Raw genomic sequence first — 48,482 nt, forward strand, 5'->3', positions numbered from 1 at the left:
CATAATATTGCTTTTAAATGTGTGTGATTTTTGACGCTCGGAGGACAACTTCATCATACCCTAGTTCAGCAACGCCGCTTCATTAAAGGAGAGTCATACGAAGTTGAACCTTTTTTTAGGTGAAGCAAAACCCAATCTTTTATTGCACTAATATACCATACTAAGCTGTCGCGCATTTAAATTGTATATTCAGGGCGGGCGGGACGCCCACCCCACAAGACTTTTATTTTTGTTTACTGACAATTTAAATGCCGCAACAGCTTATTGAGATAAAAATTTGCAACTTTTAAAAAGTTTTCATGGCTTCATAACAAAGAAAACTAAAGCCGTCAAGCGCAGGAGGAGGCTCTAACCCCTAATCTTTTGTAGTTCTTGTTGGAGAGTATTCTTGACACGATCGTACTCAGCCTCGATTTGAGCCAATAGGGGTGAGGCTCGATCGAGTTCACCAGAGGTACTCATCACTTCTAACGTGCCACAAAGCTGGGCCAGATGGGGCGCGCTTAGGTTCGCGCTACTGCCTTTGAGGGTATGAGCAGCTCGGTTTAGGGCTTGAGTATCCGCTTGGACGATCGCTAATTTCATAGCTTGCAGCAACTTTACGGCTTCCTCAAAGTAGCAGTTCGCCAGCAAGCTCAAAATCTTGGTTGAATCTCGATCGTCGATGCTGCTGCAGAAGGCTTGCAGTTCTGTGAGGTTAACCGCTGGTACATCAATTTCTGGCTGGTGGCTATCTGATTCCTCCTTTTGGACCTGCTGCTGTTCCTGGTTGGGTTGACACTGACTCAGCGCTTGGATCAGAGCCTCTACTCGAATCGGTTTACTGATATAGTCATTCATGCCAGCATCAAGACAAAGCTGGCGATCGCCCTGCATGGCATTCGCCGTCATGGCAATAATCCAAGGACGAGCATCAGCAGGCCACTCGTCACTAATACGACGGCTGGCTTCTAATCCGTCCATCTCTGGCATTTGTACATCCATCAGCACTACATCATAAGGCTGGCGGTGCAGGGCTTCCAAGACTTCTAATCCATTGGCAGCAATATCGGCCCGGTATCCCAAACGCTCTAACAGCAGCAGTGCCACCTTCTGGTTCACCAGATGATCCTCTGCTAACAGAATTCGCAGTGGAAGTCTCTGGGCGAGTTTAATATCATCCTGAACAGAGCTAGGGGGCCGCTGTTGAACTTTTGTCGGTTGAGCTTGCAGCACCTGGGTCAGGACTTCATAAAGTTGGGATTGTTTTATGGGTTTGCTTAAACAAGCCGCAAAGTGGCTGGAAAGTGCTGAAGAACTCACTTCTGGTTTGCCCATTGAAGTCAGCATCACCAGGGGTAAACGGTGGCACTTAGGATGCTGGTGGATGGCTGAGGCGAGTGTCAGGCCGTCCATTTGTGGCATTTGCATATCTAAAATAGCGACATCAAACGTTTCTCCATTCTCAAGCCAGTTGAGCGCTTCCACCGCCGATTGGGCAGCGCGAATCTGCATCCCCCAAGTCTGGGCTTGCAACGTCAGAATTTGTCGGTTAGTGGGCAGGTCATCCACGATTAATAAATGCTTGCCAGATAGTTCTGGTAGCATTTCAATCGGTTCGGCTAACTCAGTAGCAACAGAGGAGGCCACAATCGTGAAATAGAAGGTGGAACCCATTGTGACTCGATGAGGCTTAACGGCTTGCCATTTTGGTGAAGGGGTTCCTCCCACGTGGCCGGAACTCTCAACCCACATCATGCCGTTCATCGTTTCACTAAGTCGCTTACTAATTGCCAAACCTAAACCAGTCCCTCCATACTGCCGAGTCGTCGAAGCATCTACTTGGCTAAAAGACTTGAACAGTCGATCGAGGCGGTTGGCTGGAATGCCAATGCCTGTGTCTTGAATGGCAAACTGGATTTCATACAAGCTTTCTGACTCAGAAACCGCTTCGTCAGAATCAACAGCAGAGGCTTGCACCGAAATGGTAACTTCCCCAGTTTCGGTAAACTTAATCGCATTGTTGAGCAAGTTAACTAGAATCTGACGGAGACGGGTGACATCACCCAAAATGAAATTAGGAGTCTGAGGGAGGATCAGGTAGCCTAGCTCAATCCCCTTCTCATCTGCTTTAACTGCAAGTTGGTCGATCGCACCTTCTATGCAATCTCTCAAGTTCAAGGGATACATTTCTAGCTCTAGCTTGCCCGACTCAATTTTGGAGAAGTCAAGGATGTCGTTGATGATACTTAGGAGGGTATCCCCACTATTGCGAATCGTCTCGATAAAGTCTCGCTGTTGAGCCTTGAGTTCTGTATCGAGCAGCAGTCCGGTCATACCGATAACCGCATTCATGGGAGTGCGAATTTCATGGCTCATCATCGCCAGAAACTCACTTTTAGCTCGGCTGGCAGCTTCAGCTTCCCGTCTAGTTTGCTCCAGGGCAAAGTTTTTCAGAGTTAATTCTTCTCGCTGTCGAGTTTCTTGCTCTAATAATTTGGCTTGAGCTAGGGCAATTCCTACTTGAGCTGCGACTGATTCTAGCAACTCGATTTGATCGGCAGTCCAATGACGGTAGCGATCGCACTGGTACAGACAAATGGCACCATTCGGTTCTCCTTGGTAAGAAGTTCGCACTGCTAATGTCGATCTCAATTTGAGACTGGTAAAAATTGAATGAGCACAGGTGAGCAATGATTCGCAATAGACATCCGGGGAGGCGATGGCTTCATCCCCAGCCATCAACTGTTTTGTATATGCAGGACTGACCGCCAGAATGTCATGCTCCCCGCTGGGTGCATATCCCACTGCTAGATACTCTGCAACGACAGGAAACTGAGGCAGTGGATTGTCCTGGTACGTGCTAATTAAGCAGCGACTGACCCCAAAAGCTTGCCCAATTTGAAGAGCAGCAGTTTCAAATATCTGCTGAGCATTGAGGCTTTGACGAATTTCTTGGGTAATTTGCTTCAGCAGTAGGGCTTTTTGCAACTGTCGCTGTAGCGCTTGTTCTGCCTGCTTGCGATCGGTAATATCCTTCATGAAGCAGTGATGCCCCACAAAGACATTTTGCTCGTCATAAGCAGAGACCATCACCAGTTGTTTATAGAAGCTGGAGCCATTTTTTCGCATTCCCCTAGCCTCAACCTCGACTCTGCCATCTCTCAACATCTGCTGATAAGCAGCCACCATTCTTCCAACATCTTCAGGATGAACAGTTTTTTGCCACTCAATCCCTAGCATTTCCTCCGGCTGATAGCCACTGGTGGCAGCATAAGTGCCGTTAACGAAGATATAGCGTCCTTGAGAGTTTAGCCGAGAAATGCCTGCCACGGCATTTTCTAGCGCCGCACTCATTTGTTGCAGTTCCGCTTCGGCTCGTTTGCGATCGCTAATTTCAATCAGAATGCAACCCACTGCTACAGGCTGCTCTGCATCCTTGAAAATGGGGAAATGAGAAGTTAGCCAGTAGCGCTTGGCACCGGTTTGACTGGGTACTTCTGAGCTTATTTCCAAGCTGATGGAAGGTTGTCCTGTAGTTAAAACCTGTTGTAACAGTGCATTTACACCAGGAGCAAATTCCCCCAAAATATCATCGGTTGTCTTGCCTAAGTGAGCCTCCACGGACTGACCGTTAATTTCAGCTAGTGCCTCATTTATTTGTAAAAATCGAAACTGCCGATCGTGGATACACAGCCCTACCCCTGCTAGGGAAGCTCCTTTAAAGAAAGCATTCAATAATTGCTCTCTGGCTTGAATTTCCTGCTCTAAGTTTTTGCGGTTGGTAATATCGCTGTGAGAACCAGTCATGCGGACAACTCTGCCCGCTGCATCCGAAAGCGCTTGCCCTCGAGCCAAAATCCATTTGTAGCTCCCATCCTTGCAAAGCACTCGATGTTCTGTAATATAAAAGGGAGTTTTACGCTGAAAGTGATCTTGAATCGCTTGCATCACCCATCCGATATCGTCGGGATGAACTCGTTTACTCCATTCCTCTAAGTGATTGGGGATTTCACGATCCTGATAGCCCAACATCTCTTTCCAGCGAGCCGACAAGAATACTTCATTGGTATGAATGTTCCAATCCCATACCCCATCATTACTACCGCGTAGGGCGAGTTGCCATCGCTCTTCACTGGCTTGCAGAGCGACTTCTGCCTGATGCCGTTCAATTTCACTATCAATCCACTGAGCCATCAGCTTCAGCAATTCCACATGGGCAGATTTAAAGCTATCTGCACGGGGAGATTGACTAGAAAAGCTGAGGCTACTGTAGACTTTGCCTGCAACTAAAACTCGTGTTCCAATATAAGCTTCCATGCCAAAGGCAAGATAGGCAGGATGGTAACGCCATTTTGAGGTGCCTGTATGTTGGATGGTTAGCGGTTCATCGGTGTCTAAAACTTCACAGCACAAAGTTTGCTTAATATCAAAGACATCACCTGGTTTCAGGACTCCATCGGGCGATCGTGCAACCATCACCTCATAACGGTTATCTTGCACACGAGCCAAGATGCCAAATTCAACCCCAAAGATCTGACATCCCATGTCAATCAAAGCTTGGATGCGCTGCTCAAAATTGAGATTTTGGGTAGCAGTGACTTCATATAAAGCTCGTATCGCCGCCTCTCTTGTTCTTAGTTCAGCTTCGGCTTGTTTACGTCTCTTAATTTCAGCTTTCAGAGAGCGATTGATTTTGGATAATCTTTGCGTTCGTTCTTGAACCCGCTGTTCTAATGTACCGTTAGCGTGTTTAATCTCCCTAAATTTTTGATTTAGCGCGATCGCCATCAATTGAAAATTGCTAGCAAGCTCATTGATTTCAGTAACCGAACTATGTTTCCATTCAAATGTTTTTTCTGAAAGCTTGTTGGGTAAGTCAGTAGTCGCAAGAGCTAAAAAAGATAACGGCTTTACCAGTCGTTCGCTCACCACCGTTGCCAACAAAAATGCCAACATTGTGATGACGAGAAGAATAATCAGATCTATCCTGTAGCGACTTTGTAAATTTTCTACATAGGACTCTGCTGGAATTTCTAAGCGTAATCTCCAGTTCAGCTCAGGGTTAATCGTAAATTCCTGTATATATAGAGAGTTTTTCCAACGGATCATCGGATAGTTGCCCTTGCTAGGAACCCACTGCTGCAAGGTTCCCTCTAAGGTGCGAGTGCTGCCATCTTTTGACTCCTGAACAGAGTTCAAAAGCTTTTGGTCGGATTGATTACTGGCAATGACTCGGTTGTTTGGATCGAGCAATATAATGCGTAGTTGCTGATTGTTTTGCTGGAAAATGTATAGAGCTTGGAGCTTGCTCAATGGTAATGAACCGCGGATCAGACCAAGGAAATTACCCTGAACTTGCAAGGGTACATTCAATCCTACATGAGGTTCGTCCATTAATAAATCTGTGTGGATAGGAGTCATCCAAGGTCTCAACCGCTCTCGAGCCAGGGTAATTAGAGATTTATGTTCGGTGCTTTGTTCAATCAACTGCCGACGGGTTTGATTTAAAGGAGAAGAGGCAGCTAAAACTGTTCCAGATGAATCGGCCACATAAATGTTGTCGAAATCTGGAAACCACTGCTCGATCAGGCTAATGTCTTGTTGCAGTCGATCGGATGATTCAATTGCTCGATCGGCAGCAGTAGTGGATTCAGGTATGAGTAATTTTTCAGCTAATGTATTCAAAGCTAATAGATGGCGCTGATGCCATCTAGATACATCGCTACTGAGAATTTTCCCGTTTGTTTGTAACTCTGTTTGCACATTCGTCTGAATTTGAGCGACCCAGTATCTACCATCAATAACTAATAGGAGCAGTCCTGGAATAAAGACAAAAGCAACTAACAGATGAAAAATAGTTTGTTTTAATGAGAGGGCATGGATCTTCTTTGAACGCTCGACCGGTTTATCAACGGGTGCATAAACAACGATCGAGCTGGCAACTAAGGCATTAAAAATGCCGTTTACTGCTTGTTTGCACGTAACTAGGAGGACTTGAGCCGCATCCATATGCAGCATTTGACCGTAGAAAAGCCAAACGAGAGGCATTCCAATTAAGAACCAGTAAAGCCCATCAAATAAAAGGAGGTTGGGATGTTTGCGCTTGCAAAGAAACCCTACAAACAGAGCCTCAATTACCAAAATAATTGTGGCGTATGGATGATTCCAAAGGACATAAGTATAGCTGCCTGCTATTAGACTGGTCAAACCTCCCCAGCCCCAGCCGAAATAGTAAGTAATAATCAGTATTGCAATACTGCCAAAGAGGAAATCAACCCCAAAGAAAAGAGGCCAACTGAAATAGTTACCCAGAAAACCCGCACCAGTGAGAAGGGCGATCGCACCAAACCATCTTTTATTACGCACTGAGCTAGCCCCTCCCATAAACTTATATAATCGCTAGTTGCTGAATACGACCTGATTCCGATAAAAAAAGCGTTGTAGAGACGCTCTTCTTCTCTACCTGACAGTTTCCATAAAGCTCGTACAACCGATTATTTATGCTTTCAAGCAGCAATCAAGGCTTACTCATGCACGACTCGATCTCTCGCTCAACTTTTAATAAGGAATCATTCCCAATCACGATCTGCCTAGTTGTTATTCTTCTTATTTAACGGTAAAATTCATTAAATGTATGAATTTTGGTACAAAAAGTATTGCGACCTTGGTCTTTGGCTTGATAAAGTGCTGCATCGGCCGCAGTAATTAAAGTTTCTGGGCAGCTCTCTGGGGTAGGAATCACACTGGTAATACCGAAGCTGAGACTAATGAAATGATGCGGAGAACTCTTATGGACTATTGCTAAAGCTTGGATGCCAGCCTGCATTTTCTTAACGATTTGGATAGCTCCCTCAAGCTCTGTGTCGGATAAAATTACTACAAATTCTTCACCTCCATAACGTGCTACTAAATCTCCCGCTCGATTAATACTGCGATTGAGAGCTGCGGCAACTTGCTGCAAACATACATCCCCTGCTTGGTGTCCATAGGTATCATTGTAAGGCTTGAAAAAATCTATATCACACAAAATCAGTGACAAAGGAGCTTGCTGCCTGGTCATGCGTCGCCACTCTTCCTCTAGCTGTTGGTCAAACTGACGGCGATTGGCAATCTGAGTCAAACCGTCAATTGACGCTAGGTATTTTAATTGTCGATTGGCGGCCTCTAGCTGCTTGTAAAGTATGGTTTGTTGCTGTTGCAGGTGGAATTGCTGAATCAAGCGTCGCACTCTCTGTCCCAGAACAGCCCAGTGAATCGGCTTAGTGATATAGTCAGCCGCTCCCGCTGCAAACGCTCGATCGACAGATTCTTTGTCTTCCAAGCTGGTAATCATCAAAATAGGTGGGCGATCGCTCTCACGCACTTCAGATAACTTTTGACAACAAGCAAAACCATCCATAGTGGGCATCACTGCATCTAGCAGGATCAGGTCTGGATGTACTTCCTCATAAGCTGCTAGCCCTGTCAAGCCATCACTAGCTTCCGCCACTCGGTATTGTTCCTTCTGTAAATAAAGTCGAAGTTGCAAACGAATCAAGGGATCGTCATCCACAATGAGAATTAGAGAGAACGGTTCCGTAGATGGGGTAGTCAAAATGGTTGACTCTTCTAATGATTGATACATACGTCATGGTTGTATCTTAAGCTCTGGAAACATTCTAGCCTAGCATATTTTGAGCTTGGGATGGGAAAGCAAAATTTTCTAAATATCTCAGAAATGATACATCAGCCGAGCTTTCGCAACAAAAACCGACGCTGCGTCGGTTTTTGTAAACCAATAACCACAGTCTGCTTAAACAGAGTCTACTTAAAATTTATCGCTTTTTTTCGGAGATATAAAGTCGGGTAACTCGCGCTAATTTTTGTAAGGATCTAATTATTTTTGGGTGCGTCAAACATTTTTTACAACGCCGAGCGAGCTTTGACAAACGATCGCAGCAGAAGGGGCGATCGGATGAAGCTGGAAACCTCAAAAACAGGAAAAGCCACTGATTGGGTATCTAAACAGTACACGGGCTAATAAAAAATGTCATCCTCAATTGTATCTGTAAATCTGGCTTTGCTGAATGCAGGTAGGAATTCAATATTTCCAATAGCTATAATCCTGATTGAGGGTGAGTTTTCTAATTTGATAAAAAAGTTTAAGCATACCGTAAACCAGCAATTCCGATTATTTAATCCAAAATTGGTTATGGTTAAATTAGACTTTGGTTAAAAGTGTTGTAAAGTTTTGGTAAGCGACGAGGAGGGTGCAAATTCATCTATTATATGAATGATTTTCGGATTATTTTTAAGGAAGAGAGTAGTTATAGACCTAGCTTTATAGTGTTGCCGAAGTGACAAAAGAGGGCTCATACCAAGTCCGGCTTTAATACCCGCTTTTATTCTTGAGTCGGCGAAGAGGGACGAAAGTGTGTGTAGGAGCGGTTTCAACCGCCTGGTTTCATCCAGGGGGTTTATAACCCGGACTTGATATCAGTCACGATTCGACTCACTAGGGTGTTAGGGTGCGCGCGGAGCAACTCGTAGCTGCAAATCGGCTTTGCCGCAGGCTGCTGCAAACGGGAAGTCGATCGCGCCGATCGTTCCTTAACATGGTAGATTCAACGATCGGAGAGATGTTTTTCAAAGTAAAGAACTACCCGCTTGCAGTCGATCGACCGATACGCCATGCCAGATTCCGAATTCTCAGATGATTTAAAATGGACGGCTGAAGCCAAGGCTAAGCTAAAAAATATTCCCTATTTTGTCCGGGGACAAGCTCGCGTCCGCATCGAGCAGTTGGCCCGCGAAGCCGAAACCGAAGTCGTCACAGTTGACTTAGTTGAGCAAGCTCGCATCGAGTTTGGGCAATGAAGGATCGAAGTGTACGCTAAAGCTTTAGACTATAAATTGCGTTGTAAGGACAAGGAATTCAAGAAATAGTGCGCAAAATAGTTATAGCTGGCAACTGGAAAATGTACAAAACTAGGGCAGAATCCCTAGAGTTTCTTCAAGGATTCATGTCTTGCCTGACGGAAACCCCAGAGGAACGGGAAGTCGTGCTTTGCGTTCCCTTCACTTCCTTGGCTGTCCTGTCGAAAAATTTGCACGGCAGCCGGATCAGACTCGGTGCTCAGAATGTTCACTGGCAAGAGTCGGGAGCTTTTACTGGGGAAATTTCCGGGCCAATGCTGAGTGAACTTGGTGTCCTTTACGTGATTATCGGCCACAGCGAGCGACGCCAATATTTTGGGGAAACTGACGAAACGGTGAATTTGCGGCTGACAACTGCTCAGAAATACGGTTTAATTCCAATTCTGTGCGTCGGCGAAACAAAGGGACAGCGAGATGCAGGGGAAACTGAAGCTCACATTTTTTCTCAGTTGGAAAAAGATTTGGTTGGTGTTGACCAGCAGAAGCTGGTAATTGCTTACGAACCGATTTGGGCGATTGGCACTGGCGATACTTGCGAAAGTAAGGAAGCTAACCGAGTTATTGGTTTGATCCGCAGTAAATTGACTAATCCTGACGTGCCAATTCAGTACGGCGGCTCTGTTAAACCCGAGAATATTGATGAAGTTATGGCGATGCCTGAGATTGACGGGGTTTTGGTAGGCGGTGCGAGTTTGGAAGCTGCGAGTTTTGGTCGAATTGTCAATTATCAGTAATAGTAATTGCTAATAGGTAATTGCTAATAGGTAAGTGGAACAAGAGCAGCGGGAATTAAACAGCTATCGCCTACAATTGTGATGTGCCGTTCAGTGTTTCTCGGATCGGGAGAATTAACCTATGACTGCGATTGTTAAACCCAAACCCACCTTAGAAGAGTTCCTGAAACTTCCTGAAACTGAACCAGCCTCAGAATTTCTTGACGGAGAAATCATTCAGAAGCCCATGCCACAAGGTGAACACAGCGTCCTTCAAGGTGAACTCTGCAAGACGATCGATCGAGTAACAAAAACTCAGAAAATTGCCCGTGCTTTTCCAGAGTTATACTGCACATTTGGTGGCGCATCAATCGTGCCAGATGTAGCAGTATTCCGATGGGAAAGAATTCCTTTTTTGCCCTCTGGTAGAATTGCTAACCGCTTTGAAATTAATCCAGACTGGTCGATTGAAATTCTCTCCCCAAGTCAAAGTCAAACAAAAGTGCTGAGTAAATTACTTCACTGTTCGCGACACGGAACTGAGTTGGGGTGGTTATTAGACCCAGAAGAAGAGAGTATTTTGGCAGTATTTTCAGGACAAAAAGTAGAACTGTATAAAGGTGCAGCTCTGTTGCCAATCATTGATAAAATTGAATTAGAATTGACTGTTGACACTGTTTTTAGCTGGTTAAGTTTTGGTTGAACAGTCCTGGACGCATTAAGACTCAAAGAAACCGGGTTTTTTACAGAATCTGTGGGTGGCAACGAAATATTGTCGTGAAAAAACCCGGTTTCTGGCTACCCGTGCGTCCAGTCATTCGATTTTAGATTTTAGATTTTAGATTTTAGATTTTGGATTGACTTGCGCGAGATAAATTCTCTTTCTTGAGGATTTTCGATTTTCGATTTTGGATTGATTCCACGGATAAATCACGTGGCGGGTAGCACCTTTGAAAGTCTCGATCAGATATCAAATCCCACGATCGCCATGACAAATAACCCAGAAAAAATTACCATTAGAAATAAAGTTTTCGAGTGGGGAAAACGCACTTATTTAATGGGCGTTTTGAATGTTACCCCTGACAGTTTTAGCGACGGCGGAGATTTCTATACCATAGAATCTGCTTTAGCGCAAGCGGAAAACATGGTAAAATCGGGAGTTGATATTATTGATATTGGCGGTCAATCTACGCGGCCCGGTGCAGCGGAAATATCTTTAGAAGAGGAGATAGATCGCGTTATACCTCTGGTACAAATACTGCGGCAAAAAGCCGAAATTTTTGGCTCAGTTCCTATTTCGGTCGATACTACCAGAGGGCTGGTTGCTAAAGCTGCGGTTGAGGCGGGAGCTGATATAATTAACGATATTTCGGGAGCCACTTTTGACTCGGAAATGCTGTCAACTGTTGCTAAGTTAAAAGTGCCAATAATTTTGATGCACATTCGGGGTACTCCCCAGACGATGCAACAACTCACAGATTATCGGGATTTGATTGGGGAAATTCGGGAATTTTTAGAGAGTAGAATTGCGGCGGCAGTTGCTGCGGGGATTGACAAATCTCAAATAATTATCGACCCCGGTATTGGCTTTGCCAAGACTTACACTCAAAACTTAGAAATTCTGCGAGAGTTGCCAAAGTTGCGTGTTTTAAACTGTCCGATTTTAGTCGGAGTATCGCGAAAAAGTTTCATCGGTCACATTTTGAATCAGCCAGAAGCCAAACAAAGAGTTTGGGGGACAGCGGCGGCTTGCACAGGTGCGATCGCAAATTTAGCAGATATCTTGCGAGTTCACGATGTCAGAGAAATGCACGATGTTTGTCTGGTTGCCGACGCTATCTTCAGGAATCAGTCTTGAGTCGTTGATTGGTCGGTTTGTTGGAGTTCTCCCCCCTGAGGCTGCGGGTCGATATCAGGCATAGAATCCATCAAGTTGTTAAGAGCTTCTGACATATTCTTCGGGTCCATAAACAGAATTTTGGCATTGTCGCTTTCGCCCAATTTTTGTTGAGCTTCTAAGTATTTTTCGGTTACTAAGTAATTCAAAACTTGCTTGCTATTGGGATGAGAGTCTAAAGCTTCAACTAAGAGCCTCATGTACTCCTTAGTGCCGATCGCCTTATTGACCATTGCTTGCCACTCGCTCTTAGTGGCGCGCTCCAATTCCATAGCTTCTTGCACCCTTTTCGGAGGTGTAATGCTTTGAATTTCCACCCGAATTACTTTGACGCCCCAAGTTTCAGTAGCTTCGTCCAACTTCTTGAGTAACTTTTTATTCATGTCATCTCGGGAACCCAAGATGTCTTGCATTGGCAATCGACCAATTTCAGCGCGAAACGTCGTTAAAACTAAGTTGGCGATCGCATTTTCAATTTGATCGATTCCATAATAAGCTTTCTGTAAATTCACAACCCGCCAATACACAACGGCATCGACTTCTAGAGCCACATTATCTCCCGTGATTGCTGACTGAGGTTTAATGTCTAAAACTCTTTCACGGCTTGTGTCCACGCAGACGACTTTTTCGACCAGGGGACTGATAAAGTGGAATCCTGGCTTTAGGGTGCGCTTGTATTGACCCAAACGTTCCACTAAAGCTTCGTCGCCACCGCTGACTATTTTGACGCTGGAGTTAACAGCGTAGCCGAGGATGAGCGCAAAGAGCATGGTAAGAATAGACTGCCCCATTTCTATTTTCCTGCTAAGGTTGACTGAGAATCGATCGGAATTCTACTCTAATTTAACTCAAACTCGGCCACACAGTGCTAAAATATCTCGACTGTTAATAACTAACTATTTCATCTGGTGGCCCCCGATCTGCTCCGACTATTACGGCGCTACTGAAACCCAGGATATCAACAACACGTTTCCACAAAAGACATGAAAAACGATCGAGAGTTTCGCTTGTTCCCACCTTTGAGGTGGATCGCCCCAAGCATTTTGGTGGGTGCAGGAATGTGGAATGCCGCAGCGACCCAACCGGCACAAGCTGAGCCAATCGCCCTGCAACTGGAGCAAAACTTGCAGTCGCAGAACTTGCAGCCACCGCGCCGGGGGCCGGCAGTTCGGGAAGTTATGTCCTACGAAATGAAGGGAGACGAACTCAGGATTTGCAAGCAGCAAGGCAACTCCGAGAAAAAATGCGAAGTTGTAGGTAAAGGCTACACGCTGGGTTTGAGAACTGCCAACGACCTTTACGGTCAAGGAAATATTGTCAATGCCGAAGCTTTGTACCGGCAGCTAATCGCTCGCTATCCCAAACAAGCCGATGCTTATTACAAGTTGGGAACTATGCTGTCGGGCCAAGGTAAAATGAGCGATGCGATCGTTCTATTCCAAAAAGCAATTGAAGTCAACCCGCAGCACGCAAAAGCTCACAACGATTTAGGCGTGGCAATGGCAAGTCAAGGGCAGTTGCCCGAGGCAATTGTTCAGTGGAGACAAGCAGTTAAAATTAACGATGAATATCCCGATGCTTTAAACAATTTAGGAGTCGGTTTGTACCAGCAAGGAGACAAGGAAAACCAAGCGGAGGCAGTAGCCAGCCTCAAAAAAGCTAAGGAGTTATTTATCAAGCAAGGTAGAACTCAAGCTGCTAACAGAGTAGATAAAATTTTGGAGGAAATTAATTCGCAGTCGAGCGACTCCTAAACTCAAGCGCCGATCGCACATTGAAAGAAAAAACATCATTGGCGATCGGCGTTAATCAGCCTTCAGCGGCGGTTAAACAACCCCAAAAACGGGACTCTAAAGCATTTCCCTCAAAACTTGTAAAATCAAATCCCCATCCACCCGATCGCTCACAGCAGCCTCACCCAAGCGCACCGGCAGCACAAACCGCACCTTGCCATCCTGCACCTTTTTATCGAGTTGCAAAGTATGCAAAATTTCCTCAACATCCACACCCGCAGGCAATTTGGCAGGTAAACCCGCTTTTTCAATCAAAGCAGACTGGCGGCGATCGCACTCAGCATCCCACATTCCCAACTCCACAGCCAACCGGCTTGACGCAGCCATGCCGATAGCCACTCCTTCCCCGTGATTGATCGCCTTGTAATTGGTCAAACTTTCCACAGCATGACCGATAGTGTGTCCGTAATTCAAAATCGCCCGCAAACCCGATTCCTTCTCGTCTTTGCTGACCACCTCAGCCTTAGCTTGGCAAGACCTACTCAAAATTTCAGCCAACAAATCCGCCTTCACATAGCGCATTTGATCCAAACGCTTGCAATTCTCCAACTTCCCAAAAAGTTCAGCATCCCAAATCACCCCGTACTTGATGACTTCCGCCATCGCCGAACGAAACTCCCTCGCCGGCAGAGTTTTGAGTACATCCGGGTCAATCAAAACCAAGCGCGGCTGGTGAAAAGCCCCGATTAAATTCTTCCCTAAAGGATGATTGACCCCGGTTTTGCCCCCAATAGAAGCATCAACCATCGCCAGCAGCGAAGTCGGAACCTGCACGACATTAATTCCCCGCAGCCAAGTCGCCGCAGCAAAACCCGTCATATCGCCCACCACCCCGCCGCCCAAAGCCACCATAGTCGAGGAACGTTCTAAACGGTTTGCCAAAGCCGCACCGTAAATTTTCTGCACCGAATTTAAAGTTTTGTACTGTTCTCCCGGTGGTAAAATGCAGCTACTGACTTCCAGACCGGCCGATTCGAGGGCTGCTGTTGCTCTTTCGCCGTACTGCCGAAAAATCGACTGATTCGACACCAGCAGCACTTTTTTGCCCAAACTTAGATCGCCCATCATAGTGCCGAGTTCGTCTAAACCGCCCGATCGCACGCAAATATTGTAAGATTGTGGGCCCAAGTCAACTTTAATTATCGATTGCATATTTATCTAATTTAGATATTAGATTTTAGATTATAGTTCTTATAGGTCTTTTTATTGATTGTTTTGGAGAAACTGCAATGACTCTTAGCGGAGCAATAACTTATTTTGGGATTTTTGGCGGCGCGATCGGCTTGGCGACAGTGCTGATGTTTGGTCTGCGGGCTGTCAAACTCATCTAATTGGCCTGCTTTGTGACTTGGAACTCAGAGATTGAAACCTCTGGTAAAAGTATTAATCGTGCGAAGTCTTTGCGCCCAAAAAATCTCTGATTAAACTTAGAGATTTTGCGCGCAAATGCTTCGGTCGATAGAATCTGAGAGTAAAATTAGCTTAATTAGACTCTTGGCTGACTGACAATTCCTTGACAAACACTAATTAATCTAACCCCAAAGATACTTCTTGGCACACAGCAACAGACCCCGAAAATCTTGTAAAATGAAACGAAAGTAAGTCTGGAAGTTGTTGCGAATCAAAAGAGTAAGACTCCGATAGTCAAATATGTTACTAAATTTACCTAAACCTATTCGTTGCAACAAGCTATAGGTAAAAATTATCACCCTGGCATCTGAATTAATTGGAAGATCCAACTATGTTTGCCATAAAGCGCTCAAATTAAATAACCACAAAGCGACGCTACCAGGAAGTCAAACCAAAGCAGGTACGGGGAGTATTCCCCAGTTTATCCATCCTCAGCCACCGTCGGGTAAGTTCTGTTTAAATATCTGCACCTACTGACACAAGGTCACAATTATTGCGAAGCGGGCGTTTTAACAAGCGCTCTGAGACTATTTGACAAGTAATTAGCTACAATCGAGCTTGTTTAGAAATTTATCCCAAACAAGTAAATCCTGCTACTTGGGCAGCAATACAAAATAACTTAAGATTAGCTTAACAAACTATGAATGCGATCGCCAACTTACCCGATTATCAAATCACAGAGCAATTATACACAGGTACGCGCACCCTTGTCTATCGAGGCATCCGTACCAGCGACCAACAACCCGTCGCCATCAAATTACTGCGAAATGAATACCCCAACTTTAACGAACTCGTTCAATTCCGCAACCAATATACCATTGCCAAAAATCTCGACTTTCCTAGTATTATCAAACCCTTAACCCTAGAAGTTAATGGCAATGGCTATGCCTTAGTCATGGAAGACTTTGGTGGAATTTCCCTATCTGATTATCTCCAAACAGCCACGGATGAAAAGTCCCAATATCAATATTTACCTTTAGGTGAATTTCTCCAGATATCTCTTAAAATAACAGAAACTTTGCACTACTTATACCAAAATAGAGTCATACACAAAGACATAAAACCAGCTAATATTCTGATCGACCCCGCAACAAAAGAAATCAAATTAATTGATTTTAGTATTGCTTCTCTCCTACCAAGAGAAACCCAAGAAATTCAGAATACTAATCATTTAGAAGGTACATTAGCCTATCTTTCTCCCGAACAAACTGGTCGAATGAATCGAGGCATAGACTACCGCACTGACTTTTATTGTCTGGGAGTTACATTTTATGAATTATTGACGGGAACATTGCCATTTAGATCGGAAGATGCAATGGAATTGGTACATTGTCACCTGGCGAAACAGCCAATACCCATCCATCAAATTAATTCAGAAATTCCCCTAGCTTTGTCAGAAATTGTCAGTAAGCTGATCGCAAAAAATGCCGAAAATCGTTATCAGAGTGCCTTGGGAATTAAGCACGATTTAGAAATCTGTCTAGAACAACTACAAACTACAGGCACAATAGAACCTTTTGAAATAGGAAAGCGAGATATTAGCGATCGCTTCCTAATTCCCGAAAAACTCTACGGAAGAGAAGCCGAAGTCAATCAACTATTAAATTCCTTCGATCGCGTCGCCAATGGCACAACAGAAATGATCCTAGTAGCGGGTTTTTCTGGGATTGGGAAAACCGCCGTTGTTAATGAAGTACATAAACCAATTGTTCGTCAACGCGGCTATTTTATTAAAGGCAAATACGACCAATTTCAACGGAATATTCCCTTTTCGGCTTTCGTGCAAGCTTTTCGCGATTTGATGGGGCAACTATTATCAGAATCAGATGAACAATTGCAAACATGGAAAACTAATATTCTCGCAGCAGTGGGAGACAATGGGCAAGTATTAATTGATGTAATTCCTGAGTTAGAAAACATCATCGATAAACAGCCACCATCCCTAGAATTATCAGCAACAGCAGCCCAAAATCGCTTTAATTTATTATTTCAAAAATTTGTCAAAGTCTTTACCAGTAAAGAACATCCCTTAGTGATGTTTTTAGATGACTGGCAATGGGCTGATTCTGCATCACTGAATTTGCTCTCATTATTGACGCAACAAGATACAGGACATCTATTGATATTAGGTGCTTATCGAGATAATGAAGTTTCCCCTGTCCATCCATTTATCTTAACCGTAGATGAACTGCTCAAAACAGGGGCAACGGTAAATACGATTACATTACCGCCGTTAAGAGAATCAGATATTAATCGATTGGTAGCAGATACGCTAAATTGCGAACTATCTATTGCCCAGCCTTTGACAAAATTAGTTTATCAAAAAACCAAGGGAAATCCTTTCTTTGCAACTCAGTTCCTCAAAGCTTTACACGATGACAAGTTAATTACCTTTAATTGGGATATCCAGCATTGGCAGTGCGATATTGCCCAAATCAAAGCCTTGGCAATTACTGATGATATTGTTGAATTCATGGCGTTGCAATTGCAGAAATTACCAATTCCAACTCAGGATGTCTTAAAGTTGGCTGCTTGTATAGGGGCGCAGTTCGATTTGCATAATTTGGCAATAGTTTCACAACAATCGGAAACAGAGACGGCGACAGTTTTATGGAGAGCATTGCAGGGCGGAGTAATTTTACCGATTAGCAATGTTTATAAGTTTTATCAGGTTGAAGGCAATAATAACTTAAGCCCCGAAGATGAAAATGCTAATAAACAAAATGCTAGATACAGATTTTTGCACGATCGCGTTCAACAAGCCGCCTATTCTCTGATTCCCTCAGACCAAAAACAGGCAACTCATCTCAAAATTGGTCAACTGCTCCAAAAGAACTTATCAGAGATAGAAAAGGAGGAAAAGCTATTTGATATTGTCGGGCATTTGAATTTAGGAATTAGGTTAATTACTCAAGCGGGAGAACGGGAAGCCTTAGCCCGACTGAACTTAGCAGCAGGACAGAAAGCCAGAAATTCTACAGCCTATTCAGCCGCCAGAAGTTTTGTGCAAATAGGGATTGAGTTGCTAACCCCAGACTGTTGGCAAACTCAGTATGAATTAACCCTCAATCTGTATGTAGCTGCGGCGGAAACTGCCTACTTGAATGCTGATTTTGATGGTATGGAAGAAATGGCAGATCTGGTTTTGCGATCGTCCAAAACGATACTAGATAAAGTCAAAATATTTGAGATTCAAATCAACGCACTGACAGCCCAAAGTCAGATGTTAGAAGCAATCGCAGTAGGCAGAAATGCCCTAACACAATTAGGGGTTGAGTTCTCATCGGAACCTGACGAAGCCTTGATAGGCAAAGCACTACAAACCCTTGCCGATCGACTCCAGGGCAAACAGATTGAGGAACTGATTAACCTCCCTGTGATGAGCGACCCTCGGACAATTGCGGCTATGCAACTGTTAGCAATGTTGTTTTCGCCCATTTTTGCGGGAAATCCTGCCTTGCTGCCTTTGCACGGCTCCACAATGGTCAGTCTATCACTCCAATTTGGAAATGCACCCGCATCAACAATCGGGTATGCAAGTTATGGCATGGTGCTGTCTGTCTTTTTGGGAGAAGTAGAAAAAGGCTATTGTTTTGGTCGAGTGGCACTGAGCGTACTCAATCAGTTGAATGTCCGGGAATTTAAGTCCATAACTTTACTTTTGTTTGGCTGTTTTCTCCAGCATCGTCAAGAAGCACTAAGGGCAGTAATTATAACGGCAAAAGAGGGCTATCTGACTGGAATAGAAACTGGTGATTTCCTAAATGCTGGCTACAATATTAGTGTTTATTTTGACGATAGTTTCTTCGCTGGAGTGGATTTCTATGATTGGGAACCAGAAATAGAAAATTACTGTGTTGTCTTAGCTCAAGTTAAGCAAGATTCTCCTCTGGGTTATCTGAAGATGAAAAAACAGATGGTGCAGAGTTTGATAGAAGTTGTCAATCAACCGGATTTATTAATCGGAACCGCCTACGATGAAACGGTGATGATTCCCAAGCACCATCAGGATCATGAGTTTACAGCACTCGCTTTTGTCTATATATACAAATTGATTCTTGGCTATCTATTTGGCAACTACACCAATGCCCTAGAATACATAGCCCAAGCTAATCTTTATTTGATGGCAGCAGCCGGAGTAATTCATACTCCGGTTTTCCATTTTTATGCCGGGTTAACCTACTGGGCAGTATTTTCTACGCAGTCAGAAATTGAGCGAGCTAAGACTCTCCCTTTGGTAGAAATCCATCAAACTACTCTGGCTCAGTGGGCGCGTTATGCTCCGATGAATCACCAACATAAAGTTAACTTATTAGAGGCAGAAAAATGCCGAGTTTTAGGCAAGAATTATGAAGCAGGAGATTTGTACGATCGCGCAATTGCCGGAGCCAAAGAAAACGAATATATCCAAGAAGAAGCGTTAGCTAATGAACTAGCAGCTAAATTTTATCTGGACTGGGGCAAAGAAAAATTTGCTTCTGGATATATGGAGAAAGCATACTACTGTTACACCCGATGGGGTGCGAAGGCGAAAGTTGCTTATTTAGAACAACACTATCCCCAACTACTAGCAGCTATTCTCCAACCGACTAAACGAGCTATCATATCTGAGGGAACAATCTCTCCCACGCTGATGAGAAGCTTAACTAGCACCAGTAACAGCAACAGCCAGAATTTATGGTTGGATTTTCCGGCGGTGATGAAAGCAGCACAAGCTATTTCACAGGAAATTGAATTAGAGAAACTATTAGCCACTTTGATGCAAATTGCGATCGCCCATGCCGGAGCGCAAACCGGACTTTTAGCGATCGATCGAGAGGCAAAATGGCTAGTAGTGGCGAAAGCGACTGAAAACCAGACAGAAAAGAGGCATATTCCTTTAGCTGAATGCCAAGAATTACCCCAAAGTTTGATTTATTCTGTAGCCAGAAGTCAAACAACGGCGGTTTTTGATAACTTGAGTGCTTCCACTCAATTTGCAGGCGATCGCTATATCATCACCCAGCAGCCTAAATCAGCTTTATGTATTCCGATTAGCAAGCAGGGAAAATCGATCGCGATTTTGTATTTAGAAAATAATCTAACAGTGGGAGCATTTACAAGCGATCGCATCGAAACCCTCCAAATTCTTAGCGCTCAAGCTGCTATATCTATTGAAAACGCCCGTTTGTATGAACAAGTAGAGAACTACTCTCAAATCTTGGAAGCGGAAGTAGAGCGAAAAACAGAAGAGTTAAGCCAAAAAGCTTTTGATTTAGAGCAAACATTGAAAAATCTACAACAAACCCAAGCACAACTAATTCAGAGCGAAAAAATGTCAGCCCTCGGTCAACTCGTAGCGGGGATAGCACACGAAATTAACAATCCAGTTACTTTTATTCATAGCAATCTTCATCCGACAGAAAATTATATCAAAGCTTTGGTGAATTTGCTAGAACTTTATCAGCAAGAATATCCAAATCAAAGCTCAGCAATTAAAGCAAAGATTGAGGAAATTGAGTTAGCATTTATCACGGAAGATTTAACTAATATCCTGCAATCCATGAAAGTCGGAAGCGAACGAATCAAACAAATTATCCTGAGTTTGCGTAATTTTTCTCGCTTGGACGAAGCAGACATGAAATCTGTAGATTTACACGCCGGACTTGAAAGCACTTTACTAATTTTACAAAACCGCTTCCAAGAAAGTGATAATCAACCCAAGGTACAACTGATTAAAGAGTATGGCAACCTTCCTCGTGTCACCTGTTATGCGAGTGAGATGAATCAGGTCTTTCTCAGTATTATTAGTAATGCTCTTGATGCTCTCAAACAAGTTAGTAAAACTAATAAACATCCTTTTATTAAGATTCAGACGGAAGTCATAGAAAAAGAGTGGGTAAGAATTGCGATCGCTGATAATGGTAGTGGGATTCCTACCGATATTCAAAAACGCATATTCGAGCCATTTTTTACAACTAAACCTGTGGGTAGCGGCACAGGTTTGGGTTTATCTGTAAGCTATGCTATTATCAAAAAACATGGGGGTAAATTAACCTGTGATTCGACAGTCAGCAGCGGGACAATTTTTGTAATTGAGATTCCTATAAAGTAATTGGTATAACTTGGGCCAGAGATAGACTCAAATATTGATGACAAGATGAAACTAGAATTGGCTTAAAAATGGACGGGGATTTTGGTAATTGGGAAACGGACGATCGCATTGGAGACACCGAGTGGTAAACAAAGGGTGAGTATCCAGCAATTCCAATTGTGCCTCTCACATCCACAATTAAAAAATCTGGGTGAGAGTTCGTCGATCGCAAAAATCACGATTAGATATTCAAAACGCCTAGATTAATGCCGTACTTAGCGCCGCCGTTTCTTCACCTGTTGGTACGGATAGCAGTCAATAACACAATCTCTCATGTAACTCCCTTTGGAATCAGAGTCCATAAGTTCTAAATAGACATTATTCGGCACTTCAGAATATAGATAGGTTTTGCCACTATTGAAAACAACCTCCAGAGTAGAAGTTGTTTCGTCATAACCCACAGCTTTTATCATGCTGGATTCGACTGGTTGTAGTTTCACGATTTCCCGATAAGTAAGGCTACCTGAAAAAAACAGCATACCCAAATCCCGGACTTTTTAAAGAAGTCAGGACTCTAAAGCCCGATCGCACCTGAATTTCCCCTAAAATAATTTCTACTCCCTCAATCCAAAATCTAAAATCTAAAATCTAAAATCGAAATGACTCATTCCACCGATATCGTCACCCTCGCCCGCTGGATGGCCGCCGATTTCAGCAACCAAGCCCAAGCCTTTGAAAATCCGCCATTCTTCGCCCACATCCGCGTCTGCATGAGGCCTTTGCCGATCGAAGTTCTGGATGGGATCAGCTTGTACCTAGAACAAGCCTACGATATTGAACTGAATGTACCGTACCGAGTCCGAGTTTTGAAATTAGTCCCGGTGGACGATCGAATCGACATCGAAAATTATGCCATAGAAAACGAAGAACAATTCTACGGCGCTTCCCGCGACCCGCAACGGCTGCAAGAAATCAAAAAACCACAACTGACACTGCTTCCCGGCTGCACCTTTATTACGCAGTGGACTGGCAACAGCTTCAAAGGGTTTGTCGAACCCGGAAAAGGCTGTGCGGTGGTCAGAAACGGCAAAAAAACCTATCTAGACAGCGAATTCGAGATTGACCAAGACAAATTTATCAGCCACGATCGCGGACGCGACCCAGAAACCGACGCCCACGTCTGGGGAGCCCTCGCCGGGCCTTTTGAATTCACCCGCCGGGCCAGTTTCGCCGACGAAATTCCGGTTTAATCCAAAAAAACAGACTCCCTCCTGGGCGAACACGCTTGATTAAAGGTTCAGAATGCACCAATACCTGGTACATTAACCCAGTATTGGCAAGCAAGATTCACCGTTGATTTATGAAAGTCCTGGTTATTGGTGGCGATGGCTATTGCGGTTGGGCAACCGCACTCTACCTTTCCAACAAAGGTTACGAAGTTGGCATCCTCGACAGCTTTGTGCGGCGGCACTGGGATCTGGAACTGTGCAGCGACACCCTCACTCCCATTGCACCGATTCAGCAACGACTCCAGCGATGGCAAGATTTAACGGGCAAGTCGATCGACTTGTTCGTCGGTGACATCACCAACTACGATTTTCTCAGCAAAAGCATGAGAAAATTTGCACCAGAGGCGATCGTCCATTTCGGCGAACAGCGTTCCGCCCCCTTCTCGATGATCGATCGCGAACACGCAGTCCTCACCCAAGTCAATAACGTCGTCGGGACACTCAACCTGCTGTACGCCATCCGCGAAGACTTCCCCGAGTGTCACCTAGTGAAATTGGGGACAATGGGCGAATACGGCACCCCGAATATTGACATTGAAGAAGGCTACATTACGATCGAACACAACGGCCGCAAGGATACACTACCCTATCCCAAACAACCAGGCAGTTTCTACCACCTGTCAAAAGTCCACGACTCCCACAACATCCATTTTGCTTGCAAAATCTGGGGTTTAAGAGCCACCGACTTAAATCAGGGCGTAGTCTACGGCGTGCTCACAGATGAAACCGGCATGGACGAACTGTTGATCAACCGTTTGGACTACGACGGAGTATTCGGTACAGCCTTGAACAGATTTTGCATCCAAGCTGCGATCGGTCATCCTCTGACAGTTTACGGAACTGGCGGACAAACCCGCAGCTTCTTAGACATTCGGGATACCGTGCGGTGCGTGGAACTGGCGATCGCCAACCCCGCCGAAGCCGGACAATTCCGCGTCTTCAACCAATTCACCGAACAATTCAGCGTCGGCGACTTAGCCTCCTTGGTGCAAAAAGCAGGCACGGCAATGGGATTAAAAGTAGAAATCAACAACATCGAAAATCCCAGAGTCGAGAAAGAAGAACATTATTTCAATGCCAAAAACACCAATTTGCTAGACCTCGGTTTGCAACCGCACTACCTATCAGATTCCCTGCTCGATTCTCTACTGAATTTTGCTACAAAATATCAGCACCGCGTCGATAAAAACCAGATTTTGCCGAAGGTTTCTTGGAAGTAAGTTCTGGTATCAACCTGCGGGGAAAGAGATTTTTTAACGAACCGCGAAGGCGCGAAGCGCGCGAAGTAAGAGAAAAGAAGGGAAGAGAGGGGAAGGGTTCGCAAGTTCTGAATGGATTTGGCTGTATATTACGATGATCTATCTTTTGTATCTCTTGCTCTGTGTTCTCTGTGTCCTCTGCGGTTAATTAAAAAATGGCATCAGGTTTTTATTGCTGGCTTGTTTGGGAATAAATCCCGTGAAAAGTCGAATTCTCATTCTGTTGCTTTTGGTGGTTCTGCCTGGATTTTCAGCGAGGGCAGTTTTTGCTTATTATTTAATAGGGGAATGGGCTGCTGTAACTCTGAGTATTCTAAATTAGTGGCGAGTTAGCGAAGGCTTATCTGCCACTTAAAAAGCAAGCTAAATTGCCGGAAAAGCACAGGAAATTCACAGAATTAATTGCTTGACCGAAAGTGTGGGATTGCTTTTAGGTGGGATAATTGTATCAATTGGCATTCAGGGAATTGGCATTTTATCCCAAAAACCTCTCGCTCGGAATTAGCGGTAGTGCAACTGAAAGAAGAAGTGTAGAAAAGCAGTCGATCGCACGCCATGACTTACTCGCCGCGAGACAGTGTATTCTGTTAACGGTGAGGCGATCCGCAAGCCATGAATATCGGCTCCCTAAGTAACTTATTTTTATGAAAATTGCTCTTTTCACTGAAACATTTTTGCCAAAAATAGACGGCATTGTGACGCGCCTGATTCACACTGTAGATCACTTGCAGCGCGCGGGCGAACAAGTTCTGATATTTTCTCCAGATTACGGGATTAAAGAATACAAAGGTGCCCGAGTTTACGGTGTGGAGGGTTTGCCTTTGCCGATGTACCCGGAACTGAAAATGGCACTTCCTTCTCCGGCTGTCGGTCGCCAATTAGAGCAGTTTAAACCGGATATTATTCATGTTGTCAATCCCGCTATTTTGGGATTGGGGGGTATATATTACGGCAAAAAATTCAACATTCCGATTTTGGCTTCTTACCACACGCATTTGCCGAAATACTTGCACCACTACGGTTTCGGAGTCCTCGAACCTTTATTGTGGGAACTGCTCAAAGGAGCTCACAACCAAGCAGAATTGAATCTGTGCACTTCAACAGCAATGGTCGAGGAATTGAGAACCCACGGCATCGAACGAGTAGACTTGTGGCAGCGGGGCGTAGATACGGAAATGTTCGTACCGGAATTGGCAAGTCGAGAAATGCGATCGCGCCTTTCGGAAAATAACCCAGACAGTCCCCTGCTGCTGTACGTCGGCCGCCTGGGTGCAGAAAAAGAAATCGAACGCATCAAACCAGTCCTCGCAGCGATTCCCGACGCCCGCCTCGCCCTAGTGGGAGACGGCCCGCACCGGCAAACTCTCGAACAATATTTTGCCGGCACCCCCACTAATTTTGTCGGCTACCTCAAGGGGCAAGAACTCGCAACAGCTTACGCATCGGCTGACGCCTTCATTTTTCCCTCCCGCACCGAAACCCTGGGCTTAGTCCTCCTAGAAGCAATGGCTGCGGGGACGCCCGTAGTGGCGGCGCGCAGCGGCGGAATTCCCGATATCGTCACTGACGGCGTTAACGGATATTTATTTGACCCAGCCGATGAAGAAGGAGCACTCGCTGCCACCAAGCGTCTGTTGGTCAATCCCGAAGAACGGGAAACCCTGCGCCAAAACGCTCGCAAAGAAGCCGAACGCTGGGGTTGGGCCGCCGCCGCCGCACAACTGCAGCGCTACTATCAATCGGTGGTATTTGCCCAGTCAATGCCGAGAGCGGCCTAAATGCTATAAGCTAAGCTGTCGTGCCTTTAAACAGCACCGACAGCTTATGCCATTTGAGATTTGATATTTGAGATTAAAAAATTGCTAATGACAGATGAACTAAGGGTTTGGAGCTTGTTTAGAGTTGCATTTTTTTTGAAACGGGTATTAGCTTTGCGGTTCGATCGTCAGTTTGTAGCGAGAACCGATTTTATCAAAGACCGATCGAAATTTTTAGGTAGTTAGATCACTGTACCTATCCTGCTGCTGCGTTTAGCATTAAACTATGAGTAGCTTTGTAGGAATTTCTCGCGCGCGGCGGTTCTAGAGCGCCATTCACCAGACCGCATACGGTCGCCGAATACGCTAACACAGTCATACCGCGCAGCAGCCGAGCACAAAGCGTCAAATTCACCTTGCCCTGCTCGATCGAACCAAAGCCTGGATGGAAGCTACTTTTTAGGCTGGCAGTGTTCCGAACTCCTGTTCAGCTTTAATTGACGAACCCTCATCAGTATTGAGGTTGTAAAAAAAAGATCGATCGAGCATACATAACAAGCAAACTGAAGTTGCGTGCCCCACTTTTGAACTCGCGATTCATCAAAGCGACAAGCGAGTTCCGGCTTGAAAAGCAAACAACTTCAAGAGTTCGCACCGCCGCAGAATCTAGCGCCGATCGACCTGCGGGTCACTCTACCCCTCTGAGAAAGCAGTTAATCATGACATTCTCCAATGCTGGTAGCGTTCTGGCTACACTGACTCAAGTCAATTTTATGGGGGCATTGACCTCCCGTGTTAAGAGCCTGCCAGTTCCTGAATTAGTGTGCCTGCTGGACTTTATCACGGCTGAATTTCAGCAATTTATCCGGGCGATGGACCTGATTAACAATGAAGCACTCGAAACTCTCTTAGAGCAACTGTTAGATGCCTTCACTGTCAAAATTGGTCAAATTCTGCAAGCAGACCGGACAACAATTTTTTTAGTTGACTCCAACAAAAATCAACTTTGGCACAAAACAGTCGATTTGCTCACGGGCGAAGATGTAGAAATTCGCTTGCCGATGGATGCAGGCATTTTAGGCTACGTAGCAACAACCGGAAAATCGATCAATGTCGCGTCGGCTCGCACCCACGAGCATTTTAATTCTGAAGTAGACGAACCACCGGGCTACGAGATCGAGACGATCCTCTGTATGCCGATTTTTAGCAGCAAGAGCCAACACGAACCCGTAGCGGTGGTCAGACTGTTAAATAAAGCTGGCAATGTCCCTTTTAGCGAGGAAGACGAACAGCAGTTTCAGGCTTTTGCTGATTCGATCGGGATTATTCTCGAAAGCTGTCAGTCTTTCTACGTCGTAGCCCGCAACCAGCGAGGGGTTGCAGCGCTTCTGAGAGCCACCACAACTTTGGGTCAAAGTCTTGACTTGGAAACAACTTTGCGCTCTGTAATGGATCAAGCTCGCGACTTGATGCAGGCCGATCGCAGCACGCTATTTTTGTTAAATCGGGAAACCAACGAACTCTGGACAAAAGTCGCTAAGGCCGACGGCAAAACGATCGTCGAAATCCGCATTCCTGCGAATAAGGGAATTGCAGGCTACGTGGCTTCGACCGGTCAACCTTTAAATATTACAGATGCTTACGACGATCCCCGCTTTGACCCATCCACAGACCAGCAAACGGGATACCGCACTCGGACTGTCTTGTGTATGCCGGTGCACAATGCTAAAGGTGAGCTGATCGGGGTAACTCAGCTAATTAATAAGAACCAAGGCACTTTCACTACTTCCGACGAAGAGTTTTTGCGAGCGTTTAATTCCCAAGCAGGAATGGCGCTGCAAAATTCTCAACTGTTTCAGAATGTGATGGTGGAAAAGCAGTATCAGAAAGATATGCTGCAAAGTCTTTCTGATGCAGTAATTTCCACGGATTTGAAGGGCCGAGTTGTGACGATCAACGAAGCAGCACTAGAATTGTTGGGCTGTCCGGTAAATCAAGCTAAAAGCAAACAGAATCTCCAGATTTGGGAAGATAAACTGGTGAATCGCTATGTTTGGGAAGTTGTGCCGATCGACAATTTGCAATTTCGACTGGAAGACAGTCTCAAAAATGCTGCCAGACATTACGTTCCCGAACAAAGTTTAACTTTGGGATTGTTGGTGGAAAAAACGTTTGGTTCTGCTGCTGCAGCAGAAACTGAAGCAGCAGAAACTGAAGAAGAAAGTTATATTTTGGCTGTACCCGATCGCACCGATCCAAATTTATATTACGCTTGGGGCGAAAACCGCGCGTGGAGCGAGGAAGTAGCGCTGGCAGAATTAGCTAATGCCCAATCTCTATTTGCGCTGCGAAATTCTGCCCTGTATCACCCTTATTGTCCGCTGCCAATCAATAAATCTCGAATTAAAGTAATTGAACGCAGTTTGAATTTGACTGTCAACCCGCTGATCAATCCTGAAGGCGGCGTGCGCGGCGGTTTAGTTGTACTCGAAGACATCAGCCGCGAAAAGCGGATGAAAAATACCATGTACCGCTACATGACTCCTGGAGTCGTAGATAAAGTAATGGCTTTGGGTGAAGGCGCGCTCATGGTGGGCGAACGCAAAGAAGTAACTATTTTATTTTCCGACATTCGCGGCTACACCACCCTGACCGAAAATCTGGGAGCGTCGGAGGTGGTATCCCTGCTGAACAAGTATTTTGAGACGATGGTGGAGGCCGTTTTCTACTACGAAGGTACTTTAGACAAGTTTATTGGCGATGCTTTAATGGCCGTGTTCGGCGCGCCGCTGCCGCTGAATCCTCCCGAAATTCACGCTTGGATGGCGGTTCAGTCGGCTTTAGATATGCGCCGACGTTTGAAAGAGTTTAATGATTCTCGCCCCGGCGAAAATCAGTTTCGCTTCGGAATAGGGATTAGTTCCGGAGAGGTGGTTTCGGGAAACATTGGTTCGGAAAAGCGGATGGATTACACGGTAATCGGGGATGCGGTGAATTTGAGCTCGCGATTGGAACAGCTTACAAAGGAGTACTGCTGCGATATCATTTTGAGCGAATTTACATACAGTTTGTGCAAGGAACGGATTTGGGTGCGAGAGTTGGACAAGGTGCGGGTTAAGGGCAAAAATCAGCCGGTGGGAATTTACGAGTTGCTGCAAAATAGTGCCGATCCTATCGACGGGGAAACCCTTCGGTTTTTGGAACTTTACAGCAATGGTCGGGATGCTTATATTGCTAGAAATTTTCAGAAAGCTATTAGTTGTTTTGAGGCGGCTTTAGCTATGCGACCGAGCGATCGACCTGTGGAAGTTCACATCGAGCGATCCCTCAGCTATTTGCAAGTACCCCCGCCCGACGATTGGGACGGCGTGCATACGATGACCATCAAATAGGATATTATATCACGGCCGAGTCTTCAAATGTAAAAAGATTCGATAAAGTTTTTATATCTTCCTTATGACAGAGTTAATAAGTGGAAAAATGTGAAAACATAAATCGGATGCAAGATTAAAGTTAGTATTTATTTCCAGCCACATAAATGAATTATTTATCTGTTCCGAATGCCACAAAAGCCGATCGCATTCTGGTGGTAGACGACGCACCCGATAATGTTTTGTTGGTACAGACAATTCTGGAAGAAGAAGGTTACGAAATTAGCACGGCCGATAACGGCTTTTCGGCCTTGAGCGAAATTGACAAATCAGCCCCGGATTTGGTACTGCTAGACGTAATGATGCCGGGAATGGACGGTTACGAAGTCACCCAGCGAATGCGACAAAATAAGGAATTGCCCTTTATCCCAATTTTGCTGATTACAGCTCACGACAGTGCTAGCGTAGTCCAGGGACTTGACATGGGAGCAGACGATTTCATCCGCAAACCAGTTGAAATGGACGAACTGCTGGCGAGGGTGCGATCGCTCCTGCGGCTCAAACACAGCGTAGACGAACGCAATTCGATCGCCCTGCAGCGCGAAGATTTTGTCTCCCGACTCGCTCACGACTTGCGGACACCCCTGGTGGCAGCCGATCGAATGCTAACTTTAATGCAGCAAGGAGCTTTGGGAGAAATTTCGCTTCCCATGCGCGACGCTTTCGGCACGATGGTTCGCAGCAACCAAAACCTGATCGCCATGGTAAATATGCTGCTGGAAGTCTACCGCTACGAAGCAGGCCGCAAATCCCTAAGTTTCGCTCCGGTGGACTTGCGCCAGCTTATTACTGAGGTAGCTGAAGAACTAGCTCCCCTAGCCGATGCTAAAAGTTTGTCCCTGAATTTAGACTTGAAAGAAAGTGCAGAAAGTGCTCCGATTGCGAAGTATCCGGGCGATCGTCTGGAACTGCACCGCTTGCTGACAAATTTAATCGGAAATGCGATTAAATTTACCGACAGCGGCTCAATAGATGTCCGCTTAAAAGCTGCCAATTCACCTGCTTATACGAGCTTCAAAAACCAACCGCTGGCATGGGTAATCATCGAAATCCAAGACACGGGCGCCGGCATTTCTCCCACCGAACAAGCAAAGTTATTTGAAAGGTTTGGCCCTGGAACTCACAAGAAATCCGGTACAGGTTTGGGACTACACCTATGCCGCCAAATAGTCGAAGCTCACCGCGGCACGATCCAGGTAAAATCCGAGTTGGGTAAAGGCAGTTTGTTTACTATTCGCTTGCCTTGTTAGAGCGGTATAATTAACTCTAACTTTGGGATGCCAAAGGTGCACATTACTACAGATTAACTGTAACTGTAGGGTGCAACCTAAGCATATACTCGAATTATCGTTAATTTACCGGATGTCAGATAATTACTTGGCAACCCAATTTATGGCAATATGTCTAACTGTCCAGTTTGCGGTGCTGAATACATAGAAGAAAAAGCAGAGCTTTGCTCGATTTGCGGCTGGGATTTGACTCCCTACCCGCAACGTGCTAAGCCTTCCAAAACTTATTTAAAAAAAGAACAAGTTAGATTGCAGTGGGCAAAACAAATGTGGGAATTGGCCCGCAATCAACAAAATTGGTCAGCTAAATTTGATGAGTTGCAGGGGGAATTGCAGCAAGGTGCGATCGCCCGCACGTACATTCAATCTCAGTTAGAATGGGTTCTGTACCGCCTCGAACAACTAAACCCCGAATTGATTGTCAGCACTCTACTGCGGCTGGAAGATAAAATCGCCGCTATACCTGACAAAACTCCGGCTATCTCGGAAGTGGGGATGGACTACCGACAACTGACAAAGCTATTAGAAACTGGAAAATGGCGCAAAGCTGACGAACACACTTGGGAAATCTTGCTGCAAATCGCTGTCAGGGAAGACGAAGGCTGGCTGAGTGCAGCCGATATTGACAGTTTTCCTGCTACAGACCTTCGCACGATCGACCAACTTTGGCAACAATACAGCAGCGGGCGGTTCGGGTTGAGCGTGCAGCAGCAGATTTGGGAAACTAGCGGAGGTAATTATACTGAATTTTGCGATCGAGTCGGCTGGCGAGTCAAGGAAAATTGGAAATATTACAGCGAGCTCTCCTTCAGCGAAAATGCTCCCCTCGGACATCTCCCCGTCACCGCATGGAGGCAGCGCGCCTGTTACGGTGCCGGTAAACTCACCGCAGCAGAAAACTTTGCCCGCATCGCTGCGAAACTTGCAACTGGCGATCGGTAATCATCAAAAAAAAAATCAAAATTGACATTAACTGCTATAATCAAAACGGTTTAGCAACTGGGGCTGTGGCTCAGATGGATAGAGCAAGCGCCTCCTGAAAAATCGGGCACCCTGCGAGGAAACTCTGGGAGTGAATGTGGTCAAATTTGGTGAAACCTAAAGAGTTCGTGGGTTCCTATGACTCTAAGGCAATACCAAGCCAAGCCTGAGTTCAGCGCGATGATGCGATCGCTATTATTGAAGTCAGGAAGGTTTAGAGACTAGACGGTCACCACCTAAAAGCTGCAAGCCTATGGTGAAGGTATAGTCCAGAGAGTGGGGAAACTCACACAAATCTGAAGCGCTAGGTCGCCGGTTCGAACCCGGCCAGTCCCGTTAACAATCAAGAAAAATTAAAAGCAGGAGGGGAAAGCTTAAGTTTTGCCCCTCTTTTTTGCATATCCGCTAACGAATTCGCCCACAGACGAATACTTGCTGGAAGACGATGACTTACGCAGAACCTCTATAGAATCCATCTGAAATCTCAAATCTCAAATCACCTGTTTAAGCCCCACCACCAGCGTAGAGTCAATCTAAAATCTAAAATCTAAAATCTAAAATCTAAAATCCTACGATCCCCCGACCCTTTTTTAATTTTTAATTTTTAATTCCTGTTAGTGGGCTATACGTGCGGTATTTTTTGTTATGGTTCCTTTGTGAGTTACATAAAATTTTTATAGGTTTAGATGTGGTTAAGAATCAATTCAAACACGCAGCGTTACAAGCGTTTGAACACTTCACGCAGTTTTTGGTTCGTAGTAGGGCTTTCGATGGCTTGCTGGTTGGGCTATCAGCAGCTTAAGAGCGAATTTCAGAGACCCCAAGCTGTGTTAGTTCTAGGTGGGGCTACGGAGCGAGAGGTGTTTGCCGCCAAATTTGCTCGATCGCATCCTGAATTGCCAATTTGGGTGTCGTCTGGCAGCAATCCCGAGTTCGCGCAATGGGTATTTTCAGAAGCGGGAATTGAGTCCGATCGCCTGCACTTAGACTACAGAGCGGTGGATACGGTAACAAATTTTACCACCCTGGTAGATGAATTGAAAGCTCAAGGGATTGAGAGCGTGTATCTGATCACTTCTGACGATCATATGCGGCGAGCTCAGATTATCGGCGAAATCGTACTCGGCAGTCGAGGCATTAGCTTTAAGCCTGTGGCAGTTCCGTCTGGGCGAACCCCCGAACCGGTGCAAAAAGTTGTTCGGGACGGCGCTAGGGCTATTCTTTGGCTCACAACTGGTTATACGGGTGCTAACTTCAGCCAAGCCAGAATTGAATAAACCAAGAAAAGCATTGAGCAACTTTTAAATTTTTTCCGATTCCCTCTGGTTTTAAAACTTGTCTCCGATAGCGATTTAAGGCATCGCGAAGACGCTGATGACAGATGCGTAATAGAAGAGAAGAGAAGGAGTAGTTTAAAATTAGTAGATGAACTTCAAAAGCTAAAGTTAATGACAGACCAAATTCTGCCGCAAGTTCTAGAGCAAATTTTGAGTGACAGCAAGACTGCGGATGCTGTTTTTTCGGCTTTGGTGCCGGCTTTAGGCGAGGTGTTAAATTGCGATCGGGTCTTTCTCTACCTCCGCAATCCTGAAACGCAAATGGGCAGAGTACCTTACTGCTGGCGTCACAACTCGAACATTCCAGAGGTTTGGGACGCAGAATGGAAAAAAGAACCAGAATCTTTAGGGGAAGAAGACCCTTTGTTTGCAGCAGCTTTGCGAACTGAACCTTCGATTTTTGTTGAGGATGTTGAAACAGCCAATCCTGAAGTAGTCAACAAAACTTTTGAGGCAAAAGAGTTCGGACATCGAGCTTTGATTCACGCTCACCTTTGTGCTGACGGCTTATTGTGGGGGGTTTTGCAGCCTTGTATGTTCGATCGCCCCAGAGTTTGGACTGACTTCGAGCGCCAAGTTATCGCAGCAGTTACAGAAAAAATTTCCCCTTTAGCTGTCGCTTATGTCAGAGGCATCGTACAAGCGCAATAAAATAGGTTTGTAACGAGGAGTCTTCGTTCTCACTACAAACCTGTAACGATGTTTTTTATCTATCAAACCAGCTTTCTTCGTAAGTTGTACAAAACATCCTCCAAGCAAATCAGCGCCCCAAATCGTGCATCGCATTAATCTCGATCGCACATCTTTGAGTCAGCGCTTCCAACTCCTCGCGATCCGAAGAACCGGGCGCTTCAATTAGCTTGCCAATTCGCACCGTCAGCGGCACCGGACGCGGAATTCCCGAACCTTTCGACGCAATGGCGTGAGTTCCCCACAAACTAACAGGTAACAGCGGCGCTTTAGCCTTAGCAGCTATCAGCGCAGCACCTAATTTAGGTTCAGTAATTCTGCCGTCTGGCGTGCGAGTTCCCTGCAAAAATACACCCGTCGCCCAGCCATTTTCCAAAGAGTTGATAGCCGATCGAATTGCACTGCGATCGGCACTTTCCCGCTTGACTGGATAAGCACCGTAAAGCGTAATTGCCTGCTTCAAAATAGGAACTTTAAATAACTCTTCCTTTGCCATAAATGCGACAGGTCGCCTCATGCAATTCGACAAAATCGGCGGGTCAAAATCGCTGGCGTGATTGCTGACTACTACCAGCGGCCCTTCTGCTGGAACATTTTCTGCACCGTAGATGCGGCCCCGAAAGTAAAGGTGCAGCATCGGGCTGACAATTGACCATTTGAATAAATAGTAGAGAAGTAAACTTTCGACTGGTTCGCGACTTTTGCTCACAGAAAAACCTTAAATTTTAAATTACATGGAATATTAGCCTATCAGTTCAGCAATCAAAACAGTAGCACTACACGGATTTTGACACGGATACACGGATAGGCCCAGCGATCGGACTGTTTAGCTAATTGGCTAAGTTGACTATCATCAGTGTATCCGTGTTTATCCGTGTCGTGCTGTTAGATGATTCGGCGGTTGAAACTGCTTTGCAAGCTTGTGTAGCGCCAGAATTTATTCTGGCGAATTCTTTGCCAAGGCTCAATTTCCGGCCAGCATCGCTTTTTGTCCTTCCGAAGAAGTCGCGTAGCCCAAGAAATCCTTAACTGCTTGGCTAGGAGGATTTTTGTAGGCGTAGTACAACTGCCGCTTGTAAGGATAGTTACCTGCATCAGTTGTCGCGCCGTTGACCGGAACAACGCGCACCGTTTTCTGATTGACTACTTGAGCGAATGTGGCATAACCAATGCCGTTGTTGCCTAAAGCTTGCAGCAGGGGAGTTGTCGCATCTCGATCGAGCGTGGTAATATTTGGCGTCGCGCCAAACTCGCCACCTCCGAGCACTTGTTCTTTAAACGTTTGGTGAGTGCCGCTAACTGCCGGTCTGTTAATTACTTTAATCGGGCCCGCCGGGCCGCCGACTTTCGACCAGTCTCGAGCATTTCCTTTGAAGATATCTTGAACTTGAGCGGAAGTTAAACCTCCTTTGAAGGGGTTGTTCGCGCCAACTACAAGGGCGATCGTATCTAGGGCAACAGGCACCGCTGCCAAACCCCGACCTTGTTCTTGAGCGGTCAAAGGTCGCGATACCGCTGCAATATCGGCTGTTCCCGCCGCCAAATCCTGAAGTCCTTTTTCAGAACCGTTCGCTTTGGTATCGACTGTCGTGCCGGAAAACTTGCCTTGAAAGCCGTTCTTGAGGTTCTGATTGATTGTCACCATGCTGGTAGAACCGTCAATTCTCACGGCCGTGCCCGCAGGTACGGAAGCTGGAAGTGCAAAAGAAGTAGCTGCAACAGGCGAAGCACCGCCGACTACTGGCGCGACTGGAGGTGCGACAGCATTGCCGGCGGGTGTGGGAGTGGGGGTATTATTAGCATCCTGGGAGGCTGGTTTATTGAGAAAAAAGAACCAGCCGCCGCCGGCGAGCAAGAGAAATAACAAAATAAAAACTATGGGGGGAGGCCCGCTCTTAGCCATAAAATTCTCCTTAGTTGGGAAGTTCTTTGTTGTTCGAGCCTTCTAACATTTGTAGCCTGCGATTAACTTCATCGTCTAAGGTCATATTTTCTAATTCTGCCTGAAGTCTTTCTTGGGGGTTTTCAGATAGTTCTGCTAAAGCTTGCTGTTTGAGGTGGCGGCCGTGGACGGCGTTTTTGGCTTGCTCAAACTGCGATCGAGCTGAATCGATACTGAGGTCGTTGTTGACTTTGGATATGGCTCCGAGGGCTTCGTTAATCTCGGCCATATCTTTCATATTTTGCATATCGGTTTTGTAGGCTTCCAGCTTCATCCGTTCTCGATTTAGCTTGTCTTTGGAAGCGTTGACGTAATGTTCGGCTTGTTTTACTTGGGCTTCTAACTGTGGCAGGATTTGTTCTGTCTGAATTACTTTCGACATTGCCAAGCGGGCTGCTTCTTCGTTGCCGTTGCGCTGGGCTGTGATGGCTTGGCGCTCTACGGTTTGCATTTCCCTGACTTTTTCTTCATATTTCGTTTTGGCGCGCTGGTAGGCTGCAACTTGGGTGGAGACTGCTGCTGCTAGCTTTTGCACTGATTCTTGCATCGATCGCAGTGACTCTTCGGCTACCGCCACCGCCACCTGGCCGCCGGATTCTACGGGCAGTCCCCACATCCAATTCCAGGCACCTACTATGGTTCTGCCTGCCTTGTCGCCCATCAACCAGTAAAGGACTTTTTTCATATAAGTACCAGATAAGCTTGGTTTTTACGCCTAGTTTACATCAGGAATTGTCGATCGCCCCGTCAATCGATTTTAGATTTTAGATTTTAGATTTTAGATTTTAGATTTTAGATTTTAGATTTGAACCATTGACCCCACGGATAAATTGGGGGGGCAAGTTTCATCGGATACAGGTTTTTTATTTCTGGACGGATGAATCCGGGGGCTTGTATCCTGGATGCTTGATTGTCAGGTCGATCGATTTCTCGATTTTTGATTGATAGTTTCTAACTGTCTGGATCGTCTATCCCCAATTTGCACAACAGGCAATATTCGGATTTGCCTGTTGTGCTATTTGTTTTTCGGCAATTTTCAGGCCTGTTAACTCTCAATTTTACGGCCTGCCGTTTAATAACAGGTTAAAAATAGATTAAGCGGGCAAATCTGCAAAACTGCTAACATTTACCAGCGCTAAATCGGGACAAGTCCGTTTGATCAAACCTGTGAGAACTTTGCCGGGGCCAATTTCCACTACCCGATCGATTCCTTGTTGCGGCAATTGCAGGGAAATTTCTCGCCACCGCACGCCTTTAGTCATCTGCTGAGTCAACCGCTGCTTTAAAGTGGCTGCGCTGGTAGTGGCTGAGGGTTCTGCGTTCGAGAGCACCAGCATTTTTGCATCGGAAAATCTTGCAGACTTTAAGGCTAGTTGAAACTCTGCCGCGACTGATGCCATCAGGGGAGAGTGAAACGCACCGGAAACATTCAATTTTACGGCGCGTTTGACTTTGATTTTGGCAAGCAAATCTTCTACTGCTGCGGGCGTTCCAGAAATCACGACTTGTGCTTCGCTGTTGTCGTTTGCCAGCACTACGTCTCGGCTGTATTGAATTTGCAGTTCTAGTTCCTGCCTGTCGAACCCTATCAAAGCCACCATTTGCCCGCCGGATGCAGTGTCCATGAGTTCGGCGCGGCGTTTGACTAAGCGCAATCCGGTTTCAAAGTCAAAAACGCCTGCTGCGTAGAGGGCAACGTATTCTCCTAAACTGTGACCGGCAACGACCGCTGGTCGATCGCTTTTTTCTCGCATTAAGTCGGTCAAAATACTTTCTACTACGAACAAACAAGGCTGAGTGTAAAGAGTCCGAGATAGTTTTGCTTCTTCTTTTTGGCAAACTTCCGGGACTGACCAACCTAAAATTTCTTTAGCTAGCTCAAATTTGGCTTTGGCTGTTGGCAAGTTTAATAAGTCTGCACCCATCCCGATCGCCTGGGAACCTTGTCCGGGAAATACCCATGCTGTTTTAGTCATTTTTCCGGTAATCTGCTAATTGGTGGTTGCTAATTGGTGATTGCAAAAATTTTTTGTTTCCTGCTTCTTTCGTTCGCTGCTTGGTATCCGCTATCTATCGGTTAACGAACTATCTACTGGCGACTCACAATTATAACATAATAATTGGGCTTTTTACGAAGTTTATATTTTTTTTGCTACTTTAATTAAATTAATAGCAGTAACAAAATTTTCAAGCTTCCAGGTGGGGAAAGTCGATCGAAGAATAGAGGATTTTTAATCTCAGGGCGCGCTTGTCAAGAACTGCTGTCCCGAGGGTGTACGGCTGCGCACCTTGCCCTATGTATGGCGCGTTCGAGGATTTGTATTTTTCAACGGTAGCACTCCAGACAATCATTAGCCAAAGTTTAAAGCCGCCAAACATTATACCAGTTCCCAAAAAGAATGAAACTGCCTTTACCCGCTCCCAACCTCTAGTTCCTCAGTAATTCCCAATCGAAAATCGAAAATCGAAAATCGAAAATCGCTTTACCTTCCCCATTGAAAAATCGCCGCCCCCCAAGTTAAACCTGCACCGAAACCCGCGGCAGCAATTGTATCGCCCGTTTTAACTTTACCCTGACGCACGGCTTCGTCTAAGGCAAGGGGAATTGAAGCCGCTGAGGTATTGCCGTAATTTGCCAAATTGCTCATTACTTTTTCGGGGGGAATCTTTAGCCTTTGGGCAACTGCATCGAGAATCCGCTGATTGGCTTGGTGCAACAGCAGCCAGTCAATTTCTGCGGCGCTGATATTTGCCCGAAACATAGCTTTTTCTATGACTTCCGGGACTTTTCTCACGGCAAAGCGATAAATTTCTTGACCGTTCATTGTGATAGGATGAAATCCGCCAACTCCGACGCTGACGCCCTCAATTAATTCTTTTGACTCGGCTTTGTAAGGCAAATTGAGAGACGAATTTTGCGTGCCGTCGCTGCGAATTTCAAATCCCAAAAAGCGATCGACTTCTGAAGCCTGCAATACCACCGCACCTGCACCGTCTCCAAATAGAATGCAAGTACCCCGATCCGACCAATTTACCCAACGAGATAAAATATCTGCTCCGATCAGCAAAACATTTTGATAAACCCCTGTCCGAATGAACTGCGAGGCTGTCACTAAACCAAAAATAAAGCCCGAACAAGCTGCTGTCAAATCAAAAGCCACAGCTTTTGTCGCGCCCAACTGATATTGAATTTTACTGGCAGTGCCAAACAAATCGTCAGGACTGGAGGTCGCCAAAATAATCAAATCAATATCTGCAGGCGAAATTTCTGCCATGGCGATCGCAGACAGCGATGCCTCTGTGGCTAAATCGCACAAAGAAGTGCGATCGTCCGCCAGCCTGCGGGAGCGAATGCCCGTGCGCGCCCCAATCCACTCGTCAGAAGTTTCTACTATCTGACTCAAACCGTTATTATCCAGCGAAACCTGCGGTGTACAAGAGCCGCTACCCGTGACGGCAATGCCGAACCCTGATTGCTGCAACATTCCTCTCCATTTATGAGCGATCGAGCTAGAAATTAAAAATTAAAAACTACCAATTAAAATTATTTTTTAAACTGCTGAAATTACTTTTTTCAAGCAAAACAGCTTATTTAAGCTGACATTTTTAATTTGACATTTTTAATCTTTAATTCCTACTTACTGCTTCTAATTTACAGCTTCTTGTTCCAGAGCGCTTTGGCGATTGGACGATCTAATTCGCTCCAGCACTTGGTTGTCAATAGCCTCCTTAGCCAAACGAATGGCATTAAAAATCGAGGCAGCTTGAGATGAACCGTGGCTGATAATGCAAACTCCGGCAACTCCCAACAGCAAACCGCCGCCGTGTTCAACGTGGTCTACCCGCTGCTTGAACCCTTTGAGGCTTTCTTGCAGGAGGGGAGCGCTAATTTGATTTTTGAGTCCGGCCGCCAATTCTTCCTTAAGCACTTGCACCACGACTTCGCCCACCGCTTCGGCAAACTTCAACAACACGTTACCGACAAATCCGTCGCAGACAATCACGTCGAAGTTCCCCGACAGCACGTCGCGGCCTTCGGCATTGCCCACAAAAGGAATGTTCGGGTTGTCCACCAATAACTGGTGGGTTCGCACCGCTGCGTCGTTGCCTTTAGAAGGTTCTTCGCCAATGTTGAGCAGGCCGATTTTAGGTTCGGCGACGCCCAGCACGCACTGGCTGTAAATAGTTCCCATAAGAGCGAACTGCTCCAAAAATTTGGGGCGGCAGTCCACATTAGCGCCGACATCGAGAATGAGTACAGAGCTGCCCGGCACCATTGTCGGCAAAACCGCACCGATCGCAGGGCGATCGATTCCGGGGAGACGCCCCAACCTGAGCAGGGCAGCAGCCATTGCCGCGCCGGAGTGACCGGCGGACACCACAGCATCAGCTTGCTGCTGCTTTACCAAGTTCATCGCTACGTTTATCGAAGCGTTGGGCTTGCGTTTGAGGGCACTCAAAGGTTCTTCGTGCATTTCCACCGCTCCTTCTGAAGGAACGATTTCTAGCTGACCTGTAGAGACGCGGCCGATCGCGTCTTGTTGCCGGAGCGAGTCTTCTATTTGCTGCGGGTCGCCCACGAGCAAAATCTCTACGCCTAATTCTTCTTGTGCCTTAAGCGCTCCAGCTACAACTTCGGCGGGGGCGTGATCCCCACCCATAGCGTCTATTGCAATTCTTGCGCGTGTCGATCCCATTGACCAATGTTTGAGAAACACTAAAAATTCTACCAGGAAGTCAGGAGCGTGAATCCAGAAGTCTGAATAAAGAACTAAAATCCGCTCGCACCCGATCGGACAATTCTCATTTCCGACTACTCTGATAGAACTTGTTTTGTCCCTACTTTACTATTTTTGACTGCCAATTGAAAAAATCAATGAAATAGTTTACATGACCGCAAGCACTTTAGTCCGGGAACCCCGGATTCATCCGTGGAGCGAGAAAACAGATCCCCATCCTCATCGCAAGCCCCCGCATTTATCAGTGGGAGCGCTTTCTTCAATCTAAAATCTAAAATCTAAAATCTAAAATCGATTGACTTTAGGAGTAAAAAATGCTGGATTTATTTAGCTCGGGAATCATGTCTTTGTGGCTGGACATGGCTGGGGTAGGCAGTGCCGCGCCGAATGCTGCGTCAGTGCTGGCTTGGCGGGGAGGAATACCCGGGTTAGTGGTGGCCGAAGATTTGGCTTTTGGGGGAATAGATGCGGCAAATCCAGACTTGCCCGCAGCAGCCACGGTGCGGGAATATTTAAAAGATTTGAAGGACAAGAACCTGATTGACGGGAATCAGGGAATTTGGGTGCAAGCAGGAATAGTGCCGCTGGTAAGTCAGCAGGGGAAGATGCTGATGCCTGGGGCTTCGCTGACTAAGATTGCGACTTCTCTGGCGTCGCTGGAAACTTGGGGCCCGGATTATCAGTTTGAAACGCGGTTCCGGGGAACGGGGCCGATTAGGAATGGGGTGTTGCAGGGGGATTTGGTGGTCAGCGGCGGGGGCGATCCGCTGTTTGTGTGGGAGGAGGCGATCGCGGTGGGCAATGCTCTCAATCAAATGGGTATCGATCGCGTGGCGGGCAATTTGGTGGTGACAGGCAATTTCCGCATGAATTATCAGTCCGATCCTTTGGTTGCGGGGGAGATACTGCGGCAAGCTCTTGAAGGTAGCAGTTGGTCGCAGGACGTGGTGGCAATGTATTCTAAGATGGCTCCGGGAACTAGAAAGCCGCAAGTAACGGTTGCCGGCAGCGTCATTGCTGAGAAATTTGTGACTTCGGGGCATTTGCTGCTGAAACGCCGATCGCTCCCTTTAGCCGAAATTCTCAAGCAGATGAACGTCCACAGCGACAATGAAATAGCTCAAATGCTGGCCGACGATTTGGGCGGCGCCAAGATAGTGCAGCAGCAAGCGACTTGGGCAGCGGGGGTGCCGGCGGCGGAACTTCAATTGGTTAACGGTTCGGGATTGGGAGTGGAAAATCAGATGTCTCCAAGGGCCGCTTGTGGGATGATGCAGGCGATCGCGCGCAACCTTCAGACTACTGGGCTGACGATTGCTGACTTGTTTCCGGTGTCCGGGCGCGATCGAGGAACTTTGGAACACCGACACATTCCGCGATCGGCTGTGGTGAAAACGGGTACTTTGGACAGCGTGATTGCTTTGGCTGGAGCCATACCCACGCGCGATCGGGGTTTAGTGTGGTTTGCAATTATTAATCGCGGCACCGATTGGGACTCTTTGAGAGCGCAGCAAGATATATTTTTGCAAAAATTGGTGCAGCAGTGGGGAACAGCATCGATTTTGCCACTAGCAATTACACCGCACATTGACGGCGCCAGACCTGCCTTGGGGGCTGCAAATCGCAGCGATATTTTGGTCGGAGGTTAAGAAATAGGGGTTGAGTTGGGGTTCGGGGAAGGAGCACTGACAAAATAGCTTAGAATTGGAACAAGACTATTGTGCAAGAAGATGATCAAACTGCGATTGAAGAGATACGGGAAAAAACGCGAGACCAGCTACCGGATTGTAGCGATGAACAGTTCTACCCGCCGAGACGGCCGTCCCCTAGAAGAGCTCGGCTATTACAACCCCAGAAATAACGAAACCAGGCTGGATGTTCCAGCGATTGTCAAGCGCCTGCAAGAAGGCGCTCAGCCAACTGACACCGTGCGTGACATCCTGAGAAAAGCCCATGTATTTGAACAAGTCGGAGCCGGAGCCAACGTTGAATCCAGCACAGCAACAGTCAGCTAGTCCCAACTATGCTGGACTGGTTAAGTTTTTAATTGGGCCTTTTTTAGAGACCCCAGGCTCTTTGCGGGTTGATTGCGAACTGCACCCGCGCCAATCGCGGGTCTGGGTTAGGCTTGCTTTTGAAGATCCGGACAAAGGCCGGGTTTACGGTAGGGGCGGACGCAACATTCAGGCAATTAGAACTACGCTCGAAGCGGTGGCGCAGACGGCGGGTCAGTCCCTCTACTTAGATATATACGATGGTGAAGCGGGCGATCGCGGATCTGGCCCGCCCAGGGGCGATCGCGACCGCCCGGATCGCGACCGCCCGGATCGTGGCTCGCGGGAGCCGCGAGGCGACTTCCGACCCCGGACGCCACCTCCGTCGCCTAGTCCCTTAGCTAGCAGAACTCCGAGAGAACAACCTCGCCGTACTAACACACCTACGTTTAGAACGAGCAGAAATACTCCCGGTTATTAACTAACTGCCGAACCCAGAAAGAATTTTAGATTTTAGATTCCCTGTTGTAGACTTTGTAGTACAAGCCCCGTTAGATTTGAGATTGCCGGTTTTGCGATCGGACGCAAATGTAAAATTTAAAATCTACAAGGTCAGCGGGATCGGGTTAATCTAAAATCTAAAATTTCAAATCTAAAATCTAAAATTGCCTGACTTAATAGAAGGGAGATTTGATTTGTGCATCCAGCACCAAACTCATTTGCGATTTAAAGATAAAAGACGCCTTAGATACTAGGTAAAAGCTAGTAGCTGGCGTTTTTTTGTTCCCAAAACGCGGCTAGTTGAACTGTTAATTGTTAAGATCGTTTGCGGTAGCATCGGAATGATACCGAGGACACCGTACTGCCGTGTCCCTACCCCGCTTAATTGTAGGGACGCGGCAATGCCGTATCGAAAGCTGTGGATAATATTAATTCCGATGCTACACGAGTTGATATAACTTCTAATTGCTTATTTGGAGGAGCTTATGTTGGCATGAATGAAAAACTAATAATAGAGTTACCGAGCACTCAAAGCGCAATGTCCTTGGCCGGTAATCAAGAAGAAAACCTGAAAATGATCTCTAAGCAAACCGGTGCTAACGTGGTAATGCGAGGACAAGAACTGCTGATTTCCGGCACAAAAAGTCAAGTAGAATTGTGTCATAAATTAGTGCGATCGCTATCCGACTATTGGAAATCCGGCAAAACTATTACCGGAGTTGAAATCCAGACGGCCCGCCACGCTTTGGATACCAACCGCCAAAATGATTTGCAAGACTTGCAGCGCGACGTTCTCGCCAGAACCCGCCGCGGCGAAGAAATTAGAGCCAAAACCTTCAAGCAGCGGCAGTACGTCCAAGCAGTACGCACGCACGACCTGACCTTTTGCATTGGCCCCGCCGGTACTGGCAAGACATTTTTAGCAGCTATTTTCGCCATCCAAGCTTTGTTAAGCAAACAGTACGAACGGCTAATCTTAACCAGACCGGCCGTAGAAGCTGGCGAAAAATTAGGGTTTTTGCCGGGAGATTTACAGCAAAAAGTCGATCCGTATTTGCGCCCGCTTTACGACGCCCTGCAAGAAATGATCGACCCAGAAAAAATGGCCGATTTAATGGAAAGAGGCTTGATCGAAGTAGCTCCTTTAGCTTATATGCGGGGGCGCACTCTCAGCAATGCTTTCGTAATTTTGGACGAAGCTCAAAATACGACGCCGGCTCAAATGAAAATGGTGTTGACTCGTCTCGGCTTTCGATCGAGAATGGTAGTAACGGGCGATATCACTCAAACAGATTTGCCGCCAAACCAACAGTCCGGATTGTCAGTTGCCCAAAACATTCTGGGCAACGTTGAGGGCATTGCTTTCTGCGAATTTTCTCAGGCAGATGTGGTGCGACACCCGCTAGTACAGCGGATTGTCGCTGCTTACGAACTGCACGAAAAATAATCAGCAGTCAGCAGTCATTAGTTTGTGGTTATTGCTTATTGGTTCTAATTCCCCATTCCCCATTCCCCATTCCCCATTCCCCATTCCCCAATTAAATTATGCCTAACCTGAAAGAATTCTTAGAAGCTTGCGAAAATTTGGGAACACTGCGTTTAATCGTGACTAGCAGCGCAGCGGTGTTGGAAGTGCGCGGTTCAATTCACAAGCTGTTTTATGCGGAGTTGCCGAAGGGTAAATATGCCAATATGCACGCCGAAATATTTGAGTTTCACCTGAATATGGACAAAATTAAACAGGTGAAGTTCGAGACTGGTGAAGCGAAAAGAGGCAATTTTACTACTTATGCAATTCGTTTTCTCGACGATCAAAATGAGGCTGCTTTGAGTGCATTTTTGCAGTGGGGAAAGCCTGGTGAATATGAACCGGGACAGGTGGAAAACTGGCACGAATTGAAGGATAAATACGGGGAGGTTTGGGAACCGCAACCTGTGGATGAGTTATGAAGCTATTTTTTTCAGAAGATTGTAGCAAAATTATCAAAACATCTGGACATTCAAGTAAATGATTGCTCTACTCCTAAAGGTGAAGCTTGATAAGAACGTTCAACACTTCTGTAAAATTGGTAATAAAATGCCTCAGAAACAGAAATAAGTAAATGAAATCAATCGATCGAACATTAAGGAGTTGGAGCGGTCATTGCTGGATGTACATAACTATCAATAGCCTTCGATCGCATAAAACAATTGCCATTTGTTTGTGTCGCTTCACTAGAGATAGTTGCTGCAATTACTCTAGACATTGCATTTGGTTCTAGCCAATTTAATGATGCTAGCGCCAGAAATTGTTCTTAGGCGCTAACAACAAAGGTATTTGCCACAGTGCACAGTTGTCCATTAATACACAAGTAGCAAACTAATTGAACCTACCTCCATGCAAAAAATGAAAATCTGGATGAACTAGCCACTACTTATACCCATGCAACGAGCAAACCGCACTGGGTAGGGACGATCGCACTTGTGACTGCGATCCCCCCAAACCATTCGAGAAAATCGGAAAGTTCCTGCTTGCGATCTTCGACATTATCCGCAAGGATCAGAATTTGTTTGCCGCTACAGCGTTCAATAATCGCGCGAACGTCGTCTTTATAAGGTCGCTTCGCGTGATCTACAAACACCAAATCCGGCAGCGGAATTTCATTGGGAATTTGCCTAATTGCCTCCTCAGAAGGACAAACCCACTGCCGAATCTGGCTATCTATTCCTGCTTGTTGAAAGTGTTCCCCGGCTTGCTCTGCCACAGATTTATCGAACTCGACGGTGTGGATGATTGCCTGAGGATCTCCAAGTGCGAGGTAGCAGGTAGAGAGACCATATCCCGTACCAAGTTCAAGGATAGTCTTTGGTCGTACAGCAGCAACAACACCTTGCAGAATTGGGCCGGTATCTTGACGAATCGGATTTCGCCAAGCACTTTCGCCGTACTGTTCGCCACCGAGGACACGGATTTTTTCAATTACGGCTAAAACTTGTTGGTTCATATGTAAAAGTGCGTGCGATCGTCCTATGTGAGTTAAACAGGACGATCGCACAGACTCTATTTGTAGGGTGGGAACTGCCCGCCAAAACTCTACAGGTGGTGTAAAAGTTCAGTCTGCGCGATCGTCCGATTTGAGTTAAAAAGAGAAGGTGGTTCTGATTGCTCCGACAACAACATCCGGGTTGCGATCGTCATGGTTGGGGGCGGTCAACCAGAAGATACCAGGAGTAATCGTGATATTGTCGGTCAGTTGATGGGTATAAAAGGCTTCAATGTGAAACCCCAGGTCGCGATCCTTGCGCTGTCCCGCAGGTAAACCAATCGCTCGAGCGATCGCCCCATTGCTCGTACCAGTCAACCGAGGTTGCACCCCAAAAACAATACCAGCTAAGTTGCCTTCTTTGCCCAAGTCATAAAAAGCCAGAGAAAAACGATAGTCCACCACATTAGCATCTCCCTTCGTACCGTTGCCCAAGGCACGAGCATTAATCAAACCGACAGAACCGCTTAACCCCAAAGTCCGCGAGACTCGATAAGAGATTCCAGGAAGATAGGCGTTGGCGACAACTGCTCCTGCTCCTTGAATTTGGGCAGCGTTACTGCCGCTGAACGTATCAACCCCAAATTGAGGAGAGTATAAGTGGACATAATTTAAAGAAATATCGAGCGGGCCGAAATCGAAGACCGTTCGTATAGAACCGCTGTAGCCGGCTTTGGAGAAACCTACACTCGGGTCGTTAGTCCGGAATTCGCTGCCGGCGGCGAAATCGAAGTTCAACCACGGAGTTGCTTTCCACTGTACGCCAATCCCTGTCTGCTGAATGGCGGGGTACAGAATTGGGTTGATTGAACCAAAGTACGATAGAGCTCCTGTAGTCGGACTGGCAAAGGGACTCAGGGGTGCTGAAAGTAGCCGGTTGCTAGAAAAGGCATTTAAAGAAACCAGCAGTTTGTCACCCACCGGGAAGCGGTATCCCAATCCGATCAAATTCAAACTTCCATTTCCTGATATGTCGGATGGCAGGAAACGAGTTTCATCAGTCGGGCCGCTGAGACGACCTTGCGGAAATTCGGTAGCTGTGTTAAGTGGCCTTAAATTTATGGCTTCCAGAACGACGAACAAGTTGTCTTGACCCGTGAAGCTGCTATTCAAGTTGAGTTGGAGTCGATAGCCCAATGTAGTGTTATTCGCATCGCTAGCATTTTTGCCAAAAGCATCTCCCAGATAAGTCAACACCTGACCCGTCAGCTTTGTGGTGGTGGAGAATTGGTTGGCTTCGAGTTCTGCTGTGCGAGCTTCCAAAGCATCGACGCGCCCGCGCAGGGTTGCCAATTCCGCTGCAAATTCTTCTTGCAGCCGTTGGACGGCAAGCAAGTCTTCTTTGGTCGCTAAATTTGTCGTTCCACCAGTAATTACCTCCCTCACTTTATCCAAGCAGGCGTTTAAGCCGGCGGCAAATTCGTAGCGGGTCATTGCCCGGTTGCCGCGGTAGGTGCCGTCGGGATAGCCTGCGATACAACCGTACCGTTCGACTAGAGATTGCAGTGCTTGAAATGCCCAATCTGTTGGCTTCACGTCGGATAGCTGAGAGACTGAGGTCACTTGGTCCATCGACGATGTGTTGTCTTCTGATAATTCCGGGTTGAGGGTATTTTGCAAGTCAGGCTCAACAGAGGTATCCCGATCGAGAAGCGATGATTCGGGGTTGGGGGTTTTTTCCCTGGCTGGCTCAATTGAGGTATCTTTTTGTGGAAGTTCTGCTGTTAGCCCTGAGACAGGAATCACTTGTTGGGTCCAGGTGCTCTCTGGCGATGGATCGGAAACTAGGGAATTTTCCTTTGTTGCCTCTGACCCTGTTTCCAGATTTGGACCGATCTGTTGACTGAAATCTGCCGTTTTGTGCGTTGCTATTTCAGTGTTAGTAGGGGTTGGAAGCAGGCCGTTCGGGGAGTTCTCGCTCACCTTTTCGCCGCTAACTGGCGTTGCTATTTCAGTGTTAGTAGGGGTTGGAAGCAGGCCGTTCGGGGAGTTCTCGCTCACCTTTTCACCGCTAACTGGCGTTGCTATTTCAGTGTTAGTAGGGGTTGGCAGCAAGCTGTTCGGGGAGTTCTCGCTCACCTTTTCACCGTTAACTACTGATTCTGGTAGTGGCTCTGCTTCGGCGGCTATTATTTGGGGATCGCTTTCTTCGCTGTTGATTGGTGAAGCTGTTGGTTCTTCCGTAATTGGGGAATCGACTGCCCGGGCGATCGCCAACGGCATCAGTCCACTGCCTAAAACAGTTAGCGTAACTACTAAAGTTTTGCCAAAAAGTGTATTCATAGTATATTGCTCCTCACATCCTAGTTGGTAACATATCACAACTTGCGTACTCACTCACTTTTTTTATTGTTTGCTGCGAGCCAGCAATTTCCCAACTTTATTTGTGGCGTTTGATGGATAGCTTGCTACAATAAATTATTTGAGGTAGGCGAACCTAAAAACTTAATCCTGCTTGTAGCGGATTGTTACGAACGTAGCGTTACAATAGCTTTACACGTCGATCGAGCACAGAAGGCATAAAGCAGAGGAATAAAAATTTAGCCAGTGAGATGCAGTTTGGTATGAGAGCAATTTGGGGTTTTTGTTGGGTTTTGGCGTTACTTTTGTGGTGCGGTGATGCCAGTGCGGGAGTTTTGAGCGATCGCACATCCAGTTTTCCCAATTGGGAAGGCAAACCTCCTATCGCTGTAGCTAAGGGAGATTTGGTTTATCCAGATTGGATGGCCGGCACTTGGAATGTTGCGAGCACTTTGGTAGATTTAGCATCTCCTTTAGCCCCAAATATTATGACACCCGGGTTTGAAGGCAACCGCCGCTATTTGCAGCAGCCGGTATTGTTTAAAGTGCGGTTTCAACCGGAAAAAAATATTGGTTTTGGTTCTAATTATATATCTAAAAAAGCTACAAAGATTGTAGCCGATCGCACTTTTAACGGTTTGAATATTGCCAAGGCTTATTTAGGCGACGGTGGCGTACTTTCGGTGAAAGTCGATCCGACCAATCCCAACCGCCAAATTACTGTTTTGAAAGGGGAACGACAATTAATTTCGATTGTTACCAGTCGGGGAACTGAGACGCCGAATCCTCGCGAGTTTGTGTCTGCTGAGATTTCTCAGCAGGTGTTTCGGGGAGAGTATGATATTTATTTAAACGAGGTGGAAACAACCACGGCTTATCGAGTTGTTGGAGGCGGAGAAAATGGCGATTCTGCCAGTAAGAGAATTGAGGCGGATCAGGTGACAGCGATTTATTTGTCGCCGCAAGACCCGGATTATTTTGCTGCTGGTGGGCATCCTGTGGCTTTGTACCGATATCGGTTGGAGTTGGTGCCGGCATAATGTAAGTTGTCATCTCGATCGACTTAGCAATCATCGGCTTGGCGATCGCCATCTCTCTCCTGTCATCAGCTTTCCTAATCACACTCATCAGTTAAACTGTCGCCAAACCCCTTTACAAACCTTAA

The 48,482-nt window shown here is 46.2% G+C and carries 35 protein-coding genes; 21 read left to right on the top strand and 14 right to left on the bottom strand.

Features of this window, described 5'->3' with window-relative positions; genetic code table 11:
• Positions 1 to 348: 348 nt before the first annotated feature.
• Positions 349 to 6,366, bottom strand: coding sequence for a response regulator (locus QUA99_RS21550; RefSeq protein WP_445251034.1), 6,018 nt, complete (start codon positions 6,364 to 6,366; stop codon positions 349 to 351).
• Between the two features lie 226 nt (positions 6,367 to 6,592).
• A complete protein-coding gene (locus tag QUA99_RS21555; protein ID WP_333343526.1) occupies positions 6,593 to 7,576 on the bottom strand; it encodes a PleD family two-component system response regulator in 984 nt (327 codons plus the stop codon).
• Between the two features lie 1,076 nt (positions 7,577 to 8,652).
• Between QUA99_RS21555 and QUA99_RS21560 the strand changes: the two genes are divergently transcribed.
• From QUA99_RS21560 to folP, 4 genes are all read left to right on the top strand, one after another.
• Entirely contained in the window at positions 8,653 to 8,838 is a 186-nt protein-coding gene (locus QUA99_RS21560; protein ID WP_333240751.1) for a PCP reductase family protein, read from the top strand.
• Between the two features lie 68 nt (positions 8,839 to 8,906).
• A complete protein-coding gene (gene tpiA / locus QUA99_RS21565) occupies positions 8,907 to 9,632 on the top strand; it encodes a triose-phosphate isomerase (RefSeq protein WP_333343528.1) in 726 nt (241 codons plus the stop codon).
• Between the two features lie 121 nt (positions 9,633 to 9,753).
• Positions 9,754 to 10,314 (top strand): Uma2 family endonuclease, encoded by a 561-nt coding sequence (locus QUA99_RS21570; protein WP_333240743.1) that lies wholly within the window; start codon positions 9,754 to 9,756, stop codon positions 10,312 to 10,314.
• 285 nt (positions 10,315 to 10,599) lie between these two features.
• Entirely contained in the window at positions 10,600 to 11,469 is an 870-nt protein-coding gene (gene folP, locus QUA99_RS21575) for a dihydropteroate synthase (RefSeq protein ID WP_333240759.1), read from the top strand.
• On the opposite strand, the gene QUA99_RS21580 is transcribed toward folP, so the two are convergent.
• Positions 11,460 to 12,299, bottom strand: coding sequence for a stomatin-like protein (locus QUA99_RS21580; protein WP_333240740.1), 840 nt, complete (start codon positions 12,297 to 12,299; stop codon positions 11,460 to 11,462). The two genes, folP and QUA99_RS21580, sit on opposite strands and share 10 nt — an antisense overlap.
• A 192-nt stretch (positions 12,300 to 12,491) precedes the next feature.
• On the opposite strand from QUA99_RS21580, the gene QUA99_RS21585 reads away from it, so the two are divergent.
• On the top strand, positions 12,492 to 13,262 hold the full coding sequence (locus tag QUA99_RS21585; protein WP_333240738.1) for a tetratricopeptide repeat protein: 771 nt from the start codon (positions 12,492 to 12,494) through the stop codon (positions 13,260 to 13,262).
• A 96-nt stretch (positions 13,263 to 13,358) separates the two neighbouring features.
• Here QUA99_RS21585 and aroB read toward each other — a convergent pair whose 3' ends face one another.
• Positions 13,359 to 14,453, bottom strand: a complete 1,095-nt coding sequence (gene aroB / locus QUA99_RS21590) for a 3-dehydroquinate synthase (protein ID WP_333240736.1) — start codon at positions 14,451 to 14,453, stop codon at positions 13,359 to 13,361.
• A 77-nt stretch (positions 14,454 to 14,530) separates the two neighbouring features.
• Between aroB and petL the strand changes: the two genes are divergently transcribed.
• Both petL and QUA99_RS21600 read left to right on the top strand, forming a co-directional pair.
• Positions 14,531 to 14,632 (top strand): cytochrome b6-f complex subunit PetL, encoded by a 102-nt coding sequence (gene petL / locus QUA99_RS21595; RefSeq protein WP_015175161.1) that lies wholly within the window; start codon positions 14,531 to 14,533, stop codon positions 14,630 to 14,632.
• A gap of 719 nt (positions 14,633 to 15,351) precedes the next feature.
• A complete protein-coding gene (locus QUA99_RS21600; protein ID WP_333240734.1) occupies positions 15,352 to 20,805 on the top strand; it encodes an AAA family ATPase in 5,454 nt (1,817 codons plus the stop codon).
• Positions 20,806 to 21,059: 254 nt separating this feature from the next.
• Here QUA99_RS21600 and QUA99_RS21605 read toward each other — a convergent pair whose 3' ends face one another.
• Positions 21,060 to 21,284: a KTSC domain-containing protein gene (locus QUA99_RS21605; protein WP_041622401.1), complete on the bottom strand. Its 225-nt coding sequence runs from the start codon at positions 21,282 to 21,284 to the stop codon at positions 21,060 to 21,062.
• A gap of 159 nt (positions 21,285 to 21,443) precedes the next feature.
• On the opposite strand from QUA99_RS21605, the gene QUA99_RS21610 reads away from it, so the two are divergent.
• From QUA99_RS21610 to QUA99_RS21645, 8 genes are all read left to right on the top strand, one after another.
• The gene (locus QUA99_RS21610; RefSeq protein WP_333240731.1) at positions 21,444 to 22,034 is read left to right on the top strand and encodes a chromophore lyase CpcT/CpeT; all 591 of its coding nucleotides are present in this window, start codon (positions 21,444 to 21,446) and stop codon (positions 22,032 to 22,034) included.
• A gap of 110 nt (positions 22,035 to 22,144) precedes the next feature.
• Positions 22,145 to 23,293 (top strand): NAD-dependent epimerase/dehydratase family protein, encoded by a 1,149-nt coding sequence (locus tag QUA99_RS21615; RefSeq protein ID WP_333240729.1) that lies wholly within the window; start codon positions 22,145 to 22,147, stop codon positions 23,291 to 23,293.
• Between the two features lie 683 nt (positions 23,294 to 23,976).
• On the top strand, positions 23,977 to 25,110 hold the full coding sequence (locus tag QUA99_RS21620; protein WP_333240726.1) for a glycosyltransferase: 1,134 nt from the start codon (positions 23,977 to 23,979) through the stop codon (positions 25,108 to 25,110).
• Between the two features lie 698 nt (positions 25,111 to 25,808).
• Positions 25,809 to 28,481 (top strand): GAF domain-containing protein, encoded by a 2,673-nt coding sequence (locus QUA99_RS21625; protein ID WP_333240757.1) that lies wholly within the window; start codon positions 25,809 to 25,811, stop codon positions 28,479 to 28,481.
• A 146-nt stretch (positions 28,482 to 28,627) separates the two neighbouring features.
• Positions 28,628 to 29,770, top strand: a complete 1,143-nt coding sequence (locus QUA99_RS21630) for a hybrid sensor histidine kinase/response regulator (protein ID WP_333240723.1) — start codon at positions 28,628 to 28,630, stop codon at positions 29,768 to 29,770.
• A gap of 150 nt (positions 29,771 to 29,920) precedes the next feature.
• Entirely contained in the window at positions 29,921 to 30,751 is an 831-nt protein-coding gene (locus tag QUA99_RS21635) for a GUN4 domain-containing protein (RefSeq protein WP_333240721.1), read from the top strand.
• Between the two features lie 725 nt (positions 30,752 to 31,476).
• Positions 31,477 to 32,067 carry a YdcF family protein gene (locus QUA99_RS21640; protein WP_333240719.1) on the top strand — a complete coding sequence of 197 codons (591 nt, stop codon included), beginning with the start codon at positions 31,477 to 31,479 and terminating at the stop codon, positions 32,065 to 32,067.
• Between the two features lie 171 nt (positions 32,068 to 32,238).
• Positions 32,239 to 32,778, top strand: a complete 540-nt coding sequence (locus tag QUA99_RS21645) for a GAF domain-containing protein (RefSeq protein ID WP_333240717.1) — start codon at positions 32,239 to 32,241, stop codon at positions 32,776 to 32,778.
• 109 nt (positions 32,779 to 32,887) lie between these two features.
• On the opposite strand, the gene QUA99_RS21650 is transcribed toward QUA99_RS21645, so the two are convergent.
• The 6 genes from QUA99_RS21650 to plsX form a co-directional block, all read right to left on the bottom strand.
• Positions 32,888 to 33,526 (bottom strand): lysophospholipid acyltransferase family protein, encoded by a 639-nt coding sequence (locus QUA99_RS21650; protein ID WP_333240715.1) that lies wholly within the window; start codon positions 33,524 to 33,526, stop codon positions 32,888 to 32,890.
• 255 nt (positions 33,527 to 33,781) lie between these two features.
• Positions 33,782 to 34,720 carry a phosphate ABC transporter substrate-binding protein gene (locus QUA99_RS21655; RefSeq protein WP_333240712.1) on the bottom strand — a complete coding sequence of 313 codons (939 nt, stop codon included), beginning with the start codon at positions 34,718 to 34,720 and terminating at the stop codon, positions 33,782 to 33,784.
• Positions 34,721 to 34,730: 10 nt separating this feature from the next.
• Positions 34,731 to 35,444, bottom strand: a complete 714-nt coding sequence (locus QUA99_RS21660) for a PspA/IM30 family protein (protein WP_333240710.1) — start codon at positions 35,442 to 35,444, stop codon at positions 34,731 to 34,733.
• Between the two features lie 409 nt (positions 35,445 to 35,853).
• Positions 35,854 to 36,735 (bottom strand): ACP S-malonyltransferase, encoded by an 882-nt coding sequence (gene fabD, locus QUA99_RS21665; RefSeq protein WP_333240707.1) that lies wholly within the window; start codon positions 36,733 to 36,735, stop codon positions 35,854 to 35,856.
• A gap of 507 nt (positions 36,736 to 37,242) precedes the next feature.
• On the bottom strand, positions 37,243 to 38,244 hold the full coding sequence (locus QUA99_RS21670; RefSeq protein ID WP_333240706.1) for a beta-ketoacyl-ACP synthase III: 1,002 nt from the start codon (positions 38,242 to 38,244) through the stop codon (positions 37,243 to 37,245).
• Between the two features lie 162 nt (positions 38,245 to 38,406).
• The gene (gene plsX / locus QUA99_RS21675; RefSeq protein WP_333240703.1) at positions 38,407 to 39,456 is read right to left on the bottom strand and encodes a phosphate acyltransferase PlsX; all 1,050 of its coding nucleotides are present in this window, start codon (positions 39,454 to 39,456) and stop codon (positions 38,407 to 38,409) included.
• A 356-nt stretch (positions 39,457 to 39,812) separates the two neighbouring features.
• On the opposite strand from plsX, the gene QUA99_RS21680 reads away from it, so the two are divergent.
• The 5 genes from QUA99_RS21680 (at position 39,813) to QUA99_RS21700 (ending at position 43,943) form a co-directional block, all read left to right on the top strand.
• Positions 39,813 to 41,147, top strand: a complete 1,335-nt coding sequence (locus tag QUA99_RS21680; RefSeq protein WP_333240701.1) for a D-alanyl-D-alanine carboxypeptidase — start codon at positions 39,813 to 39,815, stop codon at positions 41,145 to 41,147.
• 81 nt (positions 41,148 to 41,228) lie between these two features.
• Positions 41,229 to 41,513 carry a 30S ribosomal protein S16 gene (gene rpsP, locus QUA99_RS21685; protein ID WP_006633724.1) on the top strand — a complete coding sequence of 95 codons (285 nt, stop codon included), beginning with the start codon at positions 41,229 to 41,231 and terminating at the stop codon, positions 41,511 to 41,513.
• On the top strand, positions 41,485 to 41,973 hold the full coding sequence (locus tag QUA99_RS21690) for a KH domain-containing protein (RefSeq protein WP_333085049.1): 489 nt from the start codon (positions 41,485 to 41,487) through the stop codon (positions 41,971 to 41,973). The genes rpsP and QUA99_RS21690 overlap by 29 nt, the downstream gene beginning before the upstream one ends.
• 513 nt (positions 41,974 to 42,486) lie before the next feature.
• A complete protein-coding gene (locus QUA99_RS21695) occupies positions 42,487 to 43,440 on the top strand; it encodes a PhoH family protein (RefSeq protein ID WP_333240698.1) in 954 nt (317 codons plus the stop codon).
• 98 nt (positions 43,441 to 43,538) lie between these two features.
• A complete protein-coding gene (locus QUA99_RS21700; protein WP_333240697.1) occupies positions 43,539 to 43,943 on the top strand; it encodes a ChuX/HutX family heme-like substrate-binding protein in 405 nt (134 codons plus the stop codon).
• A gap of 173 nt (positions 43,944 to 44,116) precedes the next feature.
• Here the strand turns inward: QUA99_RS21700 and QUA99_RS21705 are convergent, their stop codons facing one another.
• The 3 genes from QUA99_RS21705 to QUA99_RS21715 form a co-directional block, all read right to left on the bottom strand.
• Positions 44,117 to 44,239, bottom strand: coding sequence for a hypothetical protein (locus QUA99_RS21705; RefSeq protein WP_333240694.1), 123 nt, complete (start codon positions 44,237 to 44,239; stop codon positions 44,117 to 44,119).
• A gap of 168 nt (positions 44,240 to 44,407) precedes the next feature.
• Positions 44,408 to 44,977 (bottom strand): class I SAM-dependent methyltransferase, encoded by a 570-nt coding sequence (locus QUA99_RS21710; RefSeq protein ID WP_333240693.1) that lies wholly within the window; start codon positions 44,975 to 44,977, stop codon positions 44,408 to 44,410.
• Between the two features lie 135 nt (positions 44,978 to 45,112).
• On the bottom strand, positions 45,113 to 47,299 hold the full coding sequence (locus QUA99_RS21715) for an iron uptake porin (RefSeq protein ID WP_333240692.1): 2,187 nt from the start codon (positions 47,297 to 47,299) through the stop codon (positions 45,113 to 45,115).
• Between the two features lie 281 nt (positions 47,300 to 47,580).
• Between QUA99_RS21715 and QUA99_RS21720 the strand changes: the two genes are divergently transcribed.
• Complete coding sequence (locus QUA99_RS21720; protein WP_333240690.1) at positions 47,581 to 48,357, top strand: DUF6816 family protein; 777 nt, start codon at positions 47,581 to 47,583, stop codon at positions 48,355 to 48,357.
• Positions 48,358 to 48,482: the final 125 nt, after the last annotated feature.

The organism is Microcoleus sp. F10-B2, from assembly GCF_036704965.1.
Lineage (GTDB): Bacteria > Cyanobacteriota > Cyanobacteriia > Cyanobacteriales > Microcoleaceae > Microcoleus.

Excerpts from the sequence above, each read along its gene's own strand:
- folP (WP_333240759.1), top strand. The coding sequence starts at position 10,600 with ATGACAAATAACCCAGAAAAAATTACCATTAGAAATAAAGTTTTCGAG.
- fabD (WP_333240707.1), bottom strand. The coding sequence starts at position 36,735 with ATGACTAAAACAGCATGGGTATTTCCCGGACAAGGTTCCCAGGCGATC.
- rpsP (WP_006633724.1), top strand. The coding sequence starts at position 41,229 with ATGATCAAACTGCGATTGAAGAGATACGGGAAAAAACGCGAGACCAGC.
- QUA99_RS21640 (WP_333240719.1), top strand. The coding sequence starts at position 31,477 with ATGTGGTTAAGAATCAATTCAAACACGCAGCGTTACAAGCGTTTGAAC.
- QUA99_RS21630 (WP_333240723.1), top strand. The coding sequence starts at position 28,628 with ATGAATTATTTATCTGTTCCGAATGCCACAAAAGCCGATCGCATTCTG.
- QUA99_RS21560 (WP_333240751.1), top strand. The coding sequence starts at position 8,653 with ATGCCAGATTCCGAATTCTCAGATGATTTAAAATGGACGGCTGAAGCC.
- QUA99_RS21625 (WP_333240757.1), top strand. The coding sequence starts at position 25,809 with ATGACATTCTCCAATGCTGGTAGCGTTCTGGCTACACTGACTCAAGTC.
- QUA99_RS21700 (WP_333240697.1), top strand. The coding sequence starts at position 43,539 with ATGCCTAACCTGAAAGAATTCTTAGAAGCTTGCGAAAATTTGGGAACA.
- QUA99_RS21585 (WP_333240738.1), top strand. The coding sequence starts at position 12,492 with ATGAAAAACGATCGAGAGTTTCGCTTGTTCCCACCTTTGAGGTGGATC.
- QUA99_RS21655 (WP_333240712.1), bottom strand. The coding sequence starts at position 34,720 with ATGGCTAAGAGCGGGCCTCCCCCCATAGTTTTTATTTTGTTATTTCTC.
- QUA99_RS21670 (WP_333240706.1), bottom strand. The coding sequence starts at position 38,244 with ATGTTGCAGCAATCAGGGTTCGGCATTGCCGTCACGGGTAGCGGCTCT.
- QUA99_RS21715 (WP_333240692.1), bottom strand. The coding sequence starts at position 47,299 with ATGAATACACTTTTTGGCAAAACTTTAGTAGTTACGCTAACTGTTTTA.
- QUA99_RS21570 (WP_333240743.1), top strand. The coding sequence starts at position 9,754 with ATGACTGCGATTGTTAAACCCAAACCCACCTTAGAAGAGTTCCTGAAA.
- aroB (WP_333240736.1), bottom strand. The coding sequence starts at position 14,453 with ATGCAATCGATAATTAAAGTTGACTTGGGCCCACAATCTTACAATATT.
- QUA99_RS21705 (WP_333240694.1), bottom strand. The coding sequence starts at position 44,239 with ATGTCTAGAGTAATTGCAGCAACTATCTCTAGTGAAGCGACACAAACA.
- QUA99_RS21710 (WP_333240693.1), bottom strand. The coding sequence starts at position 44,977 with ATGAACCAACAAGTTTTAGCCGTAATTGAAAAAATCCGTGTCCTCGGT.
- QUA99_RS21615 (WP_333240729.1), top strand. The coding sequence starts at position 22,145 with ATGAAAGTCCTGGTTATTGGTGGCGATGGCTATTGCGGTTGGGCAACC.
- QUA99_RS21600 (WP_333240734.1), top strand. The coding sequence starts at position 15,352 with ATGAATGCGATCGCCAACTTACCCGATTATCAAATCACAGAGCAATTA.
- QUA99_RS21620 (WP_333240726.1), top strand. The coding sequence starts at position 23,977 with ATGAAAATTGCTCTTTTCACTGAAACATTTTTGCCAAAAATAGACGGC.
- QUA99_RS21680 (WP_333240701.1), top strand. The coding sequence starts at position 39,813 with ATGCTGGATTTATTTAGCTCGGGAATCATGTCTTTGTGGCTGGACATG.
- QUA99_RS21610 (WP_333240731.1), top strand. The coding sequence starts at position 21,444 with ATGACTCATTCCACCGATATCGTCACCCTCGCCCGCTGGATGGCCGCC.
- QUA99_RS21660 (WP_333240710.1), bottom strand. The coding sequence starts at position 35,444 with ATGAAAAAAGTCCTTTACTGGTTGATGGGCGACAAGGCAGGCAGAACC.
- plsX (WP_333240703.1), bottom strand. The coding sequence starts at position 39,456 with ATGGGATCGACACGCGCAAGAATTGCAATAGACGCTATGGGTGGGGAT.
- petL (WP_015175161.1), top strand. The coding sequence starts at position 14,531 with ATGACTCTTAGCGGAGCAATAACTTATTTTGGGATTTTTGGCGGCGCG.
- QUA99_RS21580 (WP_333240740.1), bottom strand. The coding sequence starts at position 12,299 with ATGGGGCAGTCTATTCTTACCATGCTCTTTGCGCTCATCCTCGGCTAC.
- QUA99_RS21695 (WP_333240698.1), top strand. The coding sequence starts at position 42,487 with ATGAATGAAAAACTAATAATAGAGTTACCGAGCACTCAAAGCGCAATG.
- QUA99_RS21645 (WP_333240717.1), top strand. The coding sequence starts at position 32,239 with ATGACAGACCAAATTCTGCCGCAAGTTCTAGAGCAAATTTTGAGTGAC.
- QUA99_RS21550 (WP_445251034.1), bottom strand. The coding sequence starts at position 6,366 with ATGGGAGGGGCTAGCTCAGTGCGTAATAAAAGATGGTTTGGTGCGATC.
- QUA99_RS21635 (WP_333240721.1), top strand. The coding sequence starts at position 29,921 with ATGTCTAACTGTCCAGTTTGCGGTGCTGAATACATAGAAGAAAAAGCA.
- QUA99_RS21720 (WP_333240690.1), top strand. The coding sequence starts at position 47,581 with ATGAGAGCAATTTGGGGTTTTTGTTGGGTTTTGGCGTTACTTTTGTGG.